The organism is Prauserella aidingensis, assembly GCF_024171865.1.
In the GTDB taxonomy this organism is placed as follows: Bacteria; Actinomycetota; Actinomycetes; order Mycobacteriales; family Pseudonocardiaceae; genus Prauserella; species Prauserella aidingensis.
Genome location: NZ_JAMTCN010000004.1, coordinates 1 through 57671, shown reverse-complemented (window position 1 = coordinate 57671; position 57671 = coordinate 1). Strand labels below are relative to the sequence as shown.

At 72.1% G+C, this 57671-nt stretch carries 54 protein-coding genes and 1 pseudogene (1 of these 55 running past the window's edge); 39 read left to right on the top strand and 16 right to left on the bottom strand.

What is annotated here, in order from left to right; genetic code table 11:
• Positions 1-286 carry the 3' end of a DNA polymerase IV gene (locus tag LY13_RS06205; protein WP_253827318.1) on the top strand. Its footprint begins 968 nt before the window's first position, so 286 of the gene's 1254 nt are visible here — the last part of the coding sequence; the start codon falls outside the window, past its left edge; the stop codon is at positions 284-286.
• Between the two features lie 206 nt (positions 287-492).
• Entirely contained in the window at positions 493-912 is a 420-nt protein-coding gene (locus tag LY13_RS06200; RefSeq protein WP_253827317.1) for an SCO2097 family morphological protein, read from the top strand.
• A gap of 342 nt (positions 913-1254) precedes the next feature.
• Here LY13_RS06200 and LY13_RS06195 read toward each other — a convergent pair whose 3' ends face one another.
• From LY13_RS06195 to LY13_RS06185, 3 genes are read right to left on the bottom strand one after another with little or no spacing between them, the layout of a single operon-like run.
• Entirely contained in the window at positions 1255-3738 is a 2484-nt protein-coding gene (locus LY13_RS06195) for a transglutaminase TgpA family protein (protein WP_253827316.1), read from the bottom strand.
• Entirely contained in the window at positions 3735-5096 is a 1362-nt protein-coding gene (locus LY13_RS06190) for a DUF58 domain-containing protein (protein ID WP_253827315.1), read from the bottom strand. Before LY13_RS06190 ends, LY13_RS06195 begins: the two co-directional genes overlap by 4 nt.
• A gap of 13 nt (positions 5097-5109) precedes the next feature.
• Positions 5110-6312 (bottom strand): AAA family ATPase, encoded by a 1203-nt coding sequence (locus tag LY13_RS06185; protein WP_253827314.1) that lies wholly within the window; start codon positions 6310-6312, stop codon positions 5110-5112.
• A 212-nt stretch (positions 6313-6524) separates the two neighbouring features.
• On the opposite strand from LY13_RS06185, the gene LY13_RS06180 reads away from it, so the two are divergent.
• The 8 genes from LY13_RS06180 to LY13_RS06145 all read left to right on the top strand — a co-directional run bounded on the left by LY13_RS06180 (position 6525) and on the right by LY13_RS06145 (position 13877).
• A complete protein-coding gene (locus tag LY13_RS06180; protein ID WP_253827313.1) occupies positions 6525-6920 on the top strand; it encodes a hypothetical protein in 396 nt (131 codons plus the stop codon).
• 110 nt (positions 6921-7030) lie between these two features.
• Positions 7031-7579, top strand: a complete 549-nt coding sequence (locus LY13_RS06175; RefSeq protein ID WP_253827312.1) for a DUF3558 family protein — start codon at positions 7031-7033, stop codon at positions 7577-7579.
• Entirely contained in the window at positions 7576-8244 is a 669-nt protein-coding gene (locus LY13_RS06170; protein ID WP_253827311.1) for a PE-PGRS family protein, read from the top strand. The genes LY13_RS06175 and LY13_RS06170 overlap by 4 nt, the downstream gene beginning before the upstream one ends.
• Entirely contained in the window at positions 8241-9023 is a 783-nt protein-coding gene (locus tag LY13_RS06165) for an ESX secretion-associated protein EspG (protein ID WP_253827310.1), read from the top strand. The genes LY13_RS06170 and LY13_RS06165 overlap by 4 nt, the downstream gene beginning before the upstream one ends.
• A 439-nt stretch (positions 9024-9462) precedes the next feature.
• On the top strand, positions 9463-9894 hold the full coding sequence (gene mraZ / locus LY13_RS06160) for a division/cell wall cluster transcriptional repressor MraZ (protein ID WP_253827309.1): 432 nt from the start codon (positions 9463-9465) through the stop codon (positions 9892-9894).
• Positions 9895-10093: 199 nt separating this feature from the next.
• Positions 10094-11053: a 16S rRNA (cytosine(1402)-N(4))-methyltransferase RsmH gene (gene rsmH / locus LY13_RS06155; RefSeq protein ID WP_253827308.1), complete on the top strand. Its 960-nt coding sequence runs from the start codon at positions 10094-10096 to the stop codon at positions 11051-11053.
• Positions 11050-11880: a cell division protein FtsL gene (gene ftsL, locus LY13_RS06150; RefSeq protein WP_253827307.1), complete on the top strand. Its 831-nt coding sequence runs from the start codon at positions 11050-11052 to the stop codon at positions 11878-11880. Before rsmH ends, ftsL begins: the two co-directional genes overlap by 4 nt.
• 59 nt (positions 11881-11939) lie before the next feature.
• Positions 11940-13877 (top strand): peptidoglycan D,D-transpeptidase FtsI family protein, encoded by a 1938-nt coding sequence (locus LY13_RS06145; RefSeq protein WP_253827306.1) that lies wholly within the window; start codon positions 11940-11942, stop codon positions 13875-13877.
• A gap of 103 nt (positions 13878-13980) precedes the next feature.
• Here the strand turns inward: LY13_RS06145 and LY13_RS06140 are convergent, their stop codons facing one another.
• The gene (locus tag LY13_RS06140) at positions 13981-15774 is read right to left on the bottom strand and encodes an AMP-dependent synthetase/ligase (protein WP_253827305.1); all 1794 of its coding nucleotides are present in this window, start codon (positions 15772-15774) and stop codon (positions 13981-13983) included.
• A 122-nt stretch (positions 15775-15896) separates the two neighbouring features.
• Between LY13_RS06140 and LY13_RS06135 the strand changes: the two genes are divergently transcribed.
• From LY13_RS06135 to LY13_RS06105, 7 genes are read left to right on the top strand one after another with little or no spacing between them, the layout of a single operon-like run.
• On the top strand, positions 15897-16313 hold the full coding sequence (locus LY13_RS06135) for a polyketide cyclase / dehydrase and lipid transport (protein ID WP_253827304.1): 417 nt from the start codon (positions 15897-15899) through the stop codon (positions 16311-16313).
• A gap of 4 nt (positions 16314-16317) precedes the next feature.
• Entirely contained in the window at positions 16318-17106 is a 789-nt protein-coding gene (locus tag LY13_RS06130) for a metallophosphoesterase family protein (protein ID WP_253827303.1), read from the top strand.
• A gap of 27 nt (positions 17107-17133) precedes the next feature.
• Positions 17134-17577, top strand: coding sequence for an SRPBCC family protein (locus LY13_RS06125; RefSeq protein WP_253827302.1), 444 nt, complete (start codon positions 17134-17136; stop codon positions 17575-17577).
• 5 nt (positions 17578-17582) lie between these two features.
• Positions 17583-18821 (top strand): ArsA family ATPase, encoded by a 1239-nt coding sequence (locus tag LY13_RS06120; RefSeq protein WP_253827301.1) that lies wholly within the window; start codon positions 17583-17585, stop codon positions 18819-18821.
• Entirely contained in the window at positions 18818-19510 is a 693-nt protein-coding gene (locus LY13_RS06115; RefSeq protein WP_253827300.1) for a hypothetical protein, read from the top strand. Before LY13_RS06120 ends, LY13_RS06115 begins: the two co-directional genes overlap by 4 nt.
• Positions 19511-19528: 18 nt before the next feature.
• Entirely contained in the window at positions 19529-20467 is a 939-nt protein-coding gene (locus LY13_RS06110) for an ROK family protein (protein WP_253827577.1), read from the top strand.
• A gap of 50 nt (positions 20468-20517) precedes the next feature.
• Positions 20518-21417, top strand: coding sequence for an NUDIX hydrolase (locus tag LY13_RS06105; RefSeq protein ID WP_253827299.1), 900 nt, complete (start codon positions 20518-20520; stop codon positions 21415-21417).
• A gap of 15 nt (positions 21418-21432) precedes the next feature.
• On the opposite strand, the gene LY13_RS06100 is transcribed toward LY13_RS06105, so the two are convergent.
• Complete coding sequence (locus LY13_RS06100; RefSeq protein ID WP_253827298.1) at positions 21433-22050, bottom strand: hypothetical protein; 618 nt, start codon at positions 22048-22050, stop codon at positions 21433-21435.
• Between the two features lie 158 nt (positions 22051-22208).
• Positions 22209-22340: pseudogene (locus LY13_RS25890) on the bottom strand (esterase); the annotation flags it as partial.
• Between the two features lie 229 nt (positions 22341-22569).
• Here LY13_RS25890 and LY13_RS06090 point away from each other — a divergent pair.
• Complete coding sequence (locus LY13_RS06090) at positions 22570-23346, top strand: lysophospholipid acyltransferase family protein (protein WP_253827296.1); 777 nt, start codon at positions 22570-22572, stop codon at positions 23344-23346.
• Between the two features lie 125 nt (positions 23347-23471).
• Positions 23472-23972, top strand: coding sequence for a polyadenylate-specific 3'-exoribonuclease AS (locus LY13_RS06085; RefSeq protein WP_253827295.1), 501 nt, complete (start codon positions 23472-23474; stop codon positions 23970-23972).
• A gap of 118 nt (positions 23973-24090) precedes the next feature.
• Here the strand turns inward: LY13_RS06085 and LY13_RS06080 are convergent, their stop codons facing one another.
• Together LY13_RS06080 and LY13_RS06075 are read right to left on the bottom strand one after the other, a co-directional pair.
• Positions 24091-25203 (bottom strand): 3-deoxy-7-phosphoheptulonate synthase, encoded by a 1113-nt coding sequence (locus LY13_RS06080; protein ID WP_253827576.1) that lies wholly within the window; start codon positions 25201-25203, stop codon positions 24091-24093.
• Positions 25204-25446: 243 nt separating this feature from the next.
• Entirely contained in the window at positions 25447-25848 is a 402-nt protein-coding gene (locus LY13_RS06075; RefSeq protein WP_253827294.1) for a hypothetical protein, read from the bottom strand.
• Between the two features lie 136 nt (positions 25849-25984).
• Here LY13_RS06075 and LY13_RS06070 point away from each other — a divergent pair, with 136 nt between their 5' ends.
• Complete coding sequence (locus LY13_RS06070; RefSeq protein ID WP_253827293.1) at positions 25985-27010, top strand: 6-phosphofructokinase; 1026 nt, start codon at positions 25985-25987, stop codon at positions 27008-27010.
• A gap of 42 nt (positions 27011-27052) precedes the next feature.
• Here the strand turns inward: LY13_RS06070 and LY13_RS06065 are convergent, their stop codons facing one another.
• Together LY13_RS06065 and LY13_RS06060 are read right to left on the bottom strand one after the other, a co-directional pair.
• Positions 27053-27475, bottom strand: coding sequence for a type II toxin-antitoxin system VapC family toxin (locus LY13_RS06065; protein ID WP_253827292.1), 423 nt, complete (start codon positions 27473-27475; stop codon positions 27053-27055).
• The gene (locus tag LY13_RS06060; RefSeq protein ID WP_253827291.1) at positions 27472-27717 is read right to left on the bottom strand and encodes an AbrB/MazE/SpoVT family DNA-binding domain-containing protein; all 246 of its coding nucleotides are present in this window, start codon (positions 27715-27717) and stop codon (positions 27472-27474) included. Before LY13_RS06060 ends, LY13_RS06065 begins: the two co-directional genes overlap by 4 nt.
• Before the next feature lie 90 nt (positions 27718-27807).
• Here LY13_RS06060 and LY13_RS06055 point away from each other — a divergent pair, with 90 nt between their 5' ends.
• From LY13_RS06055 to LY13_RS06035, 5 genes are all read left to right on the top strand, one after another.
• Positions 27808-28470: a DUF2461 domain-containing protein gene (locus LY13_RS06055; RefSeq protein ID WP_253827290.1), complete on the top strand. Its 663-nt coding sequence runs from the start codon at positions 27808-27810 to the stop codon at positions 28468-28470.
• 91 nt (positions 28471-28561) lie between these two features.
• Positions 28562-29986: a pyruvate kinase gene (pyk, locus tag LY13_RS06050; protein WP_253827289.1), complete on the top strand. Its 1425-nt coding sequence runs from the start codon at positions 28562-28564 to the stop codon at positions 29984-29986.
• Positions 29987-30033: 47 nt separating this feature from the next.
• A complete protein-coding gene (gene tesB, locus LY13_RS06045; protein WP_253827288.1) occupies positions 30034-30936 on the top strand; it encodes an acyl-CoA thioesterase II in 903 nt (300 codons plus the stop codon).
• 161 nt (positions 30937-31097) lie between these two features.
• Entirely contained in the window at positions 31098-31958 is an 861-nt protein-coding gene (locus tag LY13_RS06040) for a helix-turn-helix domain-containing protein (RefSeq protein WP_253827287.1), read from the top strand.
• Positions 31959-31980: 22 nt separating this feature from the next.
• A complete protein-coding gene (locus tag LY13_RS06035) occupies positions 31981-32226 on the top strand; it encodes a DUF397 domain-containing protein (protein WP_253827286.1) in 246 nt (81 codons plus the stop codon).
• An 89-nt stretch (positions 32227-32315) separates the two neighbouring features.
• Here the strand turns inward: LY13_RS06035 and LY13_RS06030 are convergent, their stop codons facing one another.
• Both LY13_RS06030 and LY13_RS06025 read right to left on the bottom strand, forming a co-directional pair.
• Entirely contained in the window at positions 32316-33938 is a 1623-nt protein-coding gene (locus LY13_RS06030; RefSeq protein WP_372493768.1) for a succinic semialdehyde dehydrogenase, read from the bottom strand.
• A gap of 189 nt (positions 33939-34127) precedes the next feature.
• A complete protein-coding gene (locus tag LY13_RS06025) occupies positions 34128-34769 on the bottom strand; it encodes a TetR/AcrR family transcriptional regulator (protein ID WP_253827285.1) in 642 nt (213 codons plus the stop codon).
• Positions 34770-34886: 117 nt separating this feature from the next.
• Here LY13_RS06025 and LY13_RS06020 point away from each other — a divergent pair, with 117 nt between their 5' ends.
• The 7 genes from LY13_RS06020 (at position 34887) to LY13_RS05990 (ending at position 40712) form a co-directional block, all read left to right on the top strand.
• A complete protein-coding gene (locus LY13_RS06020) occupies positions 34887-36044 on the top strand; it encodes an acyl-CoA dehydrogenase family protein (protein WP_253827284.1) in 1158 nt (385 codons plus the stop codon).
• Positions 36045-36070: 26 nt separating this feature from the next.
• Positions 36071-37213: a CaiB/BaiF CoA transferase family protein gene (locus tag LY13_RS06015; RefSeq protein WP_253827283.1), complete on the top strand. Its 1143-nt coding sequence runs from the start codon at positions 36071-36073 to the stop codon at positions 37211-37213.
• 295 nt (positions 37214-37508) lie between these two features.
• Entirely contained in the window at positions 37509-37814 is a 306-nt protein-coding gene (locus tag LY13_RS06010) for a hypothetical protein (RefSeq protein ID WP_253827597.1), read from the top strand.
• 381 nt (positions 37815-38195) lie between these two features.
• Positions 38196-38699: a helix-turn-helix transcriptional regulator gene (locus tag LY13_RS06005; RefSeq protein WP_253827282.1), complete on the top strand. Its 504-nt coding sequence runs from the start codon at positions 38196-38198 to the stop codon at positions 38697-38699.
• A 156-nt stretch (positions 38700-38855) separates the two neighbouring features.
• Entirely contained in the window at positions 38856-39779 is a 924-nt protein-coding gene (locus LY13_RS06000; RefSeq protein WP_372493767.1) for a lytic murein transglycosylase, read from the top strand.
• Positions 39780-39865: 86 nt separating this feature from the next.
• Positions 39866-40330, top strand: a complete 465-nt coding sequence (locus LY13_RS05995; RefSeq protein WP_253827280.1) for a transcriptional regulator — start codon at positions 39866-39868, stop codon at positions 40328-40330.
• A gap of 4 nt (positions 40331-40334) precedes the next feature.
• Positions 40335-40712, top strand: a complete 378-nt coding sequence (locus LY13_RS05990; RefSeq protein ID WP_253827279.1) for a DUF3817 domain-containing protein — start codon at positions 40335-40337, stop codon at positions 40710-40712.
• Here the strand turns inward: LY13_RS05990 and LY13_RS05985 are convergent.
• The 3 genes from LY13_RS05985 to LY13_RS05975 are packed head-to-tail and all read right to left on the bottom strand — an operon-like array spanning position 40690 to position 43090.
• Positions 40690-41547, bottom strand: coding sequence for a spermidine synthase (locus tag LY13_RS05985; RefSeq protein ID WP_253827574.1), 858 nt, complete (start codon positions 41545-41547; stop codon positions 40690-40692). The two genes, LY13_RS05990 and LY13_RS05985, sit on opposite strands and share 23 nt — an antisense overlap.
• A 60-nt stretch (positions 41548-41607) precedes the next feature.
• The gene (gene speD / locus LY13_RS05980; protein WP_253827278.1) at positions 41608-42006 is read right to left on the bottom strand and encodes an adenosylmethionine decarboxylase; all 399 of its coding nucleotides are present in this window, start codon (positions 42004-42006) and stop codon (positions 41608-41610) included.
• On the bottom strand, positions 41996-43090 hold the full coding sequence (locus tag LY13_RS05975) for a type III PLP-dependent enzyme (RefSeq protein WP_253827277.1): 1095 nt from the start codon (positions 43088-43090) through the stop codon (positions 41996-41998). Before LY13_RS05975 ends, speD begins: the two co-directional genes overlap by 11 nt.
• 1257 nt (positions 43091-44347) lie before the next feature.
• Between LY13_RS05975 and LY13_RS05970 the strand changes: the two genes are divergently transcribed.
• The 6 genes from LY13_RS05970 to LY13_RS05945 all read left to right on the top strand — a co-directional run bounded on the left by LY13_RS05970 (position 44348) and on the right by LY13_RS05945 (position 54572).
• Entirely contained in the window at positions 44348-48562 is a 4215-nt protein-coding gene (locus tag LY13_RS05970) for a sensor histidine kinase (protein ID WP_253827276.1), read from the top strand.
• Positions 48559-49011, top strand: coding sequence for a roadblock/LC7 domain-containing protein (locus tag LY13_RS05965; protein WP_030533451.1), 453 nt, complete (start codon positions 48559-48561; stop codon positions 49009-49011). Before LY13_RS05970 ends, LY13_RS05965 begins: the two co-directional genes overlap by 4 nt.
• 62 nt (positions 49012-49073) lie before the next feature.
• The gene (locus LY13_RS05960) at positions 49074-49667 is read left to right on the top strand and encodes a DUF742 domain-containing protein (protein ID WP_443678902.1); all 594 of its coding nucleotides are present in this window, start codon (positions 49074-49076) and stop codon (positions 49665-49667) included.
• The gene (locus LY13_RS05955; RefSeq protein ID WP_253827275.1) at positions 49648-50271 is read left to right on the top strand and encodes a GTP-binding protein; all 624 of its coding nucleotides are present in this window, start codon (positions 49648-49650) and stop codon (positions 50269-50271) included. The genes LY13_RS05960 and LY13_RS05955 overlap by 20 nt, the downstream gene beginning before the upstream one ends.
• A 107-nt stretch (positions 50272-50378) precedes the next feature.
• Positions 50379-53615, top strand: coding sequence for a fused isobutyryl-CoA mutase/GTPase IcmF (gene icmF / locus LY13_RS05950; RefSeq protein ID WP_253827274.1), 3237 nt, complete (start codon positions 50379-50381; stop codon positions 53613-53615).
• Positions 53616-53738: 123 nt separating this feature from the next.
• Positions 53739-54572, top strand: a complete 834-nt coding sequence (locus LY13_RS05945) for an LLM class F420-dependent oxidoreductase (RefSeq protein WP_253827273.1) — start codon at positions 53739-53741, stop codon at positions 54570-54572.
• Positions 54573-54655: 83 nt separating this feature from the next.
• On the opposite strand, the gene kstR is transcribed toward LY13_RS05945, so the two are convergent.
• Positions 54656-55300: a cholesterol catabolism transcriptional regulator KstR gene (kstR, locus tag LY13_RS05940; RefSeq protein ID WP_183652840.1), complete on the bottom strand. Its 645-nt coding sequence runs from the start codon at positions 55298-55300 to the stop codon at positions 54656-54658.
• A gap of 131 nt (positions 55301-55431) precedes the next feature.
• Between kstR and LY13_RS05935 the strand changes: the two genes are divergently transcribed.
• A complete protein-coding gene (locus LY13_RS05935; RefSeq protein ID WP_301298561.1) occupies positions 55432-57582 on the top strand; it encodes an acyl-CoA dehydrogenase family protein in 2151 nt (716 codons plus the stop codon).
• Positions 57583-57671: the final 89 nt, after the last annotated feature.

The following is a 57671-nucleotide window of genomic DNA, read 5'->3' as shown; positions in this document are numbered from 1 at the left end:
CCGGACCATCACCCGAGCCCGCACCCTGCCCGCCGCCACCGACGTGGCCCACGAGGTCCACGCCACGGCGACCGAGCTGTTCCGGGAGGCGACCTCCGGCGCGGCCGTGCGCCTCGTGGGAGTGCGTGTGGAAGGTCTGACGGCCGGGGACGCCGCGGAACAGCTCACGTTCGACGCACCCGAACCCCGCTGGCGGGACGCGGAGGTGGCCGCCGACGACGCGCGTTCCCGATTCGGTGCCGCCGCCGTGCGTCCGGCGTCGTTGTTGTCACCCGATGAGAGGTGACGTCCGTCGCGTTCCGTGCCCGCCCGTACACCGCCGGACGTCGCCGCAGGAAACACTGCCGCCGGAAGGGGAGATCGGGTAGTCGCCGACGCGCGGTGCTCGTATCCTGGAGTCCGACACCCCGACCGGGGCTGTCAGGGTCCACGATGAAATGCGGTCCGGTGCCGCCAGGTGGCGCCGGGAAGCGCTGTGCCGGAGGAGGAAAGATGCCACTCTCCGAGCATGAGCAGCGGCTGCTCGACCAGATCGAGCGCGAGCTCTATGCCGAGGACCCCAAGTTCGCATCGTCGGTACGCGGCGCGAAGGTACGTCGCCCGAAGCGTGGCAGGCGCCTGCAGGGTGCCGCGCTGTTCGTGCTGGGCATCGGCCTGCTCGTGCTCGGCGTCGTCGTGCCGGTGCGGGTCGCCGAGATCCCGCTGATCAGCGTGTTCGGCTTCCTGGCGATGTTCTTGGGGGTGGTGCTCGTCGTCACTGCCATGCGAGCAGGTGGGGAGCCGGAGGAGGAATCCGGCAGCGGTTCCGGGGACTCCGGCGGCGGCTCGTCCGGCGGCGCCGGACAGCGCCGGCGCAGTTCGTTCTCCCAGCGGATGGAGGACCGGCTCCGCCAGAGGTTCGACGACAGATGACGACGTCCGGCCGGTCCGCGCCGTCGCACCGGACCCCGTGACCCCGGATCCCGCGGCACGGTTCTCCGCAGCGGCGTGACCCGGCCGCAGCCGGCGTCAGCGGTCATCGCACAGGTCTGCTCGAGCAGGGCTCTCGCATGCGGAGCCCTGCTCGAGTCGTGTCCGATCCCCGTCACCCGAGGCCGGGTGTCGCCGGGTGCGGGTGACGCCGGGTGCGGACGTCGGGTGCGGGTGTCGCCGGGTGCCGGTGTCGCCGGGACCCTCCGTGTCGCCTCGCCGAGGTCTCGTGTGCACGGGCCCGGGCGCCGGTGCCCGCGTCGCGGGACCGGGCCCGCGCGGGAATCAGCGTTCGCGGCGGCGCAGCAGTGACCGCGGCAGGATGCGTCGCCGCCACGACAACGGCGCGCAGCGGGCGACGCTCTCGCGCAGTCCCGCGAGCGCGCGGTGCAGTTCCGGCTCGGGAGACGCGGCCTGCGGCGAGGGCGCGCCGGTCGGGCTGTACCACGCCCGCTCCACGACGGTGACGATCGTCTGCAGCTCGCGGCGGCCCTCCTCGTCGAGGTCGAGCCGGTCGCCGATGGTCTCCGCGGACTGCCTGAGGGTCGCCGTCGACGGTAGGTCGACGCCCCGGTCGGCGCATTCGGCGAGCACTTCGCGCCATGCGGCATCCGGCGACGCGTCGGTCAGTCGGGACACCTCGGCGATCCGGCGTTCGCGGATCAGTTCCCGGGCACATGCGGGCCCGACGAGGCAGGCGACGAGCAGGAACACGCCGAGGGCGACGGCCCAGTGCACGAGCCAGGCGGCCAGTGCCACCGTGACGAGCCAGCTGCCGACGACGGCGGCGATGCCCGCGCCGGGGGTGGCGCGGCCGGTGGTGATGCGCCTGCCGAGTGCCAGGACGCCCACGGTCGTCAGCGCCAGCAGCGCGCCCGCCAGCAGGCCCGGCCATTGCGGCGGTGGCCCGGACCGCTCGTCGTTCTGCGCCTGCTGATCGGGTCCGTCGGCGGGCTGGGACGGTTCCGGGGACGCGGACGAGCTCTCCGGGGACTGCGACGAGCCGGTCGGCTCGTCGGGTGCCGAGCTCTCCTCGGTGTCCAGGTAGTCGGGCGTGTACCCGCGGCCGTTGGTGAGCGGGGTCGGATCGAACGTGACCCAGCCGAGGTCGTCGCCGAAATACACCTCGACCCACGCGTGCGCGTCCTCGGACGTCAGTACCCGCGTGCCGCGGGCGTCGGTGGTGCCCCGCGTGAAGCCGACGGCCACGCGGGACGGCACGTCGAGCGAGCGGAGCATGACCGCCATGGCGGAGGCGTACTGCTCGCAGAATCCGCGCTTGCCGTTCAGGACGAAGTCGGCGAGCGCGTCGGGGTCGGAGGCCGGTGCGGTCTCGGTGTCGTAGACGAATCCGTTGGCCGGGTCGGTGAAGTACCGCCAGACGGCCCTGGCCTTGCCGAACGTCGTCGGCGCGTCGGCGGTGAGGTCGCGCGCGAGCGCACGCACACGCGGATCGACCCGGGGCGTCTCCTGGTACCGCGGGTCGGGGCCGGTGACGGTTCCCGCCGCACGGAGCTGGTCGCGTGTCGGTTCGGCCAGCGACGTGGTCATCGTGTAGGCGCGCGGCCTGCGCCGGTCCTCGCTGTACACCGCCCCGCTGGTGCGGTCGTAGTACCAGTCGCCGGGAGGCGGGTCGATGCTGCGGATCTTGCCGTAGGTCGGCAGCCAGACGTCGGTCCAGTTGACGGGTGTCACGCGGACGGTGCGGGACTCTCCTGCGACCGTGTCGCCCGGTGCGGTCGGCAGGGGACCGTCGGCGGGGCGCCCCGCGGGCATCCGGCGGCCGTCGGGCAGCCCCCAGCCCTGGCCGGGGATGTAGCGGGACAGGGTGAAGGCGCGCATCAGGGGCGCGTCGTCGCCGAGGCCGTCGACCTCGAACATCCGGGTGGGGGAGCGGTCACCGAGCATGCCGCGCAGCGACGTGAACGGTTCCACGCCGAGTCCGCCGGGCGCCGCCTGTTCCTCGGAGTCCGATCCGGGCAGGCTGCCCTCCGTCCCGACGACGGTCAGCGTCGCGCCCGCGACCAGGCCCGCGACGACGGCCGTGACGACCAGCGCCGACGGGGCGGTCATCGCGCCCACACCGGCGCCCGACCCGCGCGCCGGCGCGCGGGTGCGCCACACGCGGTGCCGGTGGCTGCCGTCCACGGCGAGCAGTGCCGCGTAGGCCACGACCCCGAGCGCGAACGTCCACCACGGCAGCAGTTCCGCGGTGAGCGCCGACGGCACGGCGTGGACACACAGCAGGAGCAGACCGGTCGCCGCCGGTGCGGCGGCGGTCACGGCCAGCAGGTCCACCACGAGCGCCACCAGCCCGACGCTGATCATGATCAGGCAGCGGATGCCGTCACTGGCGGCGACCGGGGGAAGTCCGGTGCGGATGTCGGAGAACCCGGCGGTGAGCACCTGATGCAGTTCGCCGAACGCCTGGGGCCCCGGCAGCAGCCCGAGGACCCCGCCGGTGGTGAACGATCCGGTGACGAGCACGAGCAGCGCCAGCAGCTGTGCGGCACCGACGAGGAACGGGTGCAGCCGCACGGCGCGCGCGGCGATGCCGGTGCCCGCGATGAGCAGCGCCGCCGCCGCGATGTCGCCGAACCAGGACCAGCCCTGCACGACTCCGGTGAGCGCGGTGGAGACGGCGATCGTCGCGAGTGCGGCCGTGAGCGGGCCGACGACCCCGTGCAGCGTGAGCCGTGGCCGCCTGCGCGGCGGTGCGGGGGGAGCCGGGGCGGGCGGCGGTGGAGCAGGGGGTGCGGGCGCGTTCACCGGACACCACCCGCCTGCAGCGGGCCTGCCGTGGTGGCACGGCACAGCTCCGCCCAGGTGTCGGCGACCCCCGCGGTCCTGCCCGCGACGACGACCCGCCAGCCCGCGGCCCGGAGCAGCGCCGCCGTGTCGGTGACCGTCGCGGCCGGTTCGTACCCCGGCGCGTCCTGCCACGACGCGGTGTCGAGCAGCACCGCGAGGCTGGGCGCGCCGCGGGGGCGGCTGTGGGTCAGCTCCGCGACGCCCCTGGCGCCGACGGTGCCCAGCACGGCGATCAGCTCGTGGCCCTGGGCGTGCGCCGGTCCCGACGACACGGCCAGGTCCCGTTCGTGCGCGGGTTGCAGCGCGGCGAGCGCGTCGAGGGCGACCCCGCCGCCCGCGTGCCCGGCGCCGTCGGCGATGTCGGCCAGGACGTGGCCGCGTTCGTCGGCCAGTCGCACCGGACTGCCGGAACCGCTCAGGTGCACGCACACGCTGGCGGCGAACTCGACCGCCCACTCCAGACTGCCGTCGGGACGGCCGACGCCGTGGTGCGCGGCGGCGCGCCGGTCGAGCAGCACCGTCGTCCCTCCCCGCCAGGGGCGTTCCTCGACGCGGACCATGATCTCGTCGCGGCGCGCCGTCGAACGCCAGTGGACCTTCCGCATGTCGTCGCCGGTTCGGTACTGGCGCACCATCACGTCCGGATCGCCCTGGCCCGCGTGGTGACGGACGGTGCCGCTGTCGACCCCGCCGGTGCCCGCGCCGCCGGGACGTCCGCGCAGCGGGGTCACGCGCGGCACGACGACGACCCCCGACGGCGGGACGAGGTCGCGGTCGACCTCGCAGAGCCCGAACGGGTCGGTGATCGTCGCGCGCAGCGTGCCGATGCGGTGGACGCCGCGCATGCCGGGCCGGATCGGGTAGCGCAGCGTGACGGGGTGGTGGGGAAGCCGCTCCACCACGAAGCGGGGCCGCGGGCCGAGGGGGTGTGGCAGCCGGTCCTCGAGCAGGATCTCCCCCGCGGGGAGTCTGCCGGTGCGCCACAGGTCCAGGCGGACGTCGCCGTCACCGCCCGCAGGCACCCGTTCGGGGGTGATGGTGCGGCGGGCGCCGATGCGGACCTTCGACACCGTCGCGAGCGCCGCGGCCAGCAGGGGCAGTGCCACGACGAAAGCCGCGATCCGCAGGAGGCCGCGTTCGTCGAGTACGACGGCGCAGGCCGCGGCGGCGACACCCGCGGCGAGCAGGCACCGGCCCCGGGTGGTCAGACCCGACAGGGCCCGCAGGAGTGCCGGTCGGCGGCGTGGCCCCGCCGGAGGACGGGTCTGCTCGGGCGCCGCCTGCGGTGCCGGGGCACCGGCCGCGTAGCTGGTCATGGTCGATCCGCGCTCAGTAGCCGTACGGGCCGCCGTGGCCGTCCGGAACGCCGGGACGCCCCGCACCGCCGGGGTGACCGGGCCGGCCCGGGTGGCCCGCGTGGCCGTTGCCGGTGTGGGGCGGCGAGGGGTGGCCGCCTGCGGTGGGCGCCGGTGTGCCGGCGCCCGCACCGCCGGTGGGTGCGGCGCGCTGCGGAACCGGCACCCGCTGCAGGACGGAGTGGACGACGTCCGAGGCCGAGCGGCGGGCGGCGAGCGCCTCCGTGGTCAGCACGAGGCGGTGCGCCAGCACCGGCACGGCGACCGCGTGCAGGTCGTCGGGCACGACGAACTCACGCCCGGAGAGTGCGGCCTGGGCGCGGGCGGTGCGGATCAGCTGCAACGTCGCGCGGGGCGAGGCGCCGAGCCGCAGTTCGGGCAGCTGGCGCGTGGCCGACACCAGGTCGACGGCGTACTGCCGGACCTCGTGCGCCACGTGCAGCTGCTGGACGGCGCGGGCGAGCCGGTGCACGGTCTCGCCGTCCGACACCGGGGTGAGGTCGTCGAGCGGGTTGTGTCCCGCGTGCTCGTCGACCATCGCCAGTTCGGCCTGCGGGTCCGGGTAGCCGACCGAGACCCGTGCGGTGAAGCGGTCGCGCTGGGCCTCCGGCAGGGCGTAGGTGCCCTCCATCTCGACCGGGTTCTGGGTGGCGATCACCATGAACGGCGAGTCGAGCGGGTACGTCGTGGTGTCGACGGTGACTTGCCGTTCCTCCATGCACTCCAGCAGCGCGGACTGCGTCTTGGGGGAGGCGCGGTTGATCTCGTCGCCGACCACGATGTTCGCGAACACCGGGCCGGGCCGGAACTCGAACGAGGCCTGCTGGCGGTTGTAGATCGACACGCCCGTGACGTCGCTGGGCATGAGGTCGGGGGTGAACTGGATGCGGCTCACGGTGCAGTCGATCGACCGGCCCAGTGCCTTGGCGAGCGAGGTCTTGCCGACCCCGGGCACGTCCTCGACGAGCAGATGTCCCTCGGACAGCAGCGTGACGAGTGCGATGCGGACGACCTCGGGCTTGCCGACCAGCACGCGCTCCACGTTGGCCGCGATGCGCTGCGCCGTGTCGTGCAGGTCGCCGAGCCCGGACTGCCCGCCCGGACCGACCGGCGGCGGGTACGCGGGGCGTTCACCGACGTCCTCGGTGGTTGCGGCAGAGTGCCCTCTCGACGTCACGCGACCTCCACATTCCGTGCATGCGCCCTGCTCCAGGGTCCCACGAAGTGTGTCAAACACGGGCGAAACGCGGAGATTCACCCCGCGTAGTGCGGTGGTGACGACGAGCACACGTCGCACCGGGCCGTACGCCGCGAACGAGGGCTGGACAGCGGCGCACGGTCGCCTAGGATTGCGGGCTGGAATCGTCCGGTCACGGAGAGGCATGCGCGATGACGAGTGGTACGCCTGCGCCCGTGACGGGCCCGGTCGACCTTCCCGCGGGCGCCTTCGCCGTCGCGCCCGATCTGGCCGAGGACGCGCTGCAGCGGATCGGCGAGCTGCAGGACGTGGTCGGCAGGCTCGTCAGGGAGGCGAAGGTCCTCGGCCGGTCGGTGCCGCTGGGCGACGGTTACGCCGGGGAGATCGGCGAATTCATGGCCCGCTACGGCATCGACCCGGCCGGCGGCGGTGAGCCGTCCTCGGGCGCCGCGTCGGATGCGCTCGTGGCGTTCGGCAGGGAGCTCGCCGAGCTGCGCAGCCGGATCACCGACGCGCTCGAGCAGTACCGGCAGCAGGACGAACAGGCAGAGGGCGAGCTGAAGGGCGTCGATTGTCAGGGCGGGTGAACGGCCGGGTCCCGCGGTCGCGCGGCACGGCTACCGCTGCCGGGTCGCGTGGGGCCGGGTCGCGAGGGACAGGGTCGCGTGGGCCGGGATCGCTGCTGCGTGCGGCGCTCGTGCCGGCGCTGTCGGTGGCGTGCCTGGTCGGGGTCTCCGCCTGCGGCGCGGCGGGCGGGGACGCCGCCGTGGGCGCAGGTGGTGCGTCCCCGGCCCCGTCGGCGGAGACGGCGTCGTCGGAGAGCGTGTCGTCGAGTGCGGACCCGGCGGAGACCGATCCGTGTGCGTGGCTGACACCGGCCGAACGGTCGACCGCGGGGCTGGCCGTGCCGGGCGAACGGCGAACCGTCGGTTCGGCCGCGGCGTGCGACTACACGGAACCGGGTGCGGGCGGCGTCACCGTCACGTTCGACACGGCCTCCGCGCTGGCCGACCTCCGGCCGGACGGGGAGGCGACCTCGATGCGGATCGCGGGCCGCGAGGCGCAGCAGGTGGCCGATACGGCGGCCGACGACGGCACCTGCACGGTGTTGCTCGCCGCCGGACCCTCCTCGTCGGTCCACATCGATGTGTCCACGGCGGACTTCCGCGGCACCCGTGAGTCCTGCGAGCGAGCGTCCACCGTGGCGGAGCTGATCGCACCCGAGCTGCCGGGGAGGGCCGGATGAGCGCATCCCGACACGACGAAACCCGACACGACGAAACCCGACACGACGAAACCCGACAGGACGAACCGGCGCAGGGGGACGGGGCAGGCGGAGGCGCCGCGGGCGAGTCCTCTGTTCCCCAGCCGGACGTGCGGTACGAGTGGTACAGCCACGACCAGCTCAAGGCCATGGTCGACGCCGGCAACGATCCGGAGTCCGCGGGTGAGCTCGGTGCGAGCTGGCGGAGTCTCGGCCGGACGTTGCAGCAGGCGAGCGAGCAGCTGGGCGCGTCGTCGGCGGCGTCCGAGGAGGCGTGGCAGGGCGAGGCGGGCCGGGCGTTACGGGCGGCGCTGGGCCGGGCCACGGAGTGGGCGGGCCGGGCGGCCGCGACCGCCGACGCGCTGGGTGGCGCCGTCGCGGCGCAGGCGGGTGCGGCGGCGCACGCGCGGTCGGCCATGCCGGATCCGGTCTCGTACGACCCGGGCGGGATGATCCGCGACGCCATGGGTGCCGGCGATCTCGCGGCCCTCGCGGGACTGCCCGATGCGATGGCCGAGCGCCGCGCCGAGGCGGAGGAGGCGCGGCGCAGGGCCGTCGACGTGCTCCACGCGCGTGACCTCGCGCTGCGCGACGCCGCGGGCGTGCGATCGTTCACCGTGCCGCCGCGGCTGGCAGGGCCGGCATGATCCGGCTGTCGGCGTCGGCGTTCGACGTCCTCTGGTCGGACCTCGACCTCGGCGCGCCGCCTGCGGTGCTGGCCGTGCCGAGCGTGGGACGCACCGCGGAGGAACGCGCGCGGATCCGGCAGGAGGTCTATGCCAATCTCGCCGACCGCGGCCTGTATCCCGGTGAACTGGACGAGACGCTGCGGGCCCGGCTGACCGGGATCGCCCGCGCCGCCGTCCTGATCGACTGCGAAGTGCTGTTCGACGCCGCCGATCCCGAACCGTTGCGCGGCCTCGTCGCGGAGTCGGAGGGCGGCAGGGGAGTGCTGGCCGTGCAGCCGAACCGGACCATCGGCCTCGACACGGTGGGCGACGGCCGGGCGTGCGCCGAGGCGGCCGCCATCCTGCCCGAGGTCGACGCGGGCCCGGGGCGCGGCGTGAGCCTGCCCTCGACCGCGCTCGAGGCGGCGGCCGACCCCGTGTACGACGGCGGCAGCGGCTCGCGAGCACGCGACGACCAGGTCAGGGAGGTGCTGGCCGTCCAGGCGCGACCGGTGCTGGCCGCGGGGCAGTTCTCCGTGTACCGCCGGGAGACCACCCGGCTCGTCCGGCAGGGCGGCCTGAGCTGGTTCCTCACCGACGTCGGTGCCTACACCGCCACCGTCGCGCCGCGTTCCGGCGACGATTCCTGGCTGACGGTCGCTCCCGCCGACCGCGAACGGGTGGCCACTCGGCTCGCCGACCTCGTCGCGGAACAGTCCTCTCCTGCCGGGACCGCGGCGACCACAGGCCTCCGCTGACGGTCGGGGCGGCGGCGCACCCCATCGACGCCGCCCGCCACCGACGCCGCCCGCCACCGACTCCGCCCGCCACCGACGCCGCCCCCACCGTGCCCCACGGCCCGGACCACCCCTCCCCACGGCGTTCCCCACCTTCACCCACCGGGCGTCCCGGACGCCGGTTTCTCCCGCAGAATCGGGTAAAACCGGCGCTCGGTGCTCCTCCCGGTCGTGGCGACATCCCCCGGGGCGGCGATCTTCCCCCACTCCTCCCCACGGTTGAACCACTGCCGTGACCTGCGTGAACTCGTCGCAAACCCGGCTGTTCCCGCCGTTTTCACGTTGACTGTGGGGAGAAGTGGGGTACGGTGGTGACAAGTGGGGCGGAAGGGAGCTCCGTGGTCGATGCCGGCAGGTCCGACGGGAAGGACTGCGGGCTCGGCAGGGGAGGTGGAGGCCGGTGTTCCTCGGCACTCACACCCCGAAGCTGGACGACAAGGGGCGGCTCACACTGCCCTCGAAGTTCCGGGAAGCGTTGGCTGGGGGCCTGATGATCACCAAAGGTCAGGACCACTGCCTCTACGTTTTCCCGCGAGCGGAGTTCGAGCAGTTGGCCAGGAAGGTCGCGGAGGCCCCGTTCACGAACGAATCGGTGCGGGCCTACCAGCGGTACCTGTTCGCGGGGACCGATGAGCAGCGGCCGGACAGTCAGGGCCGGATTCCGATCGCACCCGAGCTGCGGCGCTACGCCGGGCTCAACAAGGAATGCGTGGTGATCGGGGCGATCACCAGGCTGGAGATCTGGGATTCCGAGGCGTGGCAGTCCTATCTGGACGAGAACGAGGACAACTACGCCAAGGCGCAGGAGGAGATCCTGCCCGGTGTCTTCTGACACGGAATCCGCGACATCCGGTCGCGGGGTGTTTCCCGGGTCGTCGGGGACACGGGAAACAACGAACAGGCGACGTGGGCGCGGATGCCCTCAGGCTGCGGCCCTGATGCACCTTCCCCGGTATCAGGCCCGCAACCTGTAGGCATCCGCCCCGCGTCGGGGAGAGAAGTCCCGGTGGGGCGGGGCGGAAGGGGGCGCAGTGAGCAGCGATTCCGCGCACCTGCCCGTGCTGCTCGACCGCGTGACCGCACTGCTGGCCCCCGCGCTGAGCGACCACGACGCGGTGCTCGTCGACACCACGCTCGGCCTCGGCGGTCACGCCGACGCGCTGCTGGCGGACCACCCGCGGTTGCGGCTCGTCGGTCTGGACCGGGATCCGAACGCGCTCGACCGTGCCCGGCAGCGGCTGTCGCGCCACGGCGACCGGGTCGACTACGTCCACGCGGTCTACGACGAGTTGCCCGACGTGCTGGACGAACTCGGGCTGTCGCATGTGGACGGCGTGCTGATGGACCTCGGTGTCTCGTCGATGCAGCTGGACGTCGCCGACCGCGGGTTCGCCTACGCGCAGGACGCGCCGCTGGATATGCGGATGGACCAGACCACCGGCCCGCGGGCGGCCGACGTGCTCAACACCTACTCGGTCGCCGAACTGGCCCGCATCCTGCGCGAGTACGGCGAGGAGCGGTTCGCCCACAAGATCGCGAAGGCCGTCGTCGCGGCTCGGGAGTCCGAGCCCTTCGACCGCAGCGACCGGCTGGTGCGGCTGCTCTACGACGTCGTGCCCGCGGCGAGCAGGCGTACCGGCGGGCATCCCGCGAAACGGACGTTCCAGGCGTTGCGCATCGAGGTCAACCGGGAGCTGGACGTGCTGCGGGCCGCGGTGCCGGCCGCGCTCGACGCGCTGCGTGAGGGCGGCCGGATCGTCGTCGAGGCCTACCACTCGCTCGAGGACCGCATCGTCAAACGTGCCCTCGCCGACCGTGCCAGCTCCCGGACCCCGGAAGGGTTGCCGGTCGAGCTTCCCGGGCACGGCCCCGAGTTCCGCCTGCTCACCCGCGGTGCCGAGAAGGCGGGCGAGCAGGAGATCGAGCACAACCCGCGCGCGGCGTCGGTACGGCTGCGCGCGGCCGAGCGGATTGGAGCGGCTGCCTCATGACTGCACCCGCACGTCCTCGTACCCAGCCGGTCGAGCGGCCGCGGCAGACTCCGCGCCGCTCCGCGAGGCAGGCGCCGACGTCCGCTCCCGAGACCGGATCGCCGCGGCGCCGCAGTTCCGCGGCCGAGCGCGCCTATGCCCGGCGGGCCCAGCGCGCCGAGACGCTGCAGCGGCAGACCGAGCGCCGGGAGACACCGGAGCCGCGCAGGCTGCGGATCCGGATCGGCTGGCCGACGTCGCGCGCCTCGTTCGTGCTGATGCTCATGGCTCTGATGGCCGTGGGGGTGGCGACGACGTTGTGGCTCTCGACCCAGGCGATCTCCGACTCGTACCGCCTCGAACAACTCCGGCAGAACAACGCCGCCCTGCTCGAGAGGTCCGAGGAGCTGCAACGGGCGGTCGCCTCGGGCGAGGCGCCTGCGCGGCTTGCGGAGCGTGCGCGGGACCTCGGGATGGTGCCGGGCGGCAACCCGGCCCGACTCGTCGTGGGTGACGACGGCACGGTGCGCGTGGTCGGTGAGTCGGAGCGGGCGAGCGCGCCCGCACCGCAGCAGTCGTCGACCGGGCGGCCCGGCGGCGCGCAGGGTGACGGCGCGCAGGGTGACCGTGCGCAGAGTGACGGCGCCCAGGGTGACGGCGCGGAGAGTCGTGACCGGCAGGCGGGCGATGCGCAGGAGGACCGGGCTCAGCAGCGTGACAGCCAGGCCGGCGACGACACGCGCGGCGACCGCGGGAACGACGGCGACGGCGGCCGGGGCGGTGACACTGGAACCACCGGCGACGGCGACCGGCCCGCGGACTCGGCCGCGGCGGAGACGGCCGACTGACCCCCCCGGGTCCGCCGCCGGTGCGGGCAGGGAGAACGTGAGCGAACCGGAGGGGACCGATGCCACCGACACGACCGGGCAGACCGGACGGCGCGAACGGGCCGGCGCCGTCGCGGGGTCGCGGCCCGGCGGGCCGGACGTACTCGGCGAAGGCGCGCCGCTCCGGTGCCTCGGGCGACCGTGGCACGCGGAGCCGGTTCGTCATCGGCCGGATCGTGCTCGCCGTGGTGCTCGTGGCCACCGGTCTCAAACTCGGCTACGTGCAGGGGTTCCAGGCCGAGGCGCTGTCGGCCCGCGCCGAGCGGCAGCGTACGACCACGATCGACATCCCGGCCCAGCGTGGATCCATTGTGGACCGCAACGGGGCGAAGCTCGCCTTCAGCGTGGAGACGCGGACACTGTGGGCGAACCTGCGGTTGATGCGGAAGAACTGGGCCGAGCACGAGAGGAAGAACCCGAAGTCCGGTGAGACCTTCGACACGCGGGTCGCGGAGATCGCGAAGTACATCGCGAAGAAGGTGCCGGACAAGACGTCCGAGTCCGAGTTGCTCGAGGCCTTCCATGACGAGGATTCGAGCTTCACCTATCTCGTCGACGACGTGCAGCCGTCCGTGGCCGAGGAGATCAAGGAGAAGTTCCCCGAGATCGGCTACGAGAAGCGCGCCCGCCGCGAGTACCCGGCCGGGAAGGTCGGGTCGAACATCGTGGGCTTCGCCAACTGGCGGATGGAGGAACCGGACCAGTCCAAGCACAACATCGAGGGCCTGGCCGGGTTGGAGAGTGCGCGCAACGGCGTACTGACGGGCGAACCCGGACGGCAGGTGGTCAACACCGAGCAGGGCAGCGACGTCGTGATCCCCGGTACCGAGCGGGAGGTGCAGCAGGCGACCCCCGGCTCCGACCTGGAACTGACGATCGACTCCGACGTCCAGTACAACGTGCAGCGGATGCTGTCCGACTACGTCGAGAAGTCGCGCGCGGACGGCGGCAGCGCGGTCGTGCTGGATTCGGAAACGGGCGAGATCTACGGTCTGACCAGCGAGAAGACGCTGGACCCGAAGAACCTCGACCCGGATCTCATGACGGAGAAGGCCGTCACGCAGCCGTTCGAACCGGGGTCGGTGAACAAGGTCATCACCGCGGCGGGTGCGATCGAGGACGGCATCACGGGCCCGAAGGATGTCCACCGGGTGCCCGGCTCGATGAAGGTCGCCGACCACACGGTGCGGGACGCGTGGGACCACGGCACGCAGCCGTTCACCACCACCGGCATCTTCGCCAAGTCGTCGAACGTCGGCACCCTGATGCTCGCCCAGGAGCTCGGTCCCGACCGGTACATGGACCTGCTGAAGAAGTTCGGACTCGGGCAGCGGACCGGTGCGGGCCTGCCGGGCGAGAGCCCCGGGTACGTTCCGCCGCGCAACCAATGGTCGGGCACGACGTTCGGCAACCTGCCGATCGGTCAGGGACTGTCGATGACGGTGCTGCAGATGGCAGGCATGTACCAGGCCATCGCCAACGACGGCGTGCGCGTCGAGCCCCGTGTCGTCGCCGCGACCCGCACGCCCGACGGCAGGCGGGTACCCGAGCCGAAGCCCGACCGCACCCGGGTCGTGAGCCCGAAGACGGCCGAGACCGTGCGCAACATGCTGCGCGCGACGACGCAGGGCGGCGACATGTACGAGAGCGGCACCGCCCCGCAGGCCGCCATCGAGGGGTACCAGATCTCGGGCAAGACCGGCACGGGTCAGCAGGTCGATCCCGAGACCGGTGCGTACAGCAACGAGCTCTACAACATCACCTTCGCCGGGATGCTGCCCGCCGACGATCCGCGCTTCGTCGTCGGCATCCGGCTCGACGCCCCGGACACCACCCTGCCCGCGGGCAGCTCGGCGGCACCGTTGTTCAAGCAGATCTCGTCGTACCTGGCGCAGCGCTACGAGATCCCGCTCTCGGACAAGAAGGCACCCGTCGTGCCACTGATCCGGCGGCAGTGACGGCCCATCGTCACCGCCCGGCCACGGAGGACACGCCGACACGGACGAGGGGGTGCCCACCCGGCGGTGAGCACCCCCTCGACGTGTCGCGTTCTCCGCGGGCCTACTTGGCGTACAGCGAGTCGATGTCGCCCGCGTAGTTCTTGCTCACCACGCCCCGCTTGAGCTTCATGCTCGGCGTGACCTCACCACCGGCCTCGGTGAAGTCCTGGGGCAGGATGCTGAACTTCTTGATCGCCTCGGCGTTCGAGACGAGCTTGTTCGCGTCGTCCACGGCGGACTGCACGTCGGCCCGCAGCTTCTCGTCCGAGGCCAGGTCGGCGACCGTGGCGTCGGCCGGCTTGCCGTGCTGTTCCTTCCAGGTGGGGAAGAACTCCTCGTCGATCGTCACCAGCGCGCCGATGAACGGCCGCTGGTCGCCGACGACCATCGCCTGACTGATCAGCGGGTGCGCCTTGAGCGCGTCCTCGAGTGTCGACGGGGCGACGTTCTTGCCGCCCGCCGTCACGATGATCTCCTTCTTGCGGCCGGTGATCTTGACGAAGCCCTCGTCGTCGACCTCGCCCAGGTCGCCGGTGTGGAACCAGCCGTCCTCGAGGGACTCGGCCGTGGCCTGCTCGTTGCGCCAGTACTCGCCGAACACCACGCCACCGGAGAGCATCAGCTCACCGTCCTCGGCGACCTTGACCGACGTGCCCGCGACGGGCCTGCCGACGGTGCCGACCTTGAAGGCGTCGCGGGTGTTCACGCAGGCGGCCGCGGTGGTCTCGGTCAGGCCGTAGCCCTCGAACACCGGCACGCCGATGCCGCGGAAGAAGTGCGCCAGGCGGGTGCCGAGCGGCGCTCCGCCGGAGACGGCGGCGATGCACCGGCCCCCGAGGGCGGCGTGCAGCTTGCTGTAGACCAGCTTGGCGAACACCGCGTGCTTGAGTTTGAGGCCGAGGCCGACCTTGCCGGCGTCGGTGGCCTGGCTGTAGGCGATCGCGGTCGCCTCGGCCGCGTCGAAGATCTTGCCCTTGCCTTCGGAGTGGGCCTTGAGCTTGGCCGAGTTGTAGACCTTCTCGAACACGCGCGGCACGGCGACGACGAACGTCGGCCGGAAGGCGCCCAGGTCGGCGACCAGATCCGTGGTGTCGGTGTGGCCGAGCGTCACGCGGGAGGAGAACGCCGTGATGGCGATGGCGCGCGCGAGGATGTGGGCCAGGGGCAGGAACAGCAGCAGCGAGTTGCCGGACTCCATCAGGTCCGGGAACGCGTCGATGTCGGCGCGCACCTCGGAGAGCAGGTTCCGGTGGGTCAGCGTCACGCCCTTCGGCCTGCCCGTCGTGCCGGACGTGTAGCAGATCGTCGCGACGTCGTCGGCCCCCACCGAGCGGCGGCGGGTGTGGACGTCGTCGTCGGCGCGGTCGGCGCCGAGCGCGGTCAGGGTGTCGACGGCGGGGGCGTCGCCGTCGATCTGCCAGGCGTGGGCCAGCTCGGGCAGCCGGTCCCGCACCTCGTCGAGGGCGGCGGTGTGCTCGGCGGTCTCGACGATGACGGCCTTGGCCCCCGAGTCGGACAGGATCCAGTGGACCTGCTCGGCCGACGACGTCTCGTAGATCGGCACGGTGACGCCGCCCGCGGCCCAGATCGCGAAGTCGAACAGGGTCCACTCGTAGCGGGTCTTCGACATCAGCCCGACCCGGTCGCCGTGTTCGATGCCCGCGGCGATGAGGCCCTTGGCGGCGGAGAGCACTTCGGCGGCGAAGGTGCGCGCGGTGACGTCGCGCCACGAACCGTCGATCAGCCGACGGAAGCTCACGGTGTCGCCGAACCGCTCGGCGTTGGCCCAGACGACGTCGGAGGCGTTCTCGTCGTCGGCGATGGGCCGTAGTGCTGGGGCGCTGTACTCGCGCACGTCAACCTCCGCAGTGGGGATTCCAAACAACGTTGTTACTCGCCGGTCAACCTAGCCGGTGTCGGCACCGCTGGCCACGGGTGGGTGCGGGCATGTTGTGAGGCGCATACCATCCCGCAACCGTGACCGGATCCGAATCCCAGCCTGCGCTCGACATCGTCGACGAGACCTTCCTGACCGTGCCTCCGAGCACACTCGCCGCGGTCTTCGCGGACCCGGCGGCGTGGCGGAGGTACTGGCCCGACCTGGTGCTCGAAGTCTATACCGACCGCGGTGACCAGGGCCTGCGCTGGACCGTACGGGGGGCGCTGGTCGGCACGATGGAGGTGTGGCTCGAGCCCGTGCTGGACGGCACCCTGCTGCACTACTTCCTCCGCGCCACCCCGGAGGTCCCCGAGGGCACCCGGCTGTCGGGCGCGCGGTTGCGGCGGGAGTTCGACCGCCGGGCACGCGCGGCCAAGGCGATCGCGCTGGACCTGAAGGTCACGCTGGAGGACGGTCGCGCCGCCGGGCTGCCGCCCCGCTCGACGGTAGAATGATCACGTGCGGGTTCATGTGGTCTCCGACGTGCACGGCAACGCCGAGGCGCTGGCGCGTGCCGGCGACGGCGCGGACGCGCTGGTCGTGCTCGGTGACCTGATCGACTTCGTCGACTACCACGAGCACGACGGCGGCATCCTCGGCGCGCTGTTCGGTGCCGAGAACGTCGCGACGTTCGCCCGGCTGCGCCGCGAGGGCCGCCGCGGGGAGATGGTGGAGCTGTCGAAACGGCTGTGGGGCAGTCTGGACGACCCGCGGGCCGCGGTGGACGAGGCCGTGCGCGAGCAGTACACCCGCCTGTTCGCCGCGCTGCCCGCGCCGACCTACGCGATCCCCGGCAACGTCGACGCGCCCGCGCTCTGGCCCGAGTTCGAGGCGCCCGGCCTGCACTTCGTCGACGGCGAGGTCCGTGACATCGGCGGCCTGCGGTTCGGGTTCGTCGGGGGAGCGGTCCTGCCCGAGGGTGCGACACCGCGGCGTGACCAGGCGTGGCGGCCGTACCTGCGTACGCGGGAGGAGTTCGACAAGGCCGTCGCCGGGCTGACCGGTGTCGACGTGCTGGGCAGTCACATCCCGCCCGCGGTGCCGGAACTGACCTACGACGTCGTCGCGCGGCGGGGTGAGCTCGGTTCGGAGGCACTCGCCGACCTGATCGTGCGCGAGCGGCCGCGGTGGTCGTTGTTCGGCCACGTGCATCAGCCGTTGTCGGCCGCGAAGCGGGTCGGGGTGACCGAGTGCCGCAACGTCGGGCATTTCCAGCGCGACCCGCGGCCCTACGTGCTGCGATGGTGAAACACCGGACCGCTACGCTCTAGCGCCATGGCCGACCAGTCCACGCAGTCCATCGAGGTCGATGCCCCTCCGGAGCAGATCATGGCCGTGATCGCCGATCTGCCCGCCTACCCGGAGTGGGCCAAGGCGGTGCAGCAGACGGAAGTGCTGGGCACCGACGAACGGGGTCGGGCCACGCAGGTGCGGTTCACGCTCGACTCGGGCCCGGTCAAGGACGTCTACACGCTCGAGTACGACTGGGCCGACGACGGGTTGTCGGTGAGCTGGCACCTCGTGAAGGGGCAGATGCAGAAGGCCCAGAACGGCCGGTACGAGCTCGAGCCGCTCGGCGGCGACCGGACGAAGGTGACCTACACGCTGGCCGTCGAACTGGCGCTGCCCATGATCGGGATGCTGCGCCGCAAGGCCGAGAAGATGATCATGGACACCGCACTGAAGGAACTGAAGAAGCGCGTCGAGGCCGAAAGCTGAGGCCCGTGCGACTGCTGCTGCTGACCGGGAAGGGCGGTGTCGGCAAGACGACGCTGGCCGCCGCGACCGGTGCCGCGCTGGCGGACCGGGGTGCCGCGACGCTGGTCGTGTCGACCGACCCGGCGCATTCCCTGGCCGACGCCGTCGCCATGCCGGTCGGCCGCGACCCCGTCCTGGTGGCCGACCGGCTGTACGGCGCACAGCTCGACATCCGTGCGCTGGCCGACGACGCGTGGGACGGCGTGCGGGAGCAGCTGCGAGCGGCGCTGGTGCGCGGCGGCGGACTGGACGGGCTCGCGGCCGAGGAGCTGAGCGTCGTTCCGGGCGTCGACGAACTGCTGGCTCTCGGGGAGGTGCAGCGGCTCGCCGGAACCGGGCGCTGGGACGTCGTCGTCGTCGACTGCGGTCCGACGGCGGAGACGCTGCGGCTCCTGGCGTTGCCGGACGCCGTGTCCGGGTACCTGACACACATGGCCGGTCCCGTGGCGAAGCGTTCCGCTCTGGCGCGGTCGCTGGCGCGGCTGGCCGAGTACACCGGGTCGCTGCGTGACCTCCTGACCGATCCCGCCCGCACGAGCGTGCGCCTGGTGTTCACTCCCGAGCGCGTCGTCGTGGCCGAAACCCGGCGGACCCTGACCGCGCTCGCCTTGCGCGGCATCCGGGTCGACGGCATGATCGCGAACCGCGTCATGCCCTCGCCCGGCTGGTGGCGCGGTGCGGCGGCCGCGTGGGTGCGGCAGCGGCGCAGGCAGCAGGAGGAGGTCCTGGCGGAGCTGGCACGCTCCGGGGTCGGCGACGCGGCCGACCGGCTGCGCTCGGTCGAGTACCGGGCCGACGAGCCGGTCGGGGTGAGCGCGCTCCGTGAGATCGCCGCGGAGCTGTACGGCACCGCCGACCCGCTGGACGACAGTCCCCGGGCCGGCGACGCTGCCACGCCGGGCGACACCGGTGCGCGGGGCGACGACGCGGCCACGGGCGGCGACGGTTCCGAGCGGGCCGGTGCGGGCGGACGTGCACCGTTGTTGCAGATGTTCGAGGTCGACGGCGGCTATCGGCTCCGGGTGGCACTGCCGCTCGCCCGGGACAGCGTCGTCGATCTGGCGCGGGTCGACGACGACCTCGCGATCACCGTCGACGGGGTCCGCAGGCTGATCGCGTTGCCGGAACCACTGCGCGCCTGCCGGATCACGGATGCCGAATCCGATCCCCGTGGCGTGCTCGTGCACCTGGAGGGAACCGAATGAGCGGCACCGACGGCCCCGCGGGCCGCGCCGATGGGCCGGCGGCGGGCGACGGCCCCGCGGCCGACAGTGCGCGGCTGGCCGAGGAGATCCGGCTGCTGGTCGACCTCGTCACGGAGCGGGCCGAGCCGTGGCTGCGGAGCGTGTTCGCCGCGGGACACGGCGGCGGCGACCCGGAGTCGTGCGACGCCTCCGGTCCCGGAGGGCCCGGTCCGGCCGGGGCCACGGCGGGAGGCGCCGGAGCGGACGGAAGCGGAGCCACGCAGCGCGGGGCGCACGAGGGCACGTCGTCCCCGGACGGCTCCGGTACGGCTCCGTCCGGTGCCGCGGCGGGCGGCGAGGCTGGCCGCGCCTCGGCGTGCTCGTGGTGCCCGTTCTGCGCCGTCGTCGCGGTCGTGCGGGGTGACACGCCGGAGATCGCGGCGCGGGTGCTGGACCAGGCCGCCGCGCTGATCGCGTTGCTGCGGGCCGTGCTCGCCGACCGGTGGCAGCCGGACGAGGGCGTGCACATGCCCGGGTACCGCCCGTCGTCGCGACCGGGCCCGCCGCCTGCCGGCCCGGACCCGTCGGGGGCGTCGGTGTTCGCTGAACGGCCCGGCAGGGGCTCGGCGGCAGGCGGATCGGGCGGTGCGGCCCGACGGGTGCAACGGGTGCAGGTGCGCCCGCGGGAGCGTTGGGAACCGGGGGAGTAGCCGGTGGCCGCGATCGGAATCGACGTCGGCGGCACGAGCATCCGCGCGGGCGTCGTCGACGAGACCGGCGACGTGCTCGACACCGCGCGCACGGGCACGCCGCACGAGGAGGCGGCGCTCGAGGACGCCATCGCGGGCGTGGTCGCCGAACTGCGGAGCAGGCACGAGGTCGCCGCCGTCGGACTGGCGGTCGCCGGGTTCGTCGGACGGGACCGCACGTCCGTGATGTTCGCCCCGCACCTGCCGTGGCGGACCGCGACGGTGGCCGACCGGATGAGCGAGCGACTCGGCCTGCCCGTGACCCTGGAACACGACGCCAACGCGGCCACGTTCGCCGAGTACCGGTTCGGTGCCGCGCGGGCCACGTCGGTCGGCGTGTTCGTCGCGCTCGGCACCGGTATCGGGGCCGGTCTCCTGCTCGGAGGGGAGTTGTTCCGTGGCGCACACGGCGTCGCGCCGGAGCTCGGGCACCTGTGTCTCGTGCCGGGAGGGCGGCAGTGCCCGTGCGGCAAGTCCGGGTGCTGGGAGCGCTACTGCAGCGGCACGGCGCTGGCCGCGACGGCGATCGAACTGCTGGCCACGCGGCCGCAGCACTCCACGGTGCTGGCCAGGGAGGCGGCGGGTGACCCGGGCGCGGTCACGGGCCGCCGCGTCGCCGGGGCTGCACGGGACGGCGACCCACTCGCGCGCAAGGCGATGGCGGAGCTGGCCCGGTGGCTCGGCGAGGGGCTGGCGCTCGTCGCCGACGTGTACGACCCGGAGGTCGTCGTCATCGGCGGGGGCGTGTCGGCGTCGGCGCCACTGTTCCTCGACGACGCGCGGGAGACGTACCTGCGCGCCGTGACGGGCGGCAAGCACCGCCCGCACGCGCGGATCCGGACGGCCCAGCTGGGCGACGAGGCCGCGATCGTCGGGTCCGCCACGCTCGCGGCCGAGAGCGGCCGCCGAGTGGTCTGATCCTCGGCGAACACGGGCGTGTCGCGGGCCGGGCACGCTAGATTCGAACGATGCTGGTCGGCAACGGAGACGGGTTCGTCAGCTGCGACTGCGGACGGCGGCACTGGGGATTGTTCGGTGCCGCCGGACTGCTGTTGAGCGACCCCCGGCGTGGCGTGCTGTTGCAGCACCGCGCGGGCTGGACGCACGAGGGCGGCTCGTGGGCGCTGCCGGGCGGCGCGGTGCAGCCCGACGAGACGTCGGCGCAGGCGGCGGCGCGGGAGACCGAGGAGGAGACGGCGGTGCCCGGCGAGGCGTTCCGGGTCCTGGCCCAGCGCGCCGACGAGCACGGCACCTGGCGGTACACGACGGTCCTGGCGACCGTGCTGGGCGATGCGGCACGACCCCGCGTGACCAACGCCGAGAGCACGGCGCTGCGCTGGGTGTCACCCGCCGACGTCGCCGACTATCCGTTGCACAGCGGCTTCGCCGCGGCCTGGCCGGAGCTGCGCGGCCAGCTCGACCGGAGACTCGTGCTGCTGGTCGACGCCGCCTCCGTGGTCGGCCCGCGCGCCGGCGACGGAACGAACGACCCGGCCGGTGCGGTGGCGCGGCTGCGGGACCGGCTGGCCGTGCTGGCCGGAGTGGGCGTCGTCGCGGGGGACCTGGACCTCGACGGTGTGGCAGGGGCCGCGCACTGGACGTGGTGGCCGCACGTGGTGCTGGTCGCGGGCGGCCCGCCCGGAGAGGCAGGTGCGGGGATCGAGCCGGCGGCGGGCATCGAGACCGTGGCAGGCGGCGACGGCGGAATCGGAGCGGCCGTCCGTGCCGCGCGGGCGGCCGGGCCCGGCGATCACCTCGTCGTGGTCACGGCCGCCGATCGGCGCCGCGAACCCGTTGCGGAGGAGGCGACGGCCGTCGTCGACCCGGCCGTGCTGCGGCGGCTGCTCGACGCCTGCACGCCCGTGTGAGTGGGCCGCAGGCGGTCAGACCTGGGCGCCGTTGGTCGGGTCGGCACCGTCCGGCGGGCCCTGCCTGACCCGCAACAGCAGCAGGGCGATTCCCGCCGCGAGTGAGAGCATGCCCAGCGGCGTGGCGACCGCCCCGGACAGGCCGACGAGCGACGGCGCGATCAACAGCAACAGGCCCAGGACCACCAGGACGAGAACGAGTACGGCGCCCTTGCGCGGTTTCGGCAGCGGCGGCGGTTCGGGCGGGACGAAGTGGTTGTCGGGGTCATCGGGATCGTCGTCGGGCGCCGGGCCGAACAGTGTCTCGTCCCACGCGATCGGGCTGTCCCGCCAGCCCTCGCCGCGCGAACCGGACTCGCCGGTGGTCCTGCCCGCGTCGGCGTCGCGGTCGCCGGACGGATCGGGACCGGGCCGTTCCAGCAACGCGCCGCCGCCCCGGTCGCCACCGGAACCGCCCCGGTCGCCGTGGTCGTCGCCGCCGTGGTCGTCGGCGGGCTGCTGATCGGCCGCGTGCTCGTCGCGATCCTGCTCGCCGAATCCTTGGTCGTCGAATCCCTGCGCGCGCAGGTCGGCGACGATCTCCTCGAACGCGGCGTCGACGTTCTCCGGCCCGTCGGAGCCTGGTCTGCTCACTTGGTCCCCACCTGCCTGCCGGCTGCTGCGAACTCGCTGCTGCGCGCGAAAAGAAGCGGCACGTCGCCATCGAGGGTGGCGACGTGACAGCTGTCGTGCAAGACGACCTCGGTGACCCGTGCCGGATCGGTATCGACGCCGTCGAGCACCGCCCGGTGCCCGTCGGACGCCGGGGGTCGTCCCCACGGGCGCATACTCGCCGGGGTTCCCGTGAACCCGTGACACAACAGCACGCCGGTTCCGCTGGGCCCGGTGTACTGGAACGGCTCGGCGCCGGCGAGCACGGGCATGCCGTCGGTCCCTTCCTCTCCACGGGTGATCGGGTGCCATCGTCGCACGGCGGCCCCACCCACGGGCGGGAAGCGCCCGCACTCCCCGCCTGCGGGGACCTGTGGGGTTCCGGAATGGGCGGCCGGTGTGAGATAGACGGTGGTTACGACCCCGCGGTTGTGGCGGTGAACACGACGTTCGTAGTGTGATCGCCTCGGTTGGGTGAACGAGACGAGGAGGCGCGGCCCGGTGGTGTATCGGCTGCTCAAATACGTGGTCCTGGGGCCGCTGCTGCGGCTGCTGTGGCCGACCACGGTCACCGGCACGGAGAACATCCCCGCCGAGGGTGGTGCGATCATCGCCAGCAACCACCTCGCCGTGGCCGACTCCTTCTTCATGCCCCTGTACGTGCCGCGGCGGGTGACGTTCCCCGCCAAGCAGGAGTACTTCACCGCGCCCGGCCTCAAGGGTCGGCTCCAGAAGTGGTTCTTCACCGCCTCCGGCCAGTTCCCGATCGACCGGTCCGGGGCCTCGGCGGCCCAGGCCGCACTCGACACCGGCGTCCGGTTGCTGGCAGAGGGGCGGCTGCTGGGGATCTATCCGGAGGGCACCCGCTCGCCCGACGGACGGCTCTACAAGGGCAAGACCGGTGTCGCCCGCATCGCGCTCGAGGCACAGGTCCCGGTGATCCCGGTGGCGATGATCGGCACCGAGAAGGTCAACCCCATCGGTTCGAAGATGTGGTGGCCGCGACGGTTGGAGATCCGGTTCGGGAAGCCGCTCGACTTCTCCCGCTACGAAGGTCTCGCGGGCGACCGGTTCGTCGAACGGTCCATCGCCGACGAGATCATGTACGCCCTCATGGAACTGTCCGGCCAGGAGTACGTCGACGTCTACGCCGCGAAGGCCAAGGAGGAGCTCGGCGAGGCGGTGCCGTTGCACGGCAGGCCGGGCGAGGTCGGTGCGGCGGGCGCGGCCCGGGCGAGCACCGGGTCGTCACGGGTTCCGGAGAGCCGCGCGGGCTGAGTCGGCGGGCACACCACACCTCCACCTCGCTCCCACAGGCCGCCGGAACGCGGGTCTCGGCGAGCGGCCCGCGGCGGTACGGACCGGCTCGTCCGACGCGGTGGGGCGCCCGTTACGGTGCTGCGGTGCGATTCTTCTACGACACCGAATTCATCGAGGACGGCGTGACCATCGACCTGGTGTCGATCGGTGTGGTGGACGAATCCGGACGCAGCTTCTACGCGGTCTCCACCGAGTTCGACCCGGACAAGGCGGGCAAGTGGGTGCGGGAGAACGTGCTCGACAAGCTGCCGTCGCCGGCGGACAAGTCGTGGCGCAGCCGCGAGAGCATTCGCGAGGGTCTGCTCGAGTTCTTCGGCAAGCCGTCCGACGGCATCGAGCTGTGGGCCTGGTACGCCGCCTACGACCACGTCGCCCTGGCGCAGCTGTGGGGCTCGATGCCGAAGCTGCCGCGCCAGTTGCCCCGGTTCACCCGGGACCTGCGGCAGCGCTGGGAGGACGTCGGCAAGCCCGCGTTGCCCAAACAGCCCCCGGACGCCCACGACGCGCTCGCCGACGCGCGGCACAACCTGGAGCGGTGGAAGGTCATCGAGCAGCTGCGCCTGCGAGACGGCTTCGCGCGCTGACGGGCGGGACCTCGCGGCCCGGACGACCGCACTCGCGGGCGGCCCCGGTCCGCGGGCAGGCGGGGCGCGGCCGTGGGCACCGCCTGCCCCGCCTGCCCGCGGAGTGTGAGCAGGCCGCTCAGCCCCGGCGGGTGCGGACGGCCGCGGCGAGGTCGTCGAGCAGCGACGCCGTCGTCGGCCAGTCCAGGCACGCGTCGGTGATGCTGCGGCCGTAGTCGAGATCGGCCGCGCGCCCGAGGGTGAGGTCCTGCCTGCCGTCGGCGAGGAAGCTCTCGACCATCAGACCGGAGATGCCGGGCTCGCCCGCGCCGATGCGCTCGGCCAGCTCGGCCACGACACCGGCCTGGCGCACGTGGTCCTTACCGCTGTTGCCGTGGCTGGCGTCGACGACGAGGCGTTCGGGCAGCCCCGCCTTGCGCAGCCGTGCGAGCGTGTCCGCGACCGTGTCGGCGTCGTGGTTCGGGCCCGCGCTGCCGCCGCGGAGGATGACGTGGCAGTCCTCGTTCCCGGCCGTGGTCAGCAGCGCGGACACGCCGTCCGTGGTGATACCGGGGAAGACGTGGCTCGCCGCCGCCGCGCGTGTGGCGTCGACGGCGACCTGCACGTCGCCGTCGGTGGAGTTCTTGATGCCGACCGGCATCGACAGGCCGCTGCACAGCTGGCGGTGCACCTGGCTGGCCGCGGTGCGCGCGCCGATGGAGCCCCACGTCACGACGTCGGCGATGTACTGCGGAATGATCGGGTCGAGGAACTCGCAGCCGACCGGCAGGCCGAGCGCGGAGACGTCGAGCAGCAACTGGCGCGCGAGCCGTAGGCCCTTGTTGACCGCGAAGCCGCCGTCGAGATCGGGGTCGTTGATGAGGCCCTTCCACCCGAGCGTGGTGCGGGGTTTCTCGAAGTACACGCGCATCACGATGTGCAGTTCGCCGCGGACCTTCTCGGCGTGGGCGGCCAGTTTCCGGGCGTAGTCGAGCGCGGCCTCGGGGTCGTGGACCGAGCAGGGCCCGGCGACGACCAGCAGCCGGTCGTCCCGGCCCGCGAGGATGTCGACGGCGGAGTCCCGGCCCGCGGTGACCGTCCGGGCGACGGTGTCGTCGACGGGATGTTCCTGGCGGAGCAGGGCGGGCGACATCAACGGGCTCACGTGGGTGATGCGGTGGTCGTCCAGCGGGATCCCGGTGTGCGCGGCCGCTCCTGGCGCCGCGGACTCGGGGGATGCCGTGGTCGGCAGAGTGCTCATCGGGGTGACTTCCTTTCCGCAAGCCGCCCCGGGCGTCACCGAGCCGGCTTGACGTCCGGCTCGAAGTGGATGGTGGTCAGCGCAGGTTCACGCCGACCGGCCCACTCCGGGCCGGCCAGGTAAACCAGTAATAGCGCTGCACGCCCTGGACCGTAGCAGAGGCTAACCTAGCTTTACCGGTGCAGTGACCTATGTCTACGTCGAAGTGGTCGCCGCGGCCCTCCCGGTGGGTCCTCATCGGACGAGCACGGCCACCGTGTCCACCACGACGGCGGCGGCGACACCGGCACACGACAGCATGCCGCGGTGGCGCCACCGCGGAGGCAGCCGCCCCGTGCGCATTCCCGCCCGGACGGCGATGCCCAGGCAGGCGAGCATCGCGAGGGCGACGGCGACGATCAGCGGGACGTTCGGTCCGGTGCAGGACACGGAGTCGGCGGTGCAGGCGCGGAACGGGCCGCCCTGCCCGCTCGCGTCGGACGATCCCGCGCTCAGCAGCGCGAGCACGAGTCCGAACCCGTGCACCGGCGTGAGCAGCACCATCACGCCTGCCGTTGCGGCTCCGCCCGCCGCGGGACGCTCAGTGGGGCCGCCGGTCGGGTCGAGTGGACGGACGGGCGACGGGGAATCCGGCATACCGAAAAGATCGACTCGGGACCGGGCGTCGTTAACCGCTGCGTCGGACGTCGCGGTGTCGCGCTGCGCCGAACCGGTGACGCGAGGCTATCCTGAGTGCGCAGAGTGATGTCACGGCCACGAAGGGTGGATCGGAATGCGCGTGGGGGTCCTGACCGGCGGCGGCGACTGTCCCGGGCTCAACGCGGTGATCCGCGCGGTGACGCTGAAGGGCACCGGTGAGCACGGCTGGGACGTCGTCGGGTTCCGCGACGGCTGGCGCGGCCCGCTCACCGGGTCGCTGCACCCGCTCGGCCCCGGCGACGTCGAGTCGATCCTCGCCCGCGGCGGCACGATCCTCGGCACCTCGCGCACCAACCCGTACGCCGACGGCGGAGGGGCCGAACGGGTCGCGGAGGTACTGGCCGAGGAAGGCGTCGACGCGCTGGTCGCCATCGGCGGCGAGGACACGCTCGGCGTCGCGGAGCGACTGTGGCGGGACGGCGTGAACGTCGTCGGTGTGCCGAAGACGATCGACAACGACCTCGGCGCCACCGACTACACGTTCGGCTTCGACACCGCGGTGCACATCGCCACCGAGGCGATCGACCGGCTCCACACCACGGCCGAATCCCACCATCGTGCCCTCGTCGTCGAGGTGATGGGGAGGCACGCCGGATGGCTCGCGCTCCACTCCGGCCTCGCGGGCGGGGCGAGCGTGATCCTCGTGCCCGAGCAGCCGTTCTCGGTGGAGCGGGTGGCCTGTTGGGTGCAGGCCCGGTTCGACCGCGAGCACGCGCCGATCGTGGTCGTGGCCGAGGGCGCGCAGCCCGACGACGGCGGTGAGATGCTGCAGACCGGCGAGAAGGACGCGTTCGGGCACGTGCGGCTGGGCGGTGTGGGCCAGTGGCTGGCCGACGAGCTCGCCCGGCGCACCGGCGAGGAGTCCCGTGCGGTCGTGCTCGGTCACACCCAGCGTGGCGGCACGCCGACCGCCTACGACCGCGTGCTGGCCACCCGGTTCGGCCTGCACGCCGTGGACGCGGTCGCCGACGGCGACTTCGGCACGATGACGGCCCTGCGCGGCACCGACATCGTCCGGGTTCCCCTGGCCGAGGCGACCGCCGCGCTGAAGACGGTGCCGCCCGAGCGCTACGCCGAGGCGGCGGTCCTCTTCGGCTGAGTGGGGGACGGCCACGCACGGGCCGGGTATCGCGGCGGCCGGTCAGGTCAGGAGCTCGGCCGCCGCGCCGGTCGCTTCGTAGGTAGCGGTCGCACGACGGTCGAGACTGAGCAGTGTGGCGTCGTGTTCGGCTGCCGTGAATGCGATCAGGGCGTCGTAGGCCGGGCCGCCGAGAACCTGTCCTGCCGCCACCGTTGCCAGTAGCTCCTGGTAGCCGGTCTCCGACAACGTCAGAAACGGTTCGGTGAACCGTTGCGTGATGAAGGCGTGCACGAGCGACGGTTGGGCGCGATGAGGGGGTGGCAGGCGTGTCAGCACCGAGTACGTCTCGACGGCCGCGTGCGCGATGAGGCGTGGGCGTGCGGCCAGTGCTTTGCGCGCGGCCTCATGGTGCTCGTGCCAGGTGGCGAACGCGGCGATCACGACGCTCGAATCGACGGCGTGCATCGTGGCAGTGCTGTTCATCGGCGGTTGCGCTCCAGTGCGGCGCGAACCTCGTCGGCCGTGAGCGCGGGCATGTCGGCATCGGCCACGGCGACGACACCGTCGCCGTCGTCGACCAGCTGCATGGGTGTCGGTGCAGGTGTGATCTCGAGGCTGCCGTCCCGCTCCGTGATGTCGAGGGGCTGGCCTGCCGCGATACCGAGAGCGTCACGTAACGCCTTGGGAATGACGATGCGTCCGGCACTGTCGATGGCAGTCTGCATGGCACCAGATTACCATTGTCACGGGTGGCGTCGGTCCTCGACGGCACCGCCGTCAGCCGTGCGCCGCCGTGCCGGTTAGCGTGGCTCGCCGTGGGGTTCACGGGATTCGGCGAGTACGCGATCGACTTCTACGACGGCCTGGTGGCGGACAACTCGAAGCCGTACTGGAACGCCAACGTCGAGACCTACCGTCGCGACGTGCGCGGTCCGATGGAGGCGTTGCTGGCCGAACTGGCCGACGAGTTCTCCGACCTGGGCGAGCCGAAGGTGTTCCGCCCGTACCGTGACGTGCGGTTCGCCAAGGACAAGACGCCCTACAAGGCCCACTGCGGCGGGGTGATCGAGGCCGGCCGTGGCGGCGGCGCGTGCTACGTGGAGGTGGGACCCGCCGGGCTGCGTGCGGGCGGAGGGTGTTTCCACCTCGCCGCCGATCAGCTGGCCCGGTTCCGGCAGGCCGTCGACACCGACGTCCACGGCCGCGCCCTCGAACGCATCCTCGCCGACCTGCGCGGCCAGGGCTGGGAGATCGCGGGGGAGACGCTCAAGACGCGCCCGCGTGGCGTGCCCGCCGACCATCCCCGGCTGGAACTGCTGCGTCACCGCAGGCTGTACGCGATCCACACGTGGGAGCCCGACGACACGCTGCACGAACCGGAATGCCTCGACCGGGTGCGCCGCGCCTGGCGGCAGGTGCGGGCGCTGAACGAGTGGGCCCGCGACCACGTCGGGGTGAGCGAACGGCCACGGCGCTGACCGGCGCCGCCGCGGGTACACCACGCGACGCGGCACGCGGAGACCGGATCGGTCAAGACGAGACGGCGCCGACGGTCTACGCTGTGCAGGTGTGAGCCGACGAGCGAAGATCGTATGCACCATGGGCCCCGCGACGGCGACGAAGGAGAAGGTCCACGACCTCGTCGAATCGGGCATGGACGTGGCCCGGATGAACTTCAGCCACGGTGACCACGACGACCACAGGCAGGTGTACGACCTCGTCCGCGCCGCCGCGGCCGAGACGGGCCGGGCCGTCGGCATCCTCGCCGACCTGCAGGGCCCGAAGATCCGGCTCGGCACGTTCGCCAGCGGTCCCGTCGAGTGGCGTACCGGGGACACGGTGCGCATCACCGTCGAGGACGTGGTCGGCACCCACGACCGCGTGTCCACCACGTACAAGGGGCTGGCCGAGGACGCCAAGCAGGGTGACCGGCTGCTGGTCGACGACGGCAAGGTCGGGCTGACGGTCGACGAGGTCGACGGGCCGGACGTGGTATGCACCGTCACCGAAGGCGGCACGGTCAGCAACAACAAGGGCGTGTCGTTGCCGGGCATGGACGTGTCGGTGCCCGCGCTGTCCGACAAGGACGTCGAGGACCTCGAATTCGCGCTGGAACTCGGCGTCGACTTCGTCGCGCTGTCGTTCGTGCGCTCGCCCGCCGACATCGACGTCGTCCACCAGGTGATGGACCGCGTCGGCAAGGGCCGCGTGCCGGTGATCGCCAAGCTGGAGAAGCCCGAGGCCGTCTACAACCTCGAAGCCGTCGTGTTGGCCTTCGACGGCCTGATGGTCGCCCGCGGCGACCTCGGCGTCGAACTGCCGCTCGAGCAGGTTCCGCTGGTGCAGAAGCGGGCCATTCAGATCGCGCGGGAGAACGCCAAGCCGGTCATCGTCGCCACGCAGATGCTCGACTCCATGATCGGCAACTCCCGGCCGACCCGCGCCGAGGCCTCCGACGTCGCGAACGCGGTGCTCGACGGCGCGGACGCGGTGATGCTGTCGGGCGAGACGAGCGTGGGCCGCTACCCGATCGAGACGGTGCAGACGATGTCGCGGATCGTCGAGGCCGTCGAGTCGGATCTGCCGGCGGTGCCGCCGCTGTCGCACGTGCCGCGCACCAAGCGGGGCGTCATCTCGTACGCGGCGCGCGACATCGGCGAGCGGCTCAACGCGAAGGCGCTGGTGGCGTTCACGCAGTCCGGCGACACGATGCGCAGGCTGGCTCGGTTGCACACCCGGTTGCCGCTGCTGGCGTTCACGCCGTTGGAGAGTGTGCGCAGCCAGCTCGCGCTGACGTGGGGCACCCACACCCAGCTCGTGCCGAAGGCCGACTCGACCGACCGGATGATCCAGCAGTGCGACCGCGCCATGATCGAGACGGGTCGGTACCAGCAGGGCGACCTGGTGGTGATCGTCGCGGGCTCGCCCCCGGGCACCGTCGGGTCGACCAACCTGATCAGGGTCCACCGGCTCGGTGAGGACGACCACGCCTGACGGTGCCTGACCCGCCGCGGCGCCTCCGGCGGTGCCAGAATCGGGTCATGACGGAACTGGCGCGTGCGGCGGCATCGGACCCCGGCGACGACTCGGATGGTGGTCAGCCGGTGCTGGACCGGCTGGTGAATCTCCTCGACCTCGAGAAGATCGAGGAAAACATCTTCCGCGGGGTCAGTCCGCCGAACTCGCCGACGCGCGTGTTCGGCGGTCAGGTCGCCGGGCAGGCGCTCGTCGCCGCGGGCCGCACGGTGCCGCCGGATCGTCACGTGCATTCGCTGCACGCCTACTTCATCCGGGGCGGCGACCCGGCCGTGCCGATCGTGTACCAGGTAGACCGTGTCCGCGACGGCCGGTCGTTCACGACGCGGCGGGTCACGGCGGTGCAGCACGGCAAGGCGATCTTCGCGCTGTCGGCGTCGTTCCAGCTGGCCGAGGACGGCGTGGAGCACGCGGGCGACATGCCGGACGTGCCCGATCCGGAGTCGTTGCCGACGCTGGCCGACCGGATCGCGCCGTACGCCGACACGCTCGCCACGCGGGTGGGACCGCGGCCGTTGGACATGCGCTACGTCAACGAGCCGCCGTGGGTGACCCGCGAGACCGGCGGCTGGGAGAGCCGGAACCGGGTGTGGATGAAGGCCGACGGCGAGCTCCCGGACGATCCGCTGTTGCACGTGTGCGTCCTGACCTACGCCTCGGATCTGACGTTGCTGGACTCGGTGCTCGCCGAGCACGGCGTGTACTGGGAGTTCGACACGGTGCTCGGGGCCAGCCTCGACCACGCGTTGTGGTTCCACCGGCCGTTCCGCGCCGACGAGTGGTTCCTCTACGACAGCACCTCACCCACCGCCTCCGGCGCGCGGGGCCTGGCGACGGGCCGCTTCTTCGCCCACGACGGCAGCCACATCGCGACCGTCGTCCAGGAGGGCCTGGTCCGGGTCCTCTAGGCGGCGGTGCCCGTACCGCGCCGTTCCCGGAGCCATTCGCAGAAATGCAATTTGCAGTTCTGCGAATGCCGTGATCCTGCGTCGCCGATGTGATTCCCCGGCACCTACTTTTTCGCGCGCTCGGTGGTTAGATGGGGCGCGCGACGAGGTGGAGGTGAGTGATGACGCGTGGTCAGGGACCGACCGTGCGCCGCCGCAGGCTGGCCGGGGAATTGCGCAGACTGCGGGAGGCCGCGGACCTGACGATCGACGACGTGGCCGAGCGGTTGGAATGCTCGGCGTCGAAGGTGAGCCGGGTCGAGACCGGCAACGTCGGTGTGACGCCGCGGGACGCGCGGGACATGCTGAGCGTGTACGGCGTCACGGGTGAGGAGGCCGACGCGCTCGTCCAGCTGGCCAGGGAGGCACGGAAACGAGGCTGGTGGCACGCCTACAACGAGGTCTTCACCGGCACGTTCGTCGGTCTCGAGGCGGATGCCTCGTCACTGCGGGCGTACCAGGCGCTGCTCGTTCCCGGCCTGCTGCAGACACGCCGGTACGCCCGTGCTGTGATCCGGGCGATGCGGCCCGACGCCACCGAGAGCGAGATCGACCGCCGGGTCGAGGCGCGGATGGAACGGCAGGCGCTGCTGCAGGACGCGCATCCGCCCGAGTACTGGGCCGTGATGGACGAGGCCGTGCTGCAGCGCGCCGTGGGCGGCCCGGAGGTGATGGCGGAGCAGCTGTGGCGCATGCTCGACATCGCGGCGCTGCCGCACGCGACGATTCAGGTCGTCCCGTTCGGCGGCGGTGCCCACCCGGGAATGGAGGGCCCGTTTCTCATTCTCGGATTTCCGGAACAGGCGGATCAGGACGTGGTGTACGTCGACAGTACGAATGGTGGGCTGTATCTCGAGGACGCCGCCGAAGTTCACCGCTACGCGCTCATGTTCGATCATTTGCGCGCCGCGGCCGCCAAACCGGATGATTCGCTCGACCTGATCGAGGCCGCCGCGCGGCGGTTCGAGAAGCACGACAACTGAACCGGATCGACAAGGAGAACACATGGCCAACGCCCCGTCCCACCGTGCCGCGCCGGGTGGTTCGAACCGGGTCCACCCCGGAGAGCTCGCGTGGCGCAAGAGCAGTTACAGCGGTGGCGGCAACGATTGCGTCGAGGTGGCGTTCCTGCCGGGCGGCACGGCCGTCCGGGATTCGAAGAACCCCGGCGGCGGCATGCTGCGCATGACGGCGTCCGAGTGGGACGTGCTTTTGACGGCTGCGCGCAGCGGCGCACTCGACCGGCCCTGACCCCTGCCCCGCCTCCTCGCCCGCTGTGGTCCGGGCGCGGAGGCGGGGCAGGGGCCTGCCGGGCCGCTGGCTCGGCAGGGTCCGCGCGCTCAGCGGCGGGGGAGCCGTCGCAGCGCCGCGATGCCGACCGACATGGCCTTCGCCCAGAGCCGCGGCGGCATGCCTCGGAACGGGCGCAGCCGCAGTCCGCGCTGCACGGCGACCGCCTGGGCCTCGGTGTACTTGAGCAGCCCCTCGGCGCTGTTGCGCCTGCCGACGCCGGACTCCTTCATCCCGCCCATCGGCACCCCGACCGTGCCGAACGTGGCGGCGTAGCCCTCGTTGACGTTCACGGTGCCCGCCTTGATCCGGCGGGCGGCCTCCTCGCCCCGGCGGGCGTCGCGGGTCCACACGCTCGCGTTGAGACCGAACTCGGTGTCGTTGGCGCGTGCGACCGCCTCGTCGACGTCCGAGTAGGAGTACACCGCCACGACCGGGCCGAACGTCTCCTCGCGGAACAGTGTCGCCCGTTCGGTGACGCCGGTGAGTACGGTCGGCTCGTAGAACAGCGGGCCCAGGTCCGGCCGCGGCCTGCCGCCCGCGACGACGGTCGCACCGGCCGCACGTGCGTCGTCCACGTGGGACGACACCGTGGTCAGCTGGTCCTGCGAGGTCAGCGAGCCCATGCCGGCGTGGTAGTCGAGCCCCGCCCCGAGCGTGAGCGCCTCGGTCCGTTCGGCCAGCGCGCGGACGAACTCGTCGTGGATGCTCTCGTGCACGTAGATCCGCTCGACCGACACGCACAGCTGGCCCGCCGACGAGAAGCAGGCGGTGACGGCTCCGGCGGCCGCCTTCCGGACGTCGGCGTCCGGCAGCACGACCATCGGGTTCTTGCCGCCGAGTTCGAGCGAGTAGCCGGTGAGCCGCTCCGCGATCTGCCCGGCCAGCCGCTTGCCCGTGGGCGTGGAGCCGGTGAAGCAGACGTAGTCGGACTCCTCGACGATCGCGTCGCCGATGGCCGAGCCGCGGCCCAGCACGACCTGCCACGCGTCGGCGGGCAGGCCCGCCTGCTCGGCGAGTTCGTGCAGCCACAGCGCCGACAACGCCGTCTGGTTGTCCGGCTTCTGCACGACCGTGTTGCCCGCGGCGAGGGCGGGCAGCACGTCCATGGCCGTCAGCGCGAGCGGGTAGTTCCAGGGTGAGACGACGCCGACGACGCCCTTCGGGTGCCGGACCTCCGAGGCCTTCGTCAACAGCGGCAGCGCGCCCGCGGCCCGGCGTTCGGCCAGCAGCCGCGCACTGTGCTTGCCGTAGTACGAGGCCACCAGCGCCGTCGCACTCACCTCGTCGAAGGCGTCGATCCGCGCCTTGCCCGCTTCGACCTGCACCAGGTCGAGGACCTCGTCCTGGTGGGCGAGCACCAGGTCGGCCAGCCGCAGCAGCACGCGCTGGCGCTCGCGCGCGGGCCATGCGGCCCACGACCGTTGCACCTCACGTGCCCGCGTGAACACGCGGCGCACCTCGGCGTCGCCCGCCTGCGGCAGTGTGGCGATCGGCAGCCCGGTGAACGGCGCGGGCATCGTCACCGGCGCCCCGTCCAGGCCGGTGGCGACGCGGCGGGTGAGCTGCTCGGCGCGCCGCGTCGCGGGCGCACCGGGAACGCCGCCGACGGGATCGGCGGGGCCTGCCGTGGTGGCGGGCTGACTGGGCGCGGGCGGCACGGTGCTGGTCACGGGAGCCTCCGGGGGAGCCGAAACTGTTACTCGCGGGTAATACCTTACCGATGGTCGCAACCCTCGCATCCCGGCGGGCGGAATCGTCGCCAGACTCACTCTCCGCGCCTCCGGCACTGTCCGGCCGGTGCACGGCCGCCCCGTCACGTCCTCGATGGGCGGCCGTCCGTCACTCGCCGCAGTACAGGGTCACTCCCCGAAATACAGCGTCGCGATGTGCTTCCACTCGGCGAGCAGTTGCTCGCGGCGGCGCGGGTCCCCGCCGAGTTCGGCGTCCAGGGCCAGGCCCCGGGTCAGGTTCACCGTCAACCAGAACAGCGTCTCCATCCGCTCCTCGGACAGGTCGCCGGACAGTCCCGTCAACAGTTCCAGGGTCGACCGGCCCAGCGCGCGGTCGACCGGGCGGATCGCGCGGCGCAGTTCCGCGTCCGTGCGAGCGGCGATCCAGAGCTCCATCGCGGCGGTGGCGAGCGTGCCGGAGTAGGAGTTCCAGAGCAGGTCGATCGCCGCGGCGATGCGGTCGGGCCCGTCGGGCAGGTCCCGTGCCTCGGGTGCGCGCCTGCGCTGCAGCCGGGTCGTCAGGTGCTCCACCGCGGAGGCCATGAGCTCCGACTTCGACGAGAAATGGTGCTGGAACGCTCCCTTCGACACGCCGGCGCGGGCGCAGATCTCCTGCATCGACGTGCGCGGGTAACCCAGTTCCACCAGGCATTCGATGGTCGCGTCGAGCAGGGCCGCGCGCGTCTGCGCCCGGCGCTCGGCCTGGGTGCGGTGCGTGCGCGCGGACGAGGGCGGCGTGGGTGGTGTCGGCGGCGTCGGTGGGGTGGTCATGAGCGCGTCACCTGCGACCCCTTTACCTGCTGGGACGGTGGTTGTAGATTCCGATCGGAACTTACATTCCAGGCGGAATGTTTTCCACTCCAGTGTCAGGTGATCGAGGAGGCCGCCGTGCCGCTGCAACTGCCCAGGAGTCCGTGGCTGACCGAGGAGCTCGACGACTTCCGCGAGATGGCGCGGTCGTTCTGCCAGAAGGAACTCACGCCGCACCAGGACCGCTGGATCGAGAACAAGCAGATCGATCGCGAGGTCTGGACCAAGGCGGGCGAGGTCGGCCTGCTGTGCCTGTCCGTCCCGGAGGAGTACGGCGGCGGTGGCGGCACCTTCGCGCACGAGACCGTGCTGTACGAGGAGCAGGCACGCAGCGGCGACAGCGCGTGGGGCGTGTCCGTGCACAACGGGATCGTGGCCCACTACCTCCTCGCGTACGCGGCGGAGGAGAAGAAGCGCGAGTGGCTGCCCAAGCTCGCGAGCGGCGAGTGGATCGGCGCGATCGCCATGACCGAACCGGGCACCGGATCGGACCTGCAGGGCATCAAGACCCGCGCGGTGCGGGACGGCGACGAGTACGTCATCAACGGCGCCAAGACGTTCATCACCAACGGCGCCATGGCCGACTTCGTCGTCGTCGCGTGCAAGACCGACCCGGACCCCGACGCGGGGGCGAAGGGGATGTCACTGATCGCCGTGCCGACGTCGACGGCCGGGTTCCGCCGCGGCCGCGTGCTCGACAAGGTCGGCATGAAGGGCCAGGACACGGCCGAGCTGTTCTTCGACGACGTCCGCGTGCCCGCGGCCAACCTGCTCGGCGACCAGGAGGGACTGGGCTTCTTCCAGCTGATGCAGCAACTGCCGCAGGAGCGGCTGCTGATCGCCGTCACCTCGGTCGCGGGCATGGAGGCGGCGGTGGACCAGACGATCGCCTACACCCACGAGCGCGAGGCGTTCGGCAGGCCGCTGTCGAAGTTCCAGAACACCAAGTTCACCCTCGCCGAGGCCGCCACCGAGGTGGCCGTCTCCCGTGCGTTCCTCGACCAGTGCATCGAGCGGCACCTCAAGGGCGAACTCGACGTCCAGGGTGCGGCGATGGCCAAGCTGTGGACCACCGAGCGGGCCAACCGCGTCATCGACGACTGCGTGCAGCTGTTCGGCGGCTACGGCTACATGATGGAGTACCCCGTCGCACGGGCCTGGGCGGACATGCGGATCTCGCGGATCTTCGGCGGTACCAGCGAGATCATGAAGGACATCATCTCCCGGTCCCTGTGATCCGGGGCGGCGGAAAGGTGGCGACCATGAACGCCGGACCCCTCGGCGGTCTCAGGGTGATCGAACTGGCAGGACTGGCGCCGGCCCCGTTCGCGGGCACGATGCTCGCCGATCTCGGGGCCGACGTCGTGCGGGTGGATCGGGCGCGGCCGGGAGCGGACGTCCTGGGCATCCCGAACGACCCGCTCACGCGGAGCAGGCGCACCATCGGCGTCGACACCAAGACGCCCGAGGGCGTCGAGGTGGTGCTGTCGCTGGCGCAGCGGGCCGACGTCCTCATCGAGGGTTTCCGGCCCGGTGTCGCCGAACGCATGGGGCTGGGCCCGGACCAGGCGCACGCGCGGAACCCGCGGCTGGTGTACGGCCGCGTCACCGGCTGGGGCCAGGACGGTCCGCTCGCGCCGGTGGCCGGACACGACATCAACTACATCGGGCTCTCCGGGGCGCTGGCGACGATCGGCAGGGCAGGGGAGAAGCCGGTGGCTCCGGTGAACTACCTCGGTGACTTCGGCGGTGGCGGGCTGTACCTGGCGATGGGCGTGCTCGCGGCGCTCTACGAACGCATGTCCTCCGGTCAGGGGCAGGTCGTTGACGCGTCGATGGTGGACGGGTCCGCGCTGCTGACCACGCAGCTCTACGGCATGAAGGCCGCCGGAGCGTGGGGCGGGGAGCGGGGCGAGAACCTCCTCGACGGAGGCGCGCCGTTCTACGACACCTACGCGTGCGCCGACGGGCGTTACGTGGCCGTGGGTGCGATCGAGATGCGGTTCTGGACCGCGCTGGTGGAGGTGCTCGAGCTGGACGCCGAGTCGCTGCCGGTGCACCTGGACCGGTCCCGGTGGCCCGAGCTCCGCGAGATCCTCACCGAGGCGATCGGGAAGTACTCGCGCGACGAGCTGGTCGCCAAGGCCGAGGGCACGGACGCGTGCCTGACACCGGTGCTCACACCGGACGAGGCCGCCCAGCATCCGCACAACGTCGCTCGCGGGACGTTCACCGACGTCGGAGGGACCGTGCAGCCCGCGCCGGGACCGAAGTTCGACCGTACTCCCGCACCCGAGCCGCAGGCTTCGCACGAGCAGGGCGCCGACACGGCCGAGGTGCTGGCGGAGTTCGGCTACGACGGTGCGGCCATCGGCGCGTTGCGGGACGGCGGGGCGATCGCCTGACACGGGGCCGCCCAGAGCCGGGGCCTGCCTTGGGACAGGGGCCTGCCTTGGGACAGGGGCTTCCTCGAGCCGGGCCCTGCCCGTGACGCCGGGCCGGCCTGGTGTCGGCCCGGCGTCACGGCGTGCCTCGCTCGTCGGCGGAGAGTGCGGGGAACCGGCCGGGACGCGCGGCGTGTCGTTCCGGCGGTCCCCCGTCTCACTCTTCTAGGGTGCACCCGGACGTGGCGCCCAGGGATACGTTCCGTGACCGGATTCCGCCGTTCGTGTGGGACTCGGTCGGGCAGCCCACGGCCCGGTGACGATGCTGTTGAATGAGCCGCGTGAGCAGGCGGGCTCACCGGTGTTCATCGGGCCGTCACCGCGTACGGTCTCCGGCGCGGCGGAACCGGTACGCGGCCGGGCCGGCCGCCGATGTGAAGAATTGAGTGGAGCGATGTCACCGGGACTCAAGAAATTCCTCATCTTCGGCGTCGTCGCTCTCGTCCTGTTTCTGTTGATCAGCAAGCCCACCGAGTCGGCCGATGCCGTGCAGACGGCTTTGAGCTGGCTCGGAGACGGTGCCCAGGCGCTCGTGACGTTCGTGGAGCGGCTCTTTTCCTGACGGTTACACCGCAGTATCGACCATATGGACAGCGCGTCGTCCGGTGCCGGAAATCCGGTACCGGCGAAACGTCGTGTCAAGGGAAAGAATGCGATTACGCAGCGTGCATCAGCGCCCTTTTCCGGTCGCGGACTGGACCATCCGGGTGGATTCCGGAGCCTGAAGCGCAGGTCAACGGATTCATCGCCGAGAGGGTCTGGCGTGGAGCCGAGTTGCTCTCCTACGGTGCTCACATTGCGTGATCGGGCTGATGCGACATCGCCCGGCGGCAGTGCCCGACAGCGAACAGTTCGACAGCGAACTTCGTCGCCCCGGAGGCGACGTTGCTCTCGACAGTCTTTCCGCAAGCGACTCCGATGTGCGTTGCAGAAGGAGGCAGGGATGCACGATCCCGGCGTTGACGCGGTGATCCAGCAGTGGACCTCTGAGCGTGAGCAGAGCGCCGAGGAGGCCGAGGCGCACCGCATCGCCACGTCCTGGCTCGCAGAGGCCCCGCAGGCTCCACAGAACTCGCCGCAGCCGCCCGGGATCCCGGGGCAGCGGGGAGCGGCGGGCGCCGGTACGTGGGCCGCGCTCGACAGCGCCGACACCACCTACCTGGACGCCATGCGGCAGCGGCTTCCGGACGCGCCCGACGAGTTGCTCGTCGCCGCTGCCGGGTGGTGGCAGATGATCGGTGACGTGCGCGAGGCCGAGGCCTGGTGGGACGCGGGCATCAGCCCGCTGGACCAGCGTGCGCTCGACTACCGTGCCGCCGGATTGGCTCCCGACGACCTCGCCAAGTGGCTCGGACCGCTCACGGTCCTCGAGCACCTCCGCAGGGGCAGCGCCCCCGCGTGGTGCGTGGCACGCCTGACGCGCCAGCGCCGCGACGCCGCGAGCTGAGCGCCGCCTGCGTTCCGCGCCACCGGCCGTCCGGCCCGCGCGGATCACCGGCGCCGCCCGGTTCGGCGTGCCGTCCCCGTCACAGGACGGGCGTAACGTTACGGTGCCTCCGTTCGTTAGCCCCACGGGTGGATCGGTGCACGGAAAGGCCAGGCGGTGCGCACAACGGGAACCGGGGACGGTGGGCAGGACCGTGCCGGCACGAATGCGGCACCGAGAGCCGTGGCGGCGGGACTGCTGACGACGTTGCGGCCCGTGGCGGCCAGGCTGGTCATCGTCGCCGCCGTGCTCACCGTCGGCGCCGGCGGGATCTGGCTCGTGGCGGGCGCCGCCACACCGCAGGCGAGTCCCACGACGACGGACGTGCCGGCGCGGGACATCGAACCGGCACACGTGACGCCCGGTGCCGAAGCCCCCGGTGAGGACCCGTCGGCGGCGCCGGACCCGGGCGGTGACTCGCCGTCCGATCCGGGTGCGAGCACCGGCGGCGGGGCACAGCGGCCCCCGGACTCGCTCGACGCCTGGGCCGAGCGCACCGCGACGGCCACCGGCGTGCCCGCCCGCGCGCTGCGGGCCTACGGCCACGCCGAACTCGCGATGCGGGAACACCAGCCGGCATGCCGTGTCTCCTGGGCGACCCTGGCCGGTATCGGCCGGGTCGAATCCGATCACGGCCGCTACGGCGGTGTGACCCTTCGGCGGGACGGCAGGCCGTCGTCCCCGATCATCGGCGTGCCGCTGAACGGTTCACCCGGCGTGCGCAGCATCACCGACACCGACGGCGGCCGCCTCGACGGGGACCCCCGGCACGACCGCGCCGTCGGCCCGATGCAGTTCATCCCCAGTACCTGGATGCGCCATGCCAGCGACGGCAACGGCGACGGACGGGCCGATCCGCAACAGATCGACGACGCCGCCGTCACCGCCGCGCGATACCTCTGCGCGGGTGGACGTGACATGTCCGGCGCCGACGGCTGGTGGGCCGGGATCATGTCCTACAACAACTCGGTGGAGTACGCGCAGAAGGTGTTCGGCCTCGCCGACGGCTACGCCGCACAGGCCGCGGGCTCCCGGGACTGATCCGCCGCGGCGGCCGGGGATCCGGGGTCTCCCACGTCAGGGTGTGTGACCACGGCCTCGACCACGTGGGTGCTAGCGTCGAAGACGTGAATCCCCGCTCCATCACCGGCCGCACCGTGGGTATCGCGCTGCTGTGCGTCGCGGCCATGGTGGTGTGCTTCGGCCTGGCCTGGTGGCAGTGGGACCGGTTCTCGTCCGCGGGCGGCACGTTCCAGAATCTCGGCTACGTCCTGCAGTGGCCGCTGTTCGGACTCTTCCCCGCGTTCATGGTGTGGCGGTGGCGGGTACTCAGCCGCCGCCGGGCCGAGGAGGCCGTCGGCGACTCCGGTGACGCATCCGGCGGGACGGCGGCGGCCGAGTCCGGTGGACGGGCCGCGGTACCGGCGACGGGGACGGGAGGGTCCGCCCGAACGCGTCCGCCCGAAGCCGTCGGCCGCTCCGGCGGTGCACCCGAGGACACCGCCGATTCCGAAGACCCTGCCGATGCCGAGCTGGCCGCGTACAACCGGTATCTGGCCGAGCTCAACGCACGCGATCAAGAGGTGAAGTGACGACATGGTGACCACCGACCACGACGCCGACGGCCCCGCCGCGGCCACGACCGCGGCGGGCGATCGGGCTCCGGCACCGTTGCGCGGCCCGCTGGCCCGATTCCGCGTCGCCGCCTTCGCCACCGGTATCGGCCTGCTGGGACTGGTGGTGGTGATGGTGATCCGCTACGGCTTCGACAACGCGGGGCCGTCGGCGGTGTACTCGCCCATCCACGGTGTCATCTACATGATCTACCTGGTGCTGGCGGTGGACCTCGCGCTCAAGGCCCGCTGGTCGGTGAAGGGCACCGTCGGCGTGCTGCTCGCCGGGTGCGTACCGCTGCTGTCGTTCTGGGTCGAGCGCAAGGTCCACCAGCGCGTCACGGCAGGGAAGAAGCTCTGACCGACGCCCGCACCGCGTGCGGGGGAACGGTATTGCCCCGCAGTGCCTCGGCGTCGATCGACTCGGGCCGGTAGCCCTCGCCGCGCGCGGTGACGGCCGCGAGTCGCTGCTGCATCGTCGTCACCGGGTCGTCCAGGTGGTCGAGCCTGCCCGACAGGAACGCCCACTCGTGCTCGTCCGAGCCGTAGTAGACGGCGGTGCCGAACACCTCGGTGAACCGCCGCCACGCGGCGACGAGCGTGCGGTTGCGCCACATCGTCGGACAGCCGCCCTGGCAGGTCACCACGCCGCCGGGTGCGAGCAGCCTGCTGCACCGGCGGAGGAAGTCGGCCTCGTAGAGGCGGTTGTGCTGCGCCTCGGCGTCCTCGCTCTCGTCGGGCAGGTCGATCAGCACGACGTCGTAGCGGGTGCCGTCGGCCTCGGCGGCGTCGAGGAAGTCGAAGCCGTCGCGGTAGTGCATCCGCACCGGACCCTCGTGGGCCTCGGCCGCGGCGAGTTCGTCGGGCGTGTAGCCGTACGGCAGGTGGTGCGCGCACAGGCGCACGGTCTCGGCGTCGATGTCGACGTGGTCGACCCGCCTCGCGCCGTGGGTCACCGCCATCGCGCTCGCGACGCCCTCGCTCGAACCGATGATCAACACGGAGCGGACCCGGTCGGCCAGCAGCAGCGGTGGCACGGTGAGCGCCTCGTGGTAGACGAGCTGGGTGGCGTCGGCGCTCTGCCGTTCGTCGTCGCAGAAGAGGGTGAGGCCGTGGGCGGTGCGGCCGATCAGGACGTGCTGGAACGCGGTCGTCGTGTCGACCACCACGTCGTCGACCCGCCAGGTGCGGGTCATGCCGTCGGCGAGCGGTTCGACGATCTCGGTGGCGGAATCGGTGCTGACGGGGGACACGGGTCACCCTCCTGTCATGGTCGTCTGCCGGGCGGGGTCGCCGCGCCGGACGGTGGACATGGTCACGGGCCTGCTGCCCAGGGCGTCGCCGAGCAGGCGGACGGCATGAGCGGGGTCGGCGCGGTCACCGCACGTGAACACGTCCACGAACGCGGCTCCGACCTCCGGATAGGTGTGCACCGAGGCGTGGGACTCGGCGAGCATCGCCAGCACGGTCACGCCCTGCGGCTCGAACCGGTGGGCGATGACGTCGCAGACGGTCGCCCCGGCCTCGGTGAGCGTGTGCGCCAGCGTGCTGCGCAGGAACGTCTCGTCGTCGAGCAACCGTGGATCGACACCGTCGAGCTCGGCGAGCACGTGCGTTCCCGAGAACACACCGACGTCGCTGCGGTCAGTCGGCACCGGTTGGCCTCCCTTCACGAATGCAGTAGGTACGGAGTGGCGGAATGCCGTTGAACGCCACCGACGAGTAACTCGCCGTGTACGCGCCGGCGGCAAGGATGTCGACCCGGTCCCCGGCGCGCAAGGACTCGGGTAGCCGGTACGGCGTGTGCTGATACAGGACGTCGTCGCCGTCGCACGTGGGGCCCGCCAGGATCACCGGACCGTCCGGCCCGCCGCGGCCGTCGACGGGTTCCACGGGGTAGGTGATCGCCTCGTTCTCCGTTTCGGCGAGGCCGTTGTACCGGCCGACGTCGAGGTACAGCCATCGGTGGTCGTCGCCGGGGCTCTTACGGCTGACCAGCACCACCTCGGCGCGGATCAGACCGGCGTCGGCGACGATCGCGCGGCCCGGTTCGACGACCAGTTCCGGCTCGCCGGAGGGGAACCGCGTGCGCAGTGCCGAGGTGATCGCCGCGGCGTAGTCGGCAGGTGCCGGCGCGGTCTCCCGGTAGCTCGTCGCCAGGCCGCCCCCGACGTTGAGCCTGCGCAGGTGCACGCCGCGTTCGGCGGCCGCCGCGAACACGGACGCCGCCGTGGCGACCGCGCCGTCCCAGGCTCCCGGATCGCACTGCTGGGAACCGACGTGCAGGCTGACGCCGACCGGGTCCAGCCCCAGCGCGGTGGCCTCGACGACGAGCTCGGTCGCGACCGTGGGGCTGCAGCCGAACTTGCGGCCGAACGGGGTGGCCGAATCCGGCGCGTCGACGAGGAGGCGCACCGAGACCTGGGCACCCGGGGCCTGCGCGGCGATGGCCCGCAGATCGCCGGACGCCTCGCACGTGTACTCGGTGACACCGGCGGCGTGGGCGTGGGCGATGTCGGCGGGTTTCTTGATCGTGTTGCCGTAGGACAGCTTCTCCCCGTCGGATCCCGCGGCCAGGCACAGGTCGATCTCGGCCGGGCTCGCGACGTCGAACCGGGCGCCCGCGTCGGCCAGTGCGCGGAGGAGCTCGGGGGCGGGGTTGGCCTTCACCGCGTACTGGATCCGGGCCTGGGGAAACGCGGCCGTGAGGGCCCGGTAGCGCGCGACGGCGGTGTCCACGTCGACGACCAGACACGGGGTCGGCGGGTCGTGCTCGCCCAGGAACCGGCGTAGGGCCGGGGGCGGTGTCGGGGGGTGGTCACGGTGGTTCACGAGGCGAGGTTCGCAGGTCCGGACCTCGGCGCGTGTCGCGGGCCGGACCGGTGTGCGACGTGCAACTTGAGCACCCGTCCGGGTGGTGCCCATTCGCCCAGGGTGGACATCGCGCGCCGAATGGCGGCGGTCGGTGAATTTCCGCGACCGAAACCGGCGGTCGATCGGTGATTTCTGTCCGCATTGCGGTGTTGCGGGCGGAACGCCGAGGAATTGTGCACTCGGTCGTATTCCGAACGTCGAAGCCCGCTGGATCGGGTGACACATCTGAGGGTTGACTTCCCGATTTCGATCGCGCTCCGTAGTGGTCGGGCCGAGGTGGCGCAGTCGACCGCCGTGTGGGACGGGCTCCACGGCGGGTCCGGCGGATGGGTGAGGAAGTCTGTCTCCCCTGGGCGGGTGAGAGGGCTGGACCACCGGGTCGAGGGACACCGGCCGGTCGGGTGCATCGGCGGGCGCCACAAGATCGGGGACTCTTCGAACTCGTTGCGTAGTCGCACGAGGTGGAGTGGTGGTCTGTTCGGGCGATCCCTACGGGGTGTCTGAGCCATGTGGGTGAGCCTTGACCGTGATCCCGCTGCCATTTCGGTAACCGCATTCCGGCGCGGTGTTTCCGGTGGCGGGGAAACGGCGCGCCGCCGGGTCGGGTGAATGGCGATTTCCGCTGGTCATGCTCCGGTCGGCGAGATCATTTGGTGACAACCCGATTGGCTGTACGATTTCTGGCGCCCCGACCAAGCGAATTGAGTGCCACGGCACGGATCTGCGGTTTCAACCTGCAGATCGCAACTCGCCGGCCGGTGTCCTGGGGGAGGACGGCCGTGGCCGGGGCGGACGGAAACGACAGCGGCCGTCCCGCCTGCCGGGTGGGTGGCGACAGCGTCGGCGGCGCCTGTCGCGTGCCCGGCCGTGCCGGCCGGGTCGCGGCGCCGCGGTGGTGTCCGGTACATGCCGGACGGTGCCGGCGCCCGTCCCGGAGACGCCGGATACGGAGGAACGACCAGACATGCGGTACAGCGCGCGGTGCACCGCCCGGGCCCTCCCGGGTTCGTCCCGGCACGAGGCCGGAGTCGGCGTGCCGCGCGGTACCGGGCCGGAGATCGTCGTGGCCGTGAGCGAGCCGGAGAGGGAGTCACGTACGTGACCGTTGCAGGAGAAGGCCGAGTGCCTGTGGGACAGCTGCTCGGCGAGGACGCCCCGAAGCCGTCCCCGTGGAAGGCTCTGGCGCGCTGGCGGGACTGGAAACTGCCCGCCAAGCTCGGAGCCGTCACGCTGATTCCCATCGTCATCGCGCTGGTGCTGGGCGGCTTGACGCTCGCGACACAGCTCGACCGTGCGGACCGGTACGACCGGGTGGCGGAGCTGGCGCAGCTCAACTCCGCATCACGCACGCTGCTCGACGCCCTGCAGCGGGAGCGGACCGCCACCGCGGCGGCGCTGACGCGCGGCAACGGGGCCGATTCGGAGCAGCTGAACGCCCTGCGCGACGAGGTCGACCGCGCGGTGGGCCCGGTGCGTGCCGCGCTGGCCACGGAGGGGGCCGACCTCGAAGCGCTGGCCGAACCCCGTGCGGGGCTGAACGAACAACTCGACCGCCTCTCCGCACTGAGGGAACGGGTGAGCACCGGCCAGCTGGGCGCGATCCAGGCAACCCAGTCCTACTCGGTGATCACGTCGGCGCTGCTGACCGTGGACGTCGCCGCGGTGTCCGGGATGGGCGACCGTGCCGTCGGCGGCACACCCACGACGCTGCACGACATCCTCGTCGCCCGCGAGGAGGTGTCGATCCAGCAGGCGCTCGTGGCTCACGGCATCGATCGGGGCGGACTCGCCCCCAGCGAGTTCGACCAGCTCCGCACCTCGGCCGTGCGGCTGGACGACCGGCTCACCGAGTTCCGGAGCACCGCGACCGTCGGCCAGCGCGCCGCTTTCAACGAGACCGTGCGGGGCGAGGCGTTCGACAGCCGCGAACGGATCATGCGCGGACTGCTCGCGGGCCAGGACGGTGACGCGGCCTTCGGCGACATCCGCCCGGCACAGTGGCGCGACGCCTCCGACGGGGTGTTCACCTCCACGGGGCAGTTCTCCGACCGGCTCGGTACCGAGGTGACGACCGACGCCGACGACGCCGCGGGCGGTGCCCACGCGGCCGTGCTGTGGCTGGCGGTGCTGTTCGTGCTGGCACTGGCGTTGGCCGCGGTGGTCGTGTTCGTCATCACCCGGCAGCTGTTGCGCTCGCTGAACGTGCTGCGCACCGCGGCGCTCGATGTGGCGGACCGGGCGCTGCCCGAGGCCGTCCGGTCGATCCAGGACGGTCAGTCGCAGAACCCGGTCGTGCGGCCGGTCCCCGTGTCCACCGACGACGAGATCGGCCAGGTCGCGCGTGCGTTCGACGCCGTGCACAACCAGGCGCTCCGGCTCGCGGTGGAACAGGCGGGCATGCGGGCCGGGTTCGCGGCTGTGTTCGTCAACCTGTCGCGGCGGAGCCAGAGCCTCGTGCAGCGGCAGCTGCAGCTCATCGAACGGCTCGAGCGTGACGAGGAGGACGCCGACCAGCTGGCGACCCTGTTCCAGCTCGACCACCTCGCCACGCGGATGCGCCGCAACAACGAGAACCTGATGGTGCTGTCCGGCGACGAGCCGGGCAGGCGGTCGGGCAGGCCGGTGTCGGCGACCGACGTGCTCCGTGCCGCGGTGTCGGAGATCGAGCAGTACCAGCGGGTCGTGGTGAACACCCCGCCGTCCGCGCGGGTCGTCGGCTACGCCGCGGGCGACCTCGTCCGGCTCGTCGCCGAGCTGCTCGACAACGCGACCGCGTTCTCCGCCCCGGAGACCCGCGTGACGCTCTCGAGCAGGCTGCTCGACGACGGATCGCTGCAGGTCGACATCTCCGACCGCGGCATCGGGATGAACGACGCCGAACTGGAGGAGGCCAACGGTCGGCTGCGCGACGTCGGCCCCGTCGACATCGCCACGTCCCGGCGGATGGGCCTGTTCGTCGTGGGCAGGCTCGCCGAGCGGCACGGCTTCGGCGTCGCGCTGCAGTCCGGCCCGGCCTCGACCGGAGTCACGGCGGTCGTCACGGTCCCGTCCGAGGTCGTCATCGTCGAACAGCACGCACCGACCGAGGTGCTCGCGCAGGCGGGTCCGGCAACCCTGCCGGGGAGCGCCGCGCGGCCCACGGGCGCCCCGGGTGCGGCGGGCGCCACGGCGACCTCCGGCACTGCTGCCTCCGGAACCGCGGCCGTGAACGGCACCGCAGGCGCTGTGAACGGAACGGGCGCCGCGAACGGAACGGGCGCCGTGAACGGCAGTGCCGCGGGGACCGCGCCGGCCGCCGGTGGCGGATCCGCCACCACGAGCAGTGGCCTGCCGCAGCGGCGGGCGTCCGGATCCGCGGCGGCGGGGTCGTTCGCTCCGCTGACGCGTGGCGGCGACGCTCCGTCGGAGACCGAGGTCTCGGGTACGGCCCTGTTCAACCCGGTCACCGGCGGCGACCAGGGGAGCGGCGGCACGAACGGCACCGGTGCGGCCGGCACCGGCGATGGCGACGCGACCGGTTCCACGCCCGCGGGCGGTGGTCGCAACGGCGGATCGGGTGCCGACGGCGGCCTGCCGATCCCGCACCAGGGCGGACCGGCCGACGATCCCGGTACACAGAACGGCGACGCCGCTGCCTCGGAGGGCACGGACAGCGACACCGAGTCCGATGCCCGGAGCGCGAAGCCGGAACTCCCACGGCGCAAGCCGGGTGCGAGCCGCACGTCCCGCGACGGCGCCTCGCGAGCCGACGGTTCCGCCGGTGGTGCTGCGGATGCCGACGGAGCGTCGAACCGCGACGGCGTGTCGAACGGCGACGGTGACGCGAACGCGGCACCCGCGCAGAGCTCGGACCTCGGTGGATCCGCGCTGTTCGCCGTGCCGGACACCGAGGTCACCGACTGGTGGAACGCCGCGACGTCCGCGAAGGAACCACCGGCCCCCGAGCCGACACCGCAGCGGCAGGACGGCTCCGAAGGCACGCCGATCTTCAACGACATGCTGTCGGCCTGGTTCCGCGCCTCCGACGCCGACGAGGATCAGGGCTGGGGTTCGTCGGCCAACCCGCACCGCTCGGCGGCCGGAAACGCAGGCGGAGGCGAACCGGCGGGCTATACGCCGGCGGGCCTGCCCCGGCGGGAGCGGGGCCGGAAACTGATGCCGGGTAGCGCGTCGGACGGCGCCGCGGGCCGGGGCGTGAACGGCGTGTCGCACGAACAGGCTGCACCGGCGAAGCCGCCGCAGCGGGACCCCTCCGACGTGCGTAGCCGGTTGAGCAGCTTCCAGCACGGCGTCAGTCGAGGCAAGCGCCGTCAGAACCCGGAGGACGAGTCCGACGCCACCGCGGTCGCCGGCGGCGCGACGTCCGCGACCCCCGCGACCGGGGTGGCCGGTGCGGCCTCGCCCGATGCGGCTGCCGCTCCGGGCGGGGAGTCGTCGGGCGCCGGCGCGTCAGGCGGCGAGGCTCCGGGCGGCGAGACTGCGCCCGCGGAGACTGCGGGCGTGGAGACTGCGCGGACCGAGTCTCCCGGCGCGGGGCCGTCCGGTACCGCGGAGCCCGAGGCGGCCCCGACATCCGAGGGCAGCCCGGCCCAGGAGACGCCGGCCCAGGAGACCCCGGTACAGGACAGCCCGGCAGCCGAGACCCCGGGGCAGGACAGCCCGGTACAGGGGGCCTCGGCGCGGGACACGGACCGGACGGCGTCTGGTGGCCGCGGCCCCCAGCCCCGCCGTTCCGGTGCCGACGCGCCGACGACCGCGGCAGGCCTGCCGCAGCGGCAGCGGAAACCACGCCCGGCCCCGGCGCCGAGCCCGCAACCACGGGTCAACGGCACGGCGGTGCACGGCTCGTCGCCCGGCGGCGAACGCACCGATGCGGCGGCACCCGCTCCGGAGCAGGCGGCGGCCGACACCGCGACCGCGGAACCGGCGACGACCGGTGACGCGACCGGCGAGACGTCCTCCGCCCCGGCGGGCTCGGGAGTCGCGCAGTCCGCAGCGGCGGAGGCGGGCGTCGCCGAGGCGGCGACTGCCGAGGTGCAGGAGGAGTCGGCGAGCGGTACGTCCGAGTGGATGTTCGCCACCGACGACAGCGGGCAGGTCGGGGAGGCGTCGCCGACCGGTTACACCCCGGCAGGGTTGCCGCGCCGCCAACGCGGTGAGCAGCTCATGCCGGGCAGTGCGACGTCGACGGGACCGGCCGGCGGCCGGCCGCGGCGCGAGCGTGACCCCGCCGACGTGCAGGGCAGGCTCAGCAGTTTCCAGCAGGGAATTCGCCGAGGCCGGCATCGGACCGCTCGGGCGAGCGACAGCAGTGAACAGAAAGTGGAGGGTGAATGACCGCGCCGGATCGGGCTCAGCCCCAACAGAACCAGTTCGGATGGCTGGTGAACGACTTCGCGGAGCGAGTGCCGGGCGTCGCGCATGCCGTCGTCGTGTCGGCGGATGGGCTGTTGCTCACCGCGTCGAACCGGCTGCCACTCGACCGCGCCGACCAGCTCGCCGCCGTCGCCTCCGGGCTGATCAGCCTGACCCAGGGTGCCGCCCGCTGCTTCGAGGCGGGGGCCGTCAACGAGACGGTCGTCGAGATGGAGCTCGGCATCATGGTGCTGATGTCCATCAGTGACGGTTCGTGCCTGGCCGTGCTGGCGGCGCCGAACTGCGACATCGGTCAGGTGGCGTACGAGATGACGCTCCTCGTCGACCGGGTCGGGCAGATCCTGACGCCCGAGCTGCGCGCGCAGCTGCAGGGCGCGGGTGGCCCGCTGGTCGGCGGATCGGTGGGATGACCGTAACGATGAACACGGACTCCGGATTCGGGAGCGGGAACGAGGAGGGCGCGATCGCTGACGTGCTCAACGGCTTCGCGCTCACGTCCGGACTGCGCCGCCGGAAACGCGGCGAGCGTAGGGACGACCCCGACGACGGTCGGGAAGCAACCGGCGAGCAGGAGAGCCGGGAAGCAGCGTCGTCCTCACCGGCCGAACCCACCGACGTGGTGTGGCCGGGTGAGGAGGACCACGACCGGTCATGGACCGGAGAGGAGCAGTTTGTGTCGGCCGAACCCATCCCCGTCGAGCCGGTGGCGCCGCCGCCGGCGGCTGAGGAAACCGGTTTCGTCCGTCCTTACGCCATCACCGGCGGCCGGACGAAAGCGAACTACCCGCTGGAACTCGAGACGTTGATCTCGACCCGCGATGCGGCGGTCCTCCCGGTCCCCGATCAGGTCGAGCATCAGGTCATCATGGAAGAATGCCGGACTCCGCGTTCGGTGGCCGAGATCGCAGCGGTCCTCCAGGTGCCGCTCGGGGTGGCGCGAGTGCTGATCAGCGACGCGGCGGACACGGGGTTGGTGACCGTGCACCGCACCGTGGCGGGCAGCGAGAACGCCGAAGCGCATTTTATGTTGATGGAAAGGGTGTTGAGTGGACTCCGTCGGCTTTAAGGCACCGCGCCAGGCAGCGCCGAAGACGATGACCTCGGCGAAGATCGTCGTGGCAGGCGGATTCGGCGCGGGCAAGACAACGTTCGTCGGTTCGGTGTCCGAGATCGTGCCGTTGACGACCGAGGCGATGATGACGGACGCGAGCACCGGCATCGACGACACGGCGGCGACGCCGAACAAGTCCACCACCACGGTGGCGATGGACTTCGGCCGTGTCTCCCTCGACGAGGACCTGATCCTCTACCTGTTCGGCACGCCCGGCCAGGAGCGTTTCTGGTTCATGTGGGACGACCTGGTGCGCGGCGCGATCGGCGCGGTCGTGCTGGCGGACACCCGGCGCCTCGCCGACTCGTTCGCCCCGATCGACTTCTTCGAGGACAGGGGCCTGCCCTACATCGTCGGTGTGAACACGTTCGACGGCGTGCTGCAGCACGATCTGAACGACGTGCGCGAGGCGCTGTCGATCGACGAGAGTATCCCGCTGGTGCGGTGTGACGCCCGCCAACGGGAGTCGACGAAGCAGACGCTGATCACGATGGTCGAGTACGCCATGCAGCAGTGGCTGGCGGTCCGCGGCGCCGCGACCCCGAACCCGGTCGGGTGACGGGGTCGCCGCCCCGGCGGTAGCTCCTCGCCGATGGAGTCGGGAGAGACCGTCGTCACGGTGGAGGCCGTCTTTGAATTAGTAGGAAGTCCAAGTATTTTGGTGGCATGACCACCGAGCTGCACCAGCCTGTGCACCCCGTCCGGTTCGTCACGGCGGCGAGCCTGTTCGACGGACACGACGCCTCGATCAACATCATGCGGCGCATCCTGCAGGCGCAGGGTGCCGAGGTGATCCATCTCGGGCACAACCGGTCCGTCGACGAGGTCGTGACCGCGGCCATCGCGGAGGACGCACAGGGCGTGGCCATCAGTGCCTACCAGGGCGGCCACGTCGAGTACTTCTCCTACCTGGTCGAACTGCTCCGGGAGCGCGGGGCGGGGCACGTGAAGGTGTTCGGCGGTGGGGGCGGCGTCATCGTCCAGGACGAGATCGACCTGCTGCACTCACGGGGTGTGGCGCGGATCTTTTCCCCGGAGGACGGGCTGGAACTCGGCCTGCCCGGCATGATCAACCACATGATCCGGGAATGCGACGTCGACCTGGCCCGTGAGCAGGCCGGCGACCTGGACCAGCTGCTGGCGGGGGACACACGGACGCTGTCGCGGACGATCTCGCAACTCCAGCAGGGTGTCCTGCCCGACGAGTGGCTCACCGCCGTTCGTGAGGCCGCAGGCACTCGGACGGTGCCCGTGCTCGGTATCACCGGTACCGGCGGTTCCGGCAAGTCGTCGCTCACGGACGAGCTCGTGCGCCGCTTCCGCAACGACCAGGAGGACAAGCTCCGGATCGCGGTGCTGGCCGTCGACCCGACACGGCGCCGCGGTGGCGGTGCGCTGCTCGGTGACCGCATCCGGATGAACTGCCTCGACGGCGACCGCGTGTACTTCCGGTCGATGGCGACCCGCACGACCAGCGGGGAGATCCCGCAGGGGCTCGACGAGGCCGTACTCGCCTGCAAGGCTGCCGGGTTCGACCTGGTCGTCGTCGAGACGCCGGGCATCGGCCAGGGCGACGCGGGCATCATCGACCACGTCGACCACTCGCTGTACGTGATGACACCCGAGTTCGGTGCGGCCTCGCAGCTCGAGAAGATCGACATGCTCGACTTCGCCGACGTCGTGGCGATCAACAAGTTCGAACGCCGCGGTGCGGAGGACGCCCGGCGCGACGTCGCACGGCAGTTGGTGCGCAATCGGGAGGCCTTCGGTTCCGATCCCGAGGACATGCCGGTCTACGGGACGAGTGCGGCGACGTTCAACGACGACGGCGTGACCGCGCTGTACCAGGGGCTGCGCGACATGCTGGCCGACGCCGGACTGTCGGTGTCGGCGGGGACGCTCGCACCGGTCGAGGGCAAGGTCTCGACGCAGACGGCGACGATCATTCCGCAGCACCGCGTCCGGTATCTGGCGGAGATCGCCGAGACCGTGCGCGGCTACCACGCCGAGACCGAACGGCAGGCCGATGCGGTGCGCACCCGGGAGCACCTCGCCGTGGCCAGGGATGCGCTCGCCGCCGACGGCGGGGACGCCGCGGCACTCGACCGGCTCCTCGAACGCGCCGAGTCCGATGTCGACGGCAGGACGACCGAGCTGCTCGGCCGGTGGGAGGGGCTGGCCGAGTCGTACCGCGGCGAGGAGCTCTCGTTCACGGTGCGCGGCAACGAGATCCGCACCGAGCTGTGGCGCGACACGTTGTCCGGCAGCAGGATTCCGCGCGTGGCCCTGCCCCGGTACAAGGACAAGGGCGAGCTCGTGTCGTTCCTGCGGCGCGAGAACCTGCCCGGCTACTTCCCGTACACCGCGGGCGTCTTCCCGTTCAAACGCGACGGTGAGGATCCGGCCCGCATGTTCGCCGGCGAGGGCGACGCGTTCCGGACCAACCGCCGGTTCAAGTACCTGTCGGCCGATTCGGAGGCCAAGCGCCTGTCGACGGCGTTCGACTCGGTGACGCTGTACGGCTTCGACCCGGACACGCGGCCGGACATCTACGGCAAGGTGGGCACCTCGGGCGTCTCGATCGCGACGCTGGACGACATGAAGGCGCTCTACGACGGGTTCGACCTCACCGCGCCGTCGACGTCGGTGTCGATGACCATCAACGGCCCCGCCCCGACGATCCTGGCGTTCTTCCTCAACACGGCGATCGACCAGCGCATCGACGCGTTCCGCTCCGAGCACGGACGGGAGCCGAACGCCGACGAGGCCGCGGAGATTCGCGAGTGGACGCTGCGGCAGGTCCGCGGCACGGTGCAGGCCGACATCCTCAAGGAGGACCAGGGCCAGAACACCTGCATCTTCTCCACGGAGTTCAGCCTCCGGATGATGTCCGACATCCAGGAGTGGTTCATCGAACACGGGGTCCGGAACTTCTACTCGGTGTCCATTTCGGGCTATCACATCGCCGAGGCCGGAGCGAACCCGATCTCGCAGCTGGCCTTCACGCTCGCCAACGGGTTCACCTACGTCGAGTCCTACCTGGCCCGCGGTATGGACATCGACGAGTTCGCGCCGAGCCTGTCGTTCTTCTTCTCCAACGGCATGGACGCCGAGTACTCGGTGCTGGGCCGGGTGGCGCGGCGGATCTGGGCGGTGGCGATGCGCGAGCGCTACGGCGCTGGGGAGCGGTCGCAGAAGCTCAAGTATCACGTCCAGACCTCGGGGCGGTCGCTGCACGCGCAGGAGATGAACTTCAACGACATCCGCACGACGTTGCAGGCACTGTGTGCGCTGTACGACAACGCGAACTCGTTGCACACCAACGCCTACGACGAGGCGATCACGACGCCGTCCGAGAGCTCGGTGCGCCGCGCGATGGCGATCCAGATGATCATCAACAAGGAGTGGGGCCTGTCGAAGAACGAGAACCCGTTGCAGGGCTCGTTCATCATCGACGAGCTGACCGACCTCGTGGAGGAGGCCGTACTCACCGAGTTCGAGCGCATCTCGGAACGCGGGGGCGTGCTCGGCGCGATGGAGACCGGCTACCAGCGCGGCAAGATCCAGGACGAGTCGATCACCTACGAGCGGCTCAAGCACAACGGTGAGCTGCCGATCGTCGGGGTGAACACCTTCCGCAATCCGGACGACGACGAGGCCGGCGGGGAGGTCGAGCTGGCCCGCGCCACGGAGGACGAGAAGCGTTCGCAGCTGCGGAGGCTCGAGGAGTTCCAGACGAGGAACCACGGCGAGGCGCAGGTGCAGCTGGCGCGGCTGCGGGACGCGGCGTCGCGGGGCGAGAACGTGTTCGCCGTGCTCATGGACGCCGCGCGGGTGTGCTCGCTCGGTCAGATCACCGAGGCGTTCTTCGAGGTGGGCGGCCAGTACCGGCGCAACGTCTGAGGCCCGCCCGCGACGGCCGCAGGGCGCCCGACCGTGGGCGGGCGCCCGCGGTCGGGAGGGCGCGATCGTCACGGGCTGTCCGGTCCGGGAATGCACGCCGCTGCCGGCGGGTTGGTCGTGGATATGAAGTTCGGTGTTTCGACGTTCGTGACCGATGAGGGAGTCCGTCCGGGGCCGTTGGGTGCGGCGCTGGAGCAGCGGGGCCTGAGCTCGCTGTTCCTCGCCGAGCACTCCCACATCCCGGCCAGCAGGGAGACGCCGTATCCCGACGGTGGTGACCTGCCGCGCAAGTACTACCGCACGCTCGACCCGTTCGTGGCGCTGACAGCTGCCGCCGCGGCGACGCGGGAGTTGACCGTGGGCACCGGGATCGCGTTGCTGCCGCAGCGTGACCTGATCCACACCGCGAACGAGTCGGCGAGTCTGGACCTGGTGTCCGGCGGCCGGTTCGTCCTCGGTGTCGGGGTCGGGTGGAACCGCGAGGAGATGCGCAACCACGGGGTGGACCCGGCGACGCGCGGCGCGCTGATGAACGAGCAGCTGGAGGCGTTGCGGCGACTGTGGACGGAGGAGCAGGCCGAGTTCCACGGCAGGTTCGTGGACTTCGACCCCGTGTACGCGTGGCCGAAGGCCGCCGCGACGCCGCACCCGCCGATCTACGTGGGCGGGGAGAGCCCGGCGGCACTGCGCCGGACCGTCGCCTTCGGTGACGGCTGGTTGCCGCGGCCGCACACCACACCGGACCAGATCCGGCAGGCGCAGGCGTGGTTCGCCGACCACGGCAAGCCGGACGTGCCGATGGCGATCTTCGGGGCGCCCGCCGACGAGAAGACCATCGCGGGGTGGGCCGAGGCCGGGGTCGACCACGTGACGTTCATGCTCGAGACCGCGCCGGAGTCCGACACGTTGCGGGAACTCGACGAGTTCGCCGCGTTCGCCGAGCGCTACGCGGGCTGACGCCACCGCGCACACGACACACGCGTGCCCCGGGCCCGGCGAAGGGTCCGGGGCACGCGCGGGCGGGTGTGTCGCCGGGATGCTCAGTCGAGGAGCAGGTGGACGGACAGTTCGAGGCGTTTGGCGACGTCGGCGGCGGAGGCGCGGCGGGTGACCCAGGCGACGAGGTTGGCCATCCAGACGTCGGCGATCACGTGGAAGACGTCGCGGTCGTGGTCGGTGGGCTCGTCGATGCCCATCGCCTTGGCGAACATGTTCTCCATCATGGCGCCGACCTGTTCGACCTCGGCCGCGGCGGTGGTGTCGGCGAACATGAACGCCCGCACCATCGCCTCGGTGAGGTGCGGATCGCGCTGCATCATCCGGGTGTTGCGGCCCAGGACCACGAGCAGTCGCTCGGTGGACGTCTCGCCCGGGATGCTGCCCCGGTCGAGCTTCTCCTGTGCGCGTTCGAACTCGCGCGCGAGACCGGACACGAGCAGATGGATCTTGGAAGGGAAGTAGCGGTAGAGGGTGCCGAGGGCGACGTCGGCGCGTTCGGCGACGGTGCGCATCTGCACGGCGTCGTAGCCGCCCTTCGCCGCGAGGGCGAGGGTCGCGTCGAGGATGCGCTTGCGCCGGTCGCGCTGGGCTGCCGTCCCGGGTTCGTCCCCGCCCATCGGGCCGAGAGCGGTGGAGCTCCGGGACGCCGTCTTCGACGAGGCCGGCGCCTTGGGCTTGCTTGCCATCGGCATCTCTCCTGGTTGAAGAACCTGTTCCAGTCCTGAGTGGCAGTCTACCCAACTTCTGCTGAAAGCGATCCTCGGGTTACACCCGGTTAAGTGAAACATGTTCTACAATCGGCGTCGTGGGTATCGCGATGACGGACGAGCAACGAGCACTGGCCGACGCCGTGAGCGCCGCGGCGCGCTCCGCCGACCCGGCACCGGCGATCGCCGGGATCGGCCTGCCTGCGATCGCACTGCCGGAGGTGCTGGGCGGTGCGGGTGGCGGCGTCACGGACCTGGTCACCGGGGTCGCGGCCGGAGCGGGTGAACTGGCGGACGTCGGCTTCGGCACGATCCTGGCCGGGCTGGCGTGGTCACGACGGCCGGAGGCGGTCGTGACCAAGGAACACGCGCCGATGGTGGCCGCGGGCTCGGCGCGGGCCGCCGTGGTAATCGACGCGGGGGAGCTCGTCGCCCGCCCGGACCGGGACGGGGGCTTCGTCGTCGACGGGACCACGCCGGTGTTGCCCGACGGGCCGGAGGCCGACGTGCTGCTGCTCGCCGCCCGGACCGGTGCCGACGCCACGGGCGGGTCCGTCGCGAGTGCGAGCGCCACGGACACGGTGTGGTTCGCGGTCGACGCCGGACGGACGGGGCGGACCGAGCACGAGGCCTTCGACCCGAGTCGCCGGGTCGCGACGGCGCGACTCGACGGGGTGGCCGTGCCGGCCACGGACGTGCTCGGCCGCGTCGCGGTACCGGAACTGGCGGCGACCCTGGCGGCCGCGGAGGCTGCCGGGGTCGCGGAGTGGTGCGTGCGGACCGCGAGCGAGTACGCACGGGTGCGCGAACAGTTCGGCGGTCCGATCGGCGCGTTCCAGGCGGTGCAGCACCTGTGTGCGGAGATGCTGTGCCGGTCGGAGACGGCGGCCGCGCTGGCGTGGGACGCCGCGCGGGCCGCCGACACGGCCGACGGCGACCAGTTCGCCGTGGCCGCGGCGGTCGCGGCGGCGGGCGCACTCGATGCCGCGGTCGACACCGCGAAGGACTGCATCCAGGTGCTCGGCGGAATCGGCTTCACGTGGGAACACGACGCGCACCGGTATCTGCGCCGCGCGGTGTCGCTGCGTCAGCTGCTCGGCGGCAGCGAGCCGTGGCGCCGCAGGGCGGGCGAGCTGACCCGGGTCGGCATGCGGCGTGGCGTCGAGGTCGACGTCGACGCCCACGCCGGTGGAGATCTGGCGGTGACGCGCCACGCGGCGGCTGCGGTCGCGGCCGAGGTGGCCGGCCTGGACGAGCGCGCCGCCCGGGTGCGGCTGGCCGAGAGCGGTCACCTCGCACCGCACTGGCCGCGGCCGTACGGTCTCGACGCCACGCCCGCCGAGCAGGTGGCGATCGACGCCGAGTTCGGCCGTGCCGGCGTGACGCGGCCCGATCTGGTGGTCGGCGCGTGGGCGCTGCCGACGATCCTGGAGCACGGCTCCGAGGAGCAGCGTGAGCGGTTCGTCCTGCCGACGTTGCGCGGCGACGTGACGTGGTGCCAGCTGTTCAGCGAGCCCGGCGCCGGGTCGGATCTCGCGTCCCTGCGCACCTCGGCGGAGCGGACCGACCGCGACGGCGTCCCCGGATGGCGGCTGACCGGGCAGAAGGTCTGGACCTCACTCGCACACGAGGCGGACCGGGCCATCTGCCTGGCCCGCACGGACCCGGACGCCCCGAAACACCGGGGCATCACGTACTTCCTCGTCGACATGCGCTCGCCCGGCATCGAGGTACGGCCGCTGCGTGAGATCACCGGGGAGGTCCGGTTCAACGAGGTGTTCCTCGACGGCGTGTTCGTGCCGGATGCCGACGTCGTGGGGGAGGTGAACGGCGGGTGGGCGCTCGCGCGCACGACGCTGGCCAACGAGCGGGTTGCACTCGGCGGCGGGTCGGCGGTCGGCGAGGCGGTGGAGCAGCTCCTGGCCGCGGAACCGGACATCGACGCACAGCGGCTCGGAGGTCTCGTCGTCGGCGGATCGGCCGTGTCGGTGCTCGGTGTCCGCGACACGGTGCGCAGGCTCGGCGGTGGTCAGTCGGGCGCCGAGTCGAGCGTGCAGAAGCTGCTCGGCGTGCGGCACCGGCAGGAGGTCGCCGAGACGGCCCTGGACGTCCTCGGGTCGCGGGGTGTCGTGGCCGACGAGGAGACGGGGTCCGCGCAGCACGAGTTCCTGCTGTCCCGGTGCCTGAGTATCGCGGGCGGGACCACGCAGGTGCTGCTCACCGTGGTGGCGCAGCGGTTGCTGGGTCTCCCTCGCCGCTAGCTGTGCTGTTCGGGCACGTTGGTGACGGTTCGGCACGCGGTGGATGATCTTGATATGGGTGAGGGCCTCCGGGTTCGGTGTGGATCACC

What these genes read in the sequence shown, in the direction of transcription:
- LY13_RS06200 (WP_253827317.1), top strand. Translation starts at nt 493, where the DNA reads ATGCCACTCTCCGAGCATGAGCAGCGGCTGCTCGACCAGATCGAGCGC.
- LY13_RS06190 (WP_253827315.1), bottom strand. Translation starts at nt 5,096, where the DNA reads ATGACCAGCTACGCGGCCGGTGCCCCGGCACCGCAGGCGGCGCCCGAG.
- LY13_RS06180 (WP_253827313.1), top strand. Translation starts at nt 6,525, where the DNA reads ATGACGAGTGGTACGCCTGCGCCCGTGACGGGCCCGGTCGACCTTCCC.
- LY13_RS06170 (WP_253827311.1), top strand. Translation starts at nt 7,576, where the DNA reads ATGAGCGCATCCCGACACGACGAAACCCGACACGACGAAACCCGACAC.
- LY13_RS06165 (WP_253827310.1), top strand. Translation starts at nt 8,241, where the DNA reads ATGATCCGGCTGTCGGCGTCGGCGTTCGACGTCCTCTGGTCGGACCTC.
- ftsL (WP_253827307.1), top strand. Translation starts at nt 11,050, where the DNA reads ATGACTGCACCCGCACGTCCTCGTACCCAGCCGGTCGAGCGGCCGCGG.
- LY13_RS06145 (WP_253827306.1), top strand. Translation starts at nt 11,940, where the DNA reads ATGCCACCGACACGACCGGGCAGACCGGACGGCGCGAACGGGCCGGCG.
- LY13_RS06125 (WP_253827302.1), top strand. Translation starts at nt 17,134, where the DNA reads ATGGCCGACCAGTCCACGCAGTCCATCGAGGTCGATGCCCCTCCGGAG.
- LY13_RS06115 (WP_253827300.1), top strand. Translation starts at nt 18,818, where the DNA reads ATGAGCGGCACCGACGGCCCCGCGGGCCGCGCCGATGGGCCGGCGGCG.
- LY13_RS06105 (WP_253827299.1), top strand. Translation starts at nt 20,518, where the DNA reads ATGCTGGTCGGCAACGGAGACGGGTTCGTCAGCTGCGACTGCGGACGG.
- LY13_RS06075 (WP_253827294.1), bottom strand. Translation starts at nt 25,848, where the DNA reads ATGCCGGATTCCCCGTCGCCCGTCCGTCCACTCGACCCGACCGGCGGC.
- LY13_RS06070 (WP_253827293.1), top strand. Translation starts at nt 25,985, where the DNA reads ATGCGCGTGGGGGTCCTGACCGGCGGCGGCGACTGTCCCGGGCTCAAC.
- LY13_RS06065 (WP_253827292.1), bottom strand. Translation starts at nt 27,475, where the DNA reads ATGAACAGCACTGCCACGATGCACGCCGTCGATTCGAGCGTCGTGATC.
- LY13_RS06060 (WP_253827291.1), bottom strand. Translation starts at nt 27,717, where the DNA reads ATGCAGACTGCCATCGACAGTGCCGGACGCATCGTCATTCCCAAGGCG.
- tesB (WP_253827288.1), top strand. Translation starts at nt 30,034, where the DNA reads ATGACGGAACTGGCGCGTGCGGCGGCATCGGACCCCGGCGACGACTCG.
- LY13_RS06040 (WP_253827287.1), top strand. Translation starts at nt 31,098, where the DNA reads ATGACGCGTGGTCAGGGACCGACCGTGCGCCGCCGCAGGCTGGCCGGG.
- LY13_RS06035 (WP_253827286.1), top strand. Translation starts at nt 31,981, where the DNA reads ATGGCCAACGCCCCGTCCCACCGTGCCGCGCCGGGTGGTTCGAACCGG.
- LY13_RS06025 (WP_253827285.1), bottom strand. Translation starts at nt 34,769, where the DNA reads ATGACCACCCCACCGACGCCGCCGACACCACCCACGCCGCCCTCGTCC.
- LY13_RS06015 (WP_253827283.1), top strand. Translation starts at nt 36,071, where the DNA reads ATGAACGCCGGACCCCTCGGCGGTCTCAGGGTGATCGAACTGGCAGGA.
- LY13_RS06005 (WP_253827282.1), top strand. Translation starts at nt 38,196, where the DNA reads ATGCACGATCCCGGCGTTGACGCGGTGATCCAGCAGTGGACCTCTGAG.
- LY13_RS05990 (WP_253827279.1), top strand. Translation starts at nt 40,335, where the DNA reads ATGGTGACCACCGACCACGACGCCGACGGCCCCGCCGCGGCCACGACC.
- LY13_RS05985 (WP_253827574.1), bottom strand. Translation starts at nt 41,547, where the DNA reads ATGACCCGCACCTGGCGGGTCGACGACGTGGTGGTCGACACGACGACC.
- LY13_RS05965 (WP_030533451.1), top strand. Translation starts at nt 48,559, where the DNA reads ATGACCGCGCCGGATCGGGCTCAGCCCCAACAGAACCAGTTCGGATGG.
- icmF (WP_253827274.1), top strand. Translation starts at nt 50,379, where the DNA reads ATGACCACCGAGCTGCACCAGCCTGTGCACCCCGTCCGGTTCGTCACG.
- LY13_RS05945 (WP_253827273.1), top strand. Translation starts at nt 53,739, where the DNA reads ATGAAGTTCGGTGTTTCGACGTTCGTGACCGATGAGGGAGTCCGTCCG.
- kstR (WP_183652840.1), bottom strand. Translation starts at nt 55,300, where the DNA reads ATGGCAAGCAAGCCCAAGGCGCCGGCCTCGTCGAAGACGGCGTCCCGG.
- LY13_RS05935 (WP_301298561.1), top strand. Translation starts at nt 55,432, where the DNA reads ATGACGGACGAGCAACGAGCACTGGCCGACGCCGTGAGCGCCGCGGCG.